Origin of the sequence: Pusillimonas sp. SM2304, assembly GCF_031628915.1 — a bacterium.
Classification (GTDB): Bacteria; Pseudomonadota; Gammaproteobacteria; order Burkholderiales; family Burkholderiaceae_B; genus Pusillimonas_C.
This window is the reverse complement of sequence record NZ_JAVLUJ010000003.1, coordinates 511,246-568,211: the sequence shown is the minus strand read 5'-3', so window position 1 is coordinate 568,211 and position 56,966 is coordinate 511,246. Positions and strand designations below refer to the sequence as shown.

51 protein-coding genes and 1 tRNA gene (2 of these 52 only partly in view) are annotated in these 56,966 nt (G+C 62.9%); 32 read left to right on the top strand and 20 right to left on the bottom strand.

The window, feature by feature from the left end; genetic code table 11:
• From RE432_RS17480 to RE432_RS17450, 7 genes are all read left to right on the top strand, one after another.
• Positions 1-618, top strand: the 3' portion of a protein-coding gene (locus RE432_RS17480; RefSeq protein ID WP_310934830.1) for an alpha-L-glutamate ligase. It extends 363 nt beyond the left edge of the window; the window shows 618 of its 981 coding nt (coding positions 364-981); the start codon falls outside the window, past its left edge; its stop codon occupies positions 616-618.
• Positions 619-768: 150 nt separating this feature from the next.
• Complete coding sequence (locus RE432_RS17475; RefSeq protein WP_310934829.1) at positions 769-1,278, top strand: sigma-70 family RNA polymerase sigma factor; 510 nt, start codon at positions 769-771, stop codon at positions 1,276-1,278.
• A complete protein-coding gene (locus tag RE432_RS17470) occupies positions 1,265-2,263 on the top strand; it encodes a FecR domain-containing protein (protein ID WP_310934827.1) in 999 nt (332 codons plus the stop codon). The genes RE432_RS17475 and RE432_RS17470 overlap by 14 nt, the downstream gene beginning before the upstream one ends.
• A gap of 236 nt (positions 2,264-2,499) precedes the next feature.
• Positions 2,500-4,947 (top strand): TonB-dependent siderophore receptor, encoded by a 2,448-nt coding sequence (locus tag RE432_RS17465; RefSeq protein WP_310934826.1) that lies wholly within the window; start codon positions 2,500-2,502, stop codon positions 4,945-4,947.
• 76 nt (positions 4,948-5,023) lie between these two features.
• The gene (locus tag RE432_RS17460) at positions 5,024-6,220 is read left to right on the top strand and encodes an efflux RND transporter periplasmic adaptor subunit (protein ID WP_310934825.1); all 1,197 of its coding nucleotides are present in this window, start codon (positions 5,024-5,026) and stop codon (positions 6,218-6,220) included.
• On the top strand, positions 6,214-8,205 hold the full coding sequence (locus RE432_RS17455) for an ABC transporter permease (RefSeq protein ID WP_310935213.1): 1,992 nt from the start codon (positions 6,214-6,216) through the stop codon (positions 8,203-8,205). Before RE432_RS17460 ends, RE432_RS17455 begins: the two co-directional genes overlap by 7 nt.
• A gap of 2 nt (positions 8,206-8,207) precedes the next feature.
• Positions 8,208-9,584, top strand: a complete 1,377-nt coding sequence (locus RE432_RS17450; RefSeq protein WP_310934824.1) for an efflux transporter outer membrane subunit — start codon at positions 8,208-8,210, stop codon at positions 9,582-9,584.
• Between the two features lie 18 nt (positions 9,585-9,602).
• Here the strand turns inward: RE432_RS17450 and RE432_RS17445 are convergent, their stop codons facing one another.
• The gene (locus RE432_RS17445) at positions 9,603-11,060 is read right to left on the bottom strand and encodes a PLP-dependent aminotransferase family protein (RefSeq protein WP_310934822.1); all 1,458 of its coding nucleotides are present in this window, start codon (positions 11,058-11,060) and stop codon (positions 9,603-9,605) included.
• 112 nt (positions 11,061-11,172) lie between these two features.
• Here RE432_RS17445 and RE432_RS17440 point away from each other — a divergent pair, with 112 nt between their 5' ends.
• The gene (locus tag RE432_RS17440; RefSeq protein WP_310934821.1) at positions 11,173-11,766 is read left to right on the top strand and encodes a LysE family translocator; all 594 of its coding nucleotides are present in this window, start codon (positions 11,173-11,175) and stop codon (positions 11,764-11,766) included.
• Here the strand turns inward: RE432_RS17440 and RE432_RS17435 are convergent.
• Positions 11,748-12,359 carry a ProQ/FINO family protein gene (locus tag RE432_RS17435; protein WP_310934820.1) on the bottom strand — a complete coding sequence of 204 codons (612 nt, stop codon included), beginning with the start codon at positions 12,357-12,359 and terminating at the stop codon, positions 11,748-11,750. The genes RE432_RS17440 and RE432_RS17435 overlap by 19 nt on opposite strands.
• Positions 12,360-12,460: 101 nt before the next feature.
• On the opposite strand from RE432_RS17435, the gene RE432_RS17430 reads away from it, so the two are divergent.
• Positions 12,461-13,051 carry a phenylacetic acid degradation protein PaaY gene (locus tag RE432_RS17430; RefSeq protein ID WP_310934819.1) on the top strand — a complete coding sequence of 197 codons (591 nt, stop codon included), beginning with the start codon at positions 12,461-12,463 and terminating at the stop codon, positions 13,049-13,051.
• Positions 13,052-13,085: 34 nt separating this feature from the next.
• Here the strand turns inward: RE432_RS17430 and RE432_RS17425 are convergent, their stop codons facing one another.
• The 8 genes from RE432_RS17425 to RE432_RS17390 all read right to left on the bottom strand — a co-directional run bounded on the left by RE432_RS17425 (position 13,086) and on the right by RE432_RS17390 (position 24,747).
• Positions 13,086-14,228: an L-lactate dehydrogenase gene (locus tag RE432_RS17425; RefSeq protein ID WP_409079890.1), complete on the bottom strand. Its 1,143-nt coding sequence runs from the start codon at positions 14,226-14,228 to the stop codon at positions 13,086-13,088.
• A 152-nt stretch (positions 14,229-14,380) separates the two neighbouring features.
• Complete coding sequence (locus tag RE432_RS17420) at positions 14,381-15,310, bottom strand: phosphoribosyltransferase family protein (RefSeq protein WP_310934816.1); 930 nt, start codon at positions 15,308-15,310, stop codon at positions 14,381-14,383.
• Positions 15,311-15,330: 20 nt separating this feature from the next.
• Positions 15,331-16,488, bottom strand: a complete 1,158-nt coding sequence (locus RE432_RS17415) for a cytochrome P450 (RefSeq protein ID WP_310934813.1) — start codon at positions 16,486-16,488, stop codon at positions 15,331-15,333.
• Between the two features lie 106 nt (positions 16,489-16,594).
• Positions 16,595-17,137, bottom strand: a complete 543-nt coding sequence (locus RE432_RS17410) for a helix-turn-helix transcriptional regulator (protein ID WP_310934811.1) — start codon at positions 17,135-17,137, stop codon at positions 16,595-16,597.
• Between the two features lie 224 nt (positions 17,138-17,361).
• Complete coding sequence (locus RE432_RS17405; protein WP_310934809.1) at positions 17,362-18,012, bottom strand: response regulator; 651 nt, start codon at positions 18,010-18,012, stop codon at positions 17,362-17,364.
• A 44-nt stretch (positions 18,013-18,056) separates the two neighbouring features.
• The gene (locus tag RE432_RS17400) at positions 18,057-21,305 is read right to left on the bottom strand and encodes an ATP-binding protein (RefSeq protein WP_310934808.1); all 3,249 of its coding nucleotides are present in this window, start codon (positions 21,303-21,305) and stop codon (positions 18,057-18,059) included.
• A gap of 133 nt (positions 21,306-21,438) precedes the next feature.
• Positions 21,439-24,267, bottom strand: coding sequence for an ATP-binding protein (locus RE432_RS17395; protein WP_310934807.1), 2,829 nt, complete (start codon positions 24,265-24,267; stop codon positions 21,439-21,441).
• Positions 24,268-24,408: 141 nt separating this feature from the next.
• Entirely contained in the window at positions 24,409-24,747 is a 339-nt protein-coding gene (locus tag RE432_RS17390) for a winged helix-turn-helix transcriptional regulator (protein ID WP_310934805.1), read from the bottom strand.
• A gap of 47 nt (positions 24,748-24,794) precedes the next feature.
• Between RE432_RS17390 and RE432_RS17385 the strand changes: the two genes are divergently transcribed.
• Positions 24,795-25,166 carry a nuclear transport factor 2 family protein gene (locus RE432_RS17385; protein WP_310934803.1) on the top strand — a complete coding sequence of 124 codons (372 nt, stop codon included), beginning with the start codon at positions 24,795-24,797 and terminating at the stop codon, positions 25,164-25,166.
• 249 nt (positions 25,167-25,415) lie between these two features.
• On the opposite strand, the gene RE432_RS17380 is transcribed toward RE432_RS17385, so the two are convergent.
• Positions 25,416-25,492, bottom strand: a tRNA-Arg gene (locus RE432_RS17380).
• Between the two features lie 62 nt (positions 25,493-25,554).
• Positions 25,555-26,106 carry a DNA-3-methyladenine glycosylase gene (locus RE432_RS17375; protein ID WP_310934801.1) on the bottom strand — a complete coding sequence of 184 codons (552 nt, stop codon included), beginning with the start codon at positions 26,104-26,106 and terminating at the stop codon, positions 25,555-25,557.
• Between the two features lie 251 nt (positions 26,107-26,357).
• On the opposite strand from RE432_RS17375, the gene RE432_RS17370 reads away from it, so the two are divergent.
• Complete coding sequence (locus RE432_RS17370) at positions 26,358-26,567, top strand: cold-shock protein (RefSeq protein WP_128354895.1); 210 nt, start codon at positions 26,358-26,360, stop codon at positions 26,565-26,567.
• Between the two features lie 464 nt (positions 26,568-27,031).
• On the opposite strand, the gene RE432_RS17365 is transcribed toward RE432_RS17370, so the two are convergent.
• The gene (locus RE432_RS17365) at positions 27,032-28,081 is read right to left on the bottom strand and encodes an adenosine deaminase (protein WP_310934799.1); all 1,050 of its coding nucleotides are present in this window, start codon (positions 28,079-28,081) and stop codon (positions 27,032-27,034) included.
• Positions 28,082-28,093: 12 nt separating this feature from the next.
• Positions 28,094-28,720 (bottom strand): GntR family transcriptional regulator, encoded by a 627-nt coding sequence (locus RE432_RS17360; RefSeq protein WP_310934798.1) that lies wholly within the window; start codon positions 28,718-28,720, stop codon positions 28,094-28,096.
• 156 nt (positions 28,721-28,876) lie between these two features.
• Between RE432_RS17360 and RE432_RS17355 the strand changes: the two genes are divergently transcribed.
• Genes RE432_RS17355 through RE432_RS17325 form a run of 7 tightly spaced genes read left to right on the top strand, consistent with a single transcriptional unit; the run spans position 28,877 to position 37,081 of the window.
• On the top strand, positions 28,877-30,133 hold the full coding sequence (locus RE432_RS17355; RefSeq protein WP_310934797.1) for an ABC transporter substrate-binding protein: 1,257 nt from the start codon (positions 28,877-28,879) through the stop codon (positions 30,131-30,133).
• A gap of 60 nt (positions 30,134-30,193) precedes the next feature.
• Positions 30,194-31,075: a branched-chain amino acid ABC transporter permease gene (locus tag RE432_RS17350; RefSeq protein ID WP_310934796.1), complete on the top strand. Its 882-nt coding sequence runs from the start codon at positions 30,194-30,196 to the stop codon at positions 31,073-31,075.
• A gap of 4 nt (positions 31,076-31,079) precedes the next feature.
• Complete coding sequence (locus RE432_RS17345; RefSeq protein ID WP_310934795.1) at positions 31,080-33,596, top strand: branched-chain amino acid ABC transporter ATP-binding protein/permease; 2,517 nt, start codon at positions 31,080-31,082, stop codon at positions 33,594-33,596.
• 12 nt (positions 33,597-33,608) lie between these two features.
• Positions 33,609-34,391 carry an SDR family oxidoreductase gene (locus RE432_RS17340; protein WP_310934794.1) on the top strand — a complete coding sequence of 261 codons (783 nt, stop codon included), beginning with the start codon at positions 33,609-33,611 and terminating at the stop codon, positions 34,389-34,391.
• Positions 34,392-34,409: 18 nt separating this feature from the next.
• Positions 34,410-35,348 (top strand): 3-hydroxyacyl-CoA dehydrogenase, encoded by a 939-nt coding sequence (locus RE432_RS17335; RefSeq protein WP_310934793.1) that lies wholly within the window; start codon positions 34,410-34,412, stop codon positions 35,346-35,348.
• A gap of 23 nt (positions 35,349-35,371) precedes the next feature.
• Positions 35,372-36,304, top strand: a complete 933-nt coding sequence (locus RE432_RS17330; protein WP_310934792.1) for a 3-keto-5-aminohexanoate cleavage protein — start codon at positions 35,372-35,374, stop codon at positions 36,302-36,304.
• Positions 36,305-36,307: 3 nt separating this feature from the next.
• Positions 36,308-37,081, top strand: a complete 774-nt coding sequence (locus tag RE432_RS17325) for an SDR family oxidoreductase (RefSeq protein ID WP_310934791.1) — start codon at positions 36,308-36,310, stop codon at positions 37,079-37,081.
• 29 nt (positions 37,082-37,110) lie between these two features.
• Here RE432_RS17325 and hexR read toward each other — a convergent pair whose 3' ends face one another.
• From hexR to zwf, 4 genes are read right to left on the bottom strand one after another with little or no spacing between them, the layout of a single operon-like run.
• Complete coding sequence (hexR, locus tag RE432_RS17320) at positions 37,111-37,956, bottom strand: transcriptional regulator HexR (RefSeq protein WP_310934790.1); 846 nt, start codon at positions 37,954-37,956, stop codon at positions 37,111-37,113.
• Positions 37,949-38,929, bottom strand: coding sequence for a glucokinase (locus RE432_RS17315; protein ID WP_310934789.1), 981 nt, complete (start codon positions 38,927-38,929; stop codon positions 37,949-37,951). Before RE432_RS17315 ends, hexR begins: the two co-directional genes overlap by 8 nt.
• Positions 38,910-39,599 carry a 6-phosphogluconolactonase gene (pgl, locus tag RE432_RS17310; RefSeq protein WP_310934788.1) on the bottom strand — a complete coding sequence of 230 codons (690 nt, stop codon included), beginning with the start codon at positions 39,597-39,599 and terminating at the stop codon, positions 38,910-38,912. Before pgl ends, RE432_RS17315 begins: the two co-directional genes overlap by 20 nt.
• Positions 39,586-41,046 (bottom strand): glucose-6-phosphate dehydrogenase, encoded by a 1,461-nt coding sequence (zwf, locus tag RE432_RS17305; RefSeq protein ID WP_310934787.1) that lies wholly within the window; start codon positions 41,044-41,046, stop codon positions 39,586-39,588. Before zwf ends, pgl begins: the two co-directional genes overlap by 14 nt.
• 192 nt (positions 41,047-41,238) lie before the next feature.
• Here zwf and RE432_RS17300 point away from each other — a divergent pair, with 192 nt between their 5' ends.
• The 14 genes from RE432_RS17300 to RE432_RS17235 all read left to right on the top strand — a co-directional run bounded on the left by RE432_RS17300 (position 41,239) and on the right by RE432_RS17235 (position 55,034).
• A complete protein-coding gene (locus RE432_RS17300; RefSeq protein ID WP_310934786.1) occupies positions 41,239-42,270 on the top strand; it encodes a LacI family DNA-binding transcriptional regulator in 1,032 nt (343 codons plus the stop codon).
• Positions 42,270-43,766 (top strand): sugar ABC transporter ATP-binding protein, encoded by a 1,497-nt coding sequence (locus RE432_RS17295; protein WP_310934785.1) that lies wholly within the window; start codon positions 42,270-42,272, stop codon positions 43,764-43,766. The genes RE432_RS17300 and RE432_RS17295 overlap by 1 nt, the downstream gene beginning before the upstream one ends.
• The gene (locus RE432_RS17290) at positions 43,738-44,772 is read left to right on the top strand and encodes an ABC transporter permease (RefSeq protein WP_310934784.1); all 1,035 of its coding nucleotides are present in this window, start codon (positions 43,738-43,740) and stop codon (positions 44,770-44,772) included. Before RE432_RS17295 ends, RE432_RS17290 begins: the two co-directional genes overlap by 29 nt.
• Positions 44,773-44,826: 54 nt before the next feature.
• Positions 44,827-45,792 (top strand): substrate-binding domain-containing protein, encoded by a 966-nt coding sequence (locus RE432_RS17285; RefSeq protein WP_310934783.1) that lies wholly within the window; start codon positions 44,827-44,829, stop codon positions 45,790-45,792.
• 12 nt (positions 45,793-45,804) lie between these two features.
• Positions 45,805-46,860, top strand: coding sequence for a sugar phosphate isomerase/epimerase (locus tag RE432_RS17280; RefSeq protein WP_310934782.1), 1,056 nt, complete (start codon positions 45,805-45,807; stop codon positions 46,858-46,860).
• A 14-nt stretch (positions 46,861-46,874) separates the two neighbouring features.
• Positions 46,875-48,023, top strand: a complete 1,149-nt coding sequence (locus RE432_RS17275) for a Gfo/Idh/MocA family oxidoreductase (protein WP_310934780.1) — start codon at positions 46,875-46,877, stop codon at positions 48,021-48,023.
• Complete coding sequence (locus RE432_RS17270) at positions 48,020-49,087, top strand: LacI family DNA-binding transcriptional regulator (protein ID WP_310934778.1); 1,068 nt, start codon at positions 48,020-48,022, stop codon at positions 49,085-49,087. The genes RE432_RS17275 and RE432_RS17270 overlap by 4 nt, the downstream gene beginning before the upstream one ends.
• A gap of 260 nt (positions 49,088-49,347) precedes the next feature.
• Positions 49,348-50,019, top strand: a complete 672-nt coding sequence (locus RE432_RS17265) for an amino acid ABC transporter permease (RefSeq protein ID WP_310934776.1) — start codon at positions 49,348-49,350, stop codon at positions 50,017-50,019.
• Complete coding sequence (locus tag RE432_RS17260; RefSeq protein ID WP_310934774.1) at positions 50,019-50,672, top strand: amino acid ABC transporter permease; 654 nt, start codon at positions 50,019-50,021, stop codon at positions 50,670-50,672. Before RE432_RS17265 ends, RE432_RS17260 begins: the two co-directional genes overlap by 1 nt.
• 65 nt (positions 50,673-50,737) lie before the next feature.
• Positions 50,738-51,544 (top strand): transporter substrate-binding domain-containing protein, encoded by an 807-nt coding sequence (locus tag RE432_RS17255; RefSeq protein WP_310934772.1) that lies wholly within the window; start codon positions 50,738-50,740, stop codon positions 51,542-51,544.
• A 17-nt stretch (positions 51,545-51,561) separates the two neighbouring features.
• Positions 51,562-52,356, top strand: coding sequence for an amino acid ABC transporter ATP-binding protein (locus RE432_RS17250; protein WP_310934771.1), 795 nt, complete (start codon positions 51,562-51,564; stop codon positions 52,354-52,356).
• A gap of 1 nt (position 52,357) precedes the next feature.
• Entirely contained in the window at positions 52,358-53,131 is a 774-nt protein-coding gene (locus tag RE432_RS17245) for a TIM barrel protein (RefSeq protein WP_310934770.1), read from the top strand.
• The gene (locus tag RE432_RS17240; RefSeq protein WP_310934769.1) at positions 53,128-54,072 is read left to right on the top strand and encodes a sugar kinase; all 945 of its coding nucleotides are present in this window, start codon (positions 53,128-53,130) and stop codon (positions 54,070-54,072) included. The genes RE432_RS17245 and RE432_RS17240 overlap by 4 nt, the downstream gene beginning before the upstream one ends.
• On the top strand, positions 54,069-55,034 hold the full coding sequence (locus RE432_RS17235; RefSeq protein WP_310934768.1) for a D-glycerate dehydrogenase: 966 nt from the start codon (positions 54,069-54,071) through the stop codon (positions 55,032-55,034). Before RE432_RS17240 ends, RE432_RS17235 begins: the two co-directional genes overlap by 4 nt.
• A gap of 53 nt (positions 55,035-55,087) precedes the next feature.
• Here the strand turns inward: RE432_RS17235 and eda are convergent, their stop codons facing one another.
• Positions 55,088-55,708 (bottom strand): bifunctional 4-hydroxy-2-oxoglutarate aldolase/2-dehydro-3-deoxy-phosphogluconate aldolase, encoded by a 621-nt coding sequence (gene eda, locus RE432_RS17230; protein WP_310934767.1) that lies wholly within the window; start codon positions 55,706-55,708, stop codon positions 55,088-55,090.
• A 10-nt stretch (positions 55,709-55,718) separates the two neighbouring features.
• Positions 55,719-56,966, bottom strand: partial view of a phosphogluconate dehydratase gene (gene edd / locus RE432_RS17225; RefSeq protein ID WP_310934766.1) — the 3' portion only. It continues 603 nt past the right edge of the window; 1,248 of the gene's 1,851 nt are visible here — the last part of the coding sequence; its start codon lies beyond the right edge, outside the window; the stop codon is at positions 55,719-55,721.

Genomic DNA, 56,966 nt, shown 5'->3' with positions numbered 1-56,966 from the left:
ATTATCCAGGCGGCCCGCCAGATGACGGGCTCGTTCATTACCAAGCATAATCGCGCGGGCAAGGGCCTGGGCGTGCAACTGTTCCACAGCGTGGATGCGCTGGAGGACTACGTCAACGGCGATACGTTCGAGCCGTCGATCGACGGCATCACCCTGATCCAGCAGTACATCCGCGCGCCGCAGCCCTACATCACGCGCGTCGAGTTCGTGGGCGGGCGCTTCCTGTATGCGGTGCGCGTCGATACCTCGCTGGGCTTCGAGCTATGCCCCGCCGACGTCTGCCAGATTGGCGATGCCTTCTGCCCGGTGGGCGAGTCCGAGCCCGCCACGCCGGCGCCGCGCTTCCAGATCATCGACGGCTTCGACAACCCCATCATCCAGCGCTACCAGCAGTTCATCGCCGAAAACGGCATAGGCATTGCGGGCATCGAGTTCATTGTCGATGAAACGGGCGAAATCTATACCTACGATGTCAACACCAATACCAACTACAACAGCGATGCGGAAGCGGCGGCCGGCCTGTACGGCATGCGCGCCATTGCCCAATACCTGGGCCAGCAACTGCGCAGCGTGAACGATGCGCTGCGCGGCGCGCAGCCTGTGTCCTCGGTCGCCTGATCACCCGGGGCATCGCCATGCCGCGATACAGCCAGGAAAGACCCGTCAGCCGTGTCGTCGGGGCGGGGCAAGGCGTAGCGCGCCATTTGGTAGAATGAGAATTGTTTGCAATAATAGCAAGTTGTCCATTTCCCGGTTCGACTACGCAACATGTCTCGCGGCCTTTTCTATCACAAAGGATGGCTTGCCTACTACGGCGAGCTGATCGGCGTGTGGGCCGGCCGCAGCGGGCAGATCCAGAACGCGGAAGATGCAGCGCAGGATGCGGCCTTGGCCATGCTCGAAAGCGATCCGGCTGCGATCTCGGACCCCCGCGCCTATTTGCGGCGCAGCGCTCATAACGGGCTGATCGACATCCATCGGCGGCGGCAGGCCCGCCAGGCGACGCCTTTGCATGAGCTTGCCGAGACCGACATGCCCGCCGACGCCAGGGACCCCGAGTCGGCCTTGCGCGCAAACCGCCTGGCCGATGCGCTCATGGACGCCTTGAGCGAGCTGCCCGCCAAATGCCAGCAGGTCTATGTGCATCACCGGCTTGAAGGCTGGACGCATGCGGAAATCGCCCGGAACATGGGCATGTCGCGCAGCATGGTCGAAAAACACATGGCGCGGGCCTTGCTGCACATCAACGAACGATTGCACGCCTATGCCCCGCATTGATCCCCAGGCCTGTAAGCCGCCCGCGTCCGCCGGTGCGAAGGAACAGGCCGCGTGGTGGTTTGCGCGGCTGCATTCCGGCCATGCAAGCGATGCGGAGCGGCGGGCGTTCGAGGTATGGCGCGACGCGGACCCCGAGCATGACCGGCAATACCGCAATACGGCCTATTTCTGGGATGCCGCGCTGGACGTGCCGCGCGAGCGTTTGCAGGCCGTGGTGGATGCCCGCGGGGCGCTGCGGCGCGCCCGGCGCCGTTATCTGGCCTGGGCAACCGGAGCGGTCTGTGCCGCGGCCCTGCTTGCGGCTGTCCTGGGGCCGCAGTGGCGCGCCTCTGAACCGGGGTATGTGACGACGTTGGCGACCCGGCCGGGAGAACTGCGTGAACTCATGCTGCCGGACGGCTCTGTGCTGAACCTGAATACCGCGACGGACGCCACGGTGCGTTTGTACGAGGACCGCAGGGAAGTGGCCCTGTTGGGCGGTGAAATCACCTTTTCCGTCCGGCACAGCGCCGCGCTCCCGTTTGTGATCGATGCGGGGGCCAGCCGTATCACGGTGACGGGCACCCGCTTCAACGTGCGCCGGGATCCCGGACAGCTTGATGTGGCGGTCGAGCACGGATCGGTCCAGATCGATACCGGGCCGTGGTGGAAGCGCAAAAGCAGAAGACTGGGCGCGGGTGAAAATGTACGCATCGACGAGGATGGCGGCATGGCCTCTTTGCCGCCCGCACAGGTCAAGGCGCTGACGGCATGGCGGCGCGGCAAGATTGTTTTCGATAATGCGCCGATGAAACAGCTGGTTGCCGAAATGGCGCGTTATCTGGATTATCCGCTGATACTGGGCGACCGCCGTCTGGATAACTTGAACATCAACGCCGTCTTCAGCATTGACGACCTGGATGCCATGCTGCTTGCCTTGCCGGCCATCGCCCCGGTGAAAATCATCAAGCGCGACGATGGCGCCATGGTCATCGTTTCACGCTGACCGATTCCTGCTTCGGCCTTGCCGGCCTGTATCGCCCGCCGGGCTGATCCGCGATCCAGCCAATGATTTCACTCAAGTTACAAAATAGTTCTCATTCTTGTTGAGGTGTTTGCCGTGCCCGAACGTCTTAGCTAAGAGAGGGGCTTCCTGAAGCAAAGGAAGACCATGCCATTCAAGGCCCAAGAAAAAGTCGGCGATCCCTTCGCCGGAAAACGTGATCAGGGAAGCACAGGTTTATGGACACCATCGATATGACGCGCCGGCAAGCGCGGTCGCCCCGGCTTGGTCTAAGCGCAGGGGCTTTGGCAGTTTCAGTCGCGCTGGCATGCGCCGCCGCGCCGCCATGGGCGCAGGCGCAGGATGCCGCTGTGCAACTGAGCATTCCGGCCCAGTCATTGGGCAGCGCCCTGCTGCAGTTGGGCCAGCAGACCTCTTTGCAGATCTTCTATGCGCAAAGCAGCGTCGAGGGATACATGGCGCCTCCGATCGTGGGGCATCTTGCGCCGGAAGAGGCATTGCGCCGCTTATTGCGCGGAACCGGCCTGGACTACACCCGGCAGGGCAACAACATTACCTTGTCGCGCAGTTCTTCGTTGACCGAGCTGGCGCCGGTGACGGTGTCGGGGTCGGGGCTGCGCGATGGCACGACCGAAGGCACGGGGTCTTATACCAGTGGCTCGGCCAGCACCGCGACCAAGCTGAACCTCTCGCTGCGCGAGACACCGCAATCGGTCAGCGTGATCACCCGCCAGCGCATGGATGACCAGGGGCTCACCCAATTGTCGGACGTCGTGGTCCAGACGCCGGGGCTGACGCTCGATTCCGGCGGCAACGCCGGTTCCGATTCCAGCACCATCTACTCGCGCGGATTTGAAGTCGACAATTATCAGATCGACGGCGTGGCCCAGTCCTACAGCAATTACAGCAAGATTTTCCAGACCAATGATATGGCGCTGTATGACCGGGTCGAGGTGGTGCGGGGCGCCACCGGCCTGATGAACGGCGTCGGCTCGCCGGGCGCCACCATCAATCTGGTGCGCAAGCGGCCAGGCCGGGATTTCCAGGCCTCGGTCAAGGCGGAAGCGGGCTCCTGGAACCACTACCGCGGCGAGGCGGACATCTCTACGCCGTTTACCGAGGACGGCTCCGTGCGCGGCCGCCTGGTGGCGGTCTGGCAGGATAACGATTCGTACATCGACAGGCTGGAAGAGCGCAAGAAGATTCTGTATGGCATCGTCGAGGCCGATCTGGGGCCGGATACGCTGGCGACGCTGGGCTTCACCTTTCAGGAGCACGATGCAAGCGGCCATGCCCGGTCGGGCAGGCCCGCCTACTATTCGGACGGCACACCCACGCACTGGGACCGGTCCGATTCGGCCGCGGCCGAATGGGCCTACTCGAAGCGCCGCAATCAGTCGGTGTTCGCTTCGCTTGAACATCGGTTTGAAAACGATTGGCTGGTCAAGGGCACGTATAGCCACGCCACGAACAAATATGATGAAGTCCTGGGGTATGCCGCGGGCGGCTATCCCGACCGGGTGACGGGGGCGGGCGCCAACCTCTGGGCGGGGCGCTGGGCCGGAAAACCGGTGCAGGACAGTCTCGATGTCTATGCAAGCGGTCCGTTTACGCTTTTCGGCCGCAAGCACGACCTGGTGTTCGGCGCTACGGCGACACGGACGAAGGAAGACACGCCCACCTATAACCTGTGGTGGTTTGACGACTGGAGCAGTGCGATACCCAATATATTCACCTGGGATGGCCGCTACCCCGCCGCGCCCTACAACCCGGCGAATGGACGGATGCGTATCGATGAAAAGATCACGAGCGCTTATACGACCATGCGCTTCCGCCCCACGGACGCCTTGTCGCTGATCGTGGGTGGCCGCATCACCAGCTGGACCAGCGACAAAGACACCTTGTCTTACGATACCGGCGCGACTACCGTGCTGAATCGTTCAGAGAACGACAAGATCACGCCCTATGCGGGCATTGTCTACGACTTCACCGATAATTGGTCGGGCTATGCCAGCTATACCAATATCTTCAAGCCGCAGAACAGCATGGATGTCGATGGGAACTATCTTGATCCCTTGCTGGGGAATAGCTACGAGGTGGGCGCCAAGGGCTCCTTCTTCGACGATGCCTTGAATGTATCGGCCGCGGTATACCGCGTTCAGCAAGACAATCTGGCGGTCGCCATACCGGGTGTCTTCGCCCCGGACGGGTCGGGGGCTTTCGAGGCGGTATCGGGTACACAGACGCGAGGCTTCGAGATCGAGGCATCCGGCGAGCTGGCCACCAACTGGCAGGCATCGGTCAGTTTCGGGCGCGCCATCACGCAGGACCGCAACAAGGCCACGATCAACACCTCCATTCCCCAGAACACCTTCAAGGTATTCACGACTTACCGCATGCCCAATGTGGGTCATGGCCTGACGGTGGGCGCAGGCCTGCGCTGGCAAAGCCAGATCTACAGCGATGATCAGGGGCCCGCCGGTGTGCGTTTCACACAGGATTCCTATGCGGTTGTCGACCTGATGGCCCATTACGCCATCAGCAAGCAGGTGTCGGCGTACGTCAATGTCTACAACGCGTTCGACAAGTCGTACTACGCCTCGACGGGCACGGCCTATTACGGCGCGCCGCGATCCATCAAGGCGGGGCTGGATATCCGGTTCTAGATCGTGCCCTTGCCCGCATGGGGGCGGCGGGGCCTCCAGCCGGGGAGCATCCGGGCGTTGATACAGAAGTTGAAACATGATGCAAACACGTAGGAAAAGCCGTTATCGCCGGCGCTTGCTGGCGCTGGCTTTGGCGGGCCTCGCAATAGGCTGCTTAGGGCAGCTTCGCGGCCAAGGGGCCGCCTACGAGACCAGCACGGTGCAGCGGGGCGATGTCGAAGCCCGTGTGGCGGCCATCGGCACCCTGCAGCCGCGCCGGTACGTGGACGTCGGCGCACAGGTATCGGGGCAGATCAATCGCCTGCACGTGCAGCCCGGCGCCGTTGTCGAAAAGGGGCAGTTGCTGGTGGAGATCGATCCCAGTGTCCAGCAGGCGACTGTGGATGCGGGCCGGGCCTCGCTGGCGGGATTGCGCGCCCAATTGAAGGATCAGCAGGCGCAGCACCGCCTGGCTGCGCAGCAGCATACGCGCCAGCGGCGCATGGCGCTGGACGGCGCCACGCGGCTCGAGGCGGTGCAGGAAGCCGAAGCGGCGTTGGCATCGGCCAGCGCCCGGATCGATAATCTGCGCGCGCAGATCGCCTACATGCAGGCCACGCTCAAGGCCGATGAAGTGCGGCTGGGCTATACCCGGATCTATGCGCCCATGGCCGGCACGGTGGTGTCCATCGACGCCCGTGAAGGCCAGACCTTGAACGCCACCTACCAGACCCCGAATATCCTGCGCATTGCCGATTTGTCCGGCATGACGGTCTGGACGGATGTGTCGGAAGCGGATGTCGGCCGGGTCAAGCCGGGCATGCCGGTTTATTTCACGACGCTGGGCAGCCAGGGCGCCGACGTGGCCCGGCGCTGGGAAAGCGTGGTGCGGCAGATTCTCCCAGCGCCGCCCAGGCCGGAAGGCCAGAACGGGAACGAGGGCGCCGCCAATCCGGCAACGGCCACCAAGGCGGTGGTCTATACCGTCCTGTTCGACGTGGACAATGCCGACGGCGCGCTCATGCCCCAGATGACGGCCCAGGCCTTCTTCCAGACCGATAGCGCACAGAATGTGATCGTGGCGCCGCTGTCGGCCCTTGTGCCGCTGCCCGGCGGCCAAGGCCATTATCAGGCGCGTGTGGTCGGGCGCGACGGCCAGGCCGAGATCCGCCAGGTGCGTCTGGGTGTGCGCAACAGGCATGTTGCGCAGATCAATGAAGGTTTGTCCGAAGGCGAGCAGCTGATCCTCCGCGAAACACCCGATCAGGGCGGCATGCCGTGGTTTCAATGGTAGGGCAAGGCGGCCCGGCGAACGCGCCGCTTATCCAGTTGCGCGGCATACGCAAGCACTATGGCGGCCGCGGCAGCCAGCCTGAAGTCCAAGTGCTGCATGGCATAGACCTGAGCATACGCGAGGGCGAATTCCTGGCGATCGTAGGCGCGTCCGGCTCAGGCAAGTCCACCCTGATGCATATACTCGGCTGCCTGGACCGTCCCAGCGCGGGCAGCTATTTGTTCAATGGGCAGGATGTCGCCGGCTTCAATGCCGATGAGCTGGCCTGGCTGCGCCGCCAGGCATTTGGCTTCGTCTTCCAGGGCTATCACCTGATCGCAACGGAATCGGCGCGTGAAAACGTGGAGATTCCGGCGGTGTATGCCGGCGTCCCGGAAAAAGACCGCGCCGGCAGGGCCGAGTCCCTGCTGGGCCGGCTGGGGCTGGCCGACAAGCTGCACAACCGGCCGCATCAACTGTCGGGCGGGCAGCAGCAGCGCGTATCGATTGCCCGCGCGTTGATGAACGGCGGGCGCATCATTCTGGCCGATGAGCCGACCGGCGCGCTGGACTCGCGCAGCGGCGCGGAAGTCATGGCGCTGTTGCGGGAATTGGCCGCGGCGGGGCATACCGTCATCCTGATCACGCATGACCGCGAGGTGGCGGCGCAGGCCTGGCGCGTCATTGAAATCAGCGACGGACGCATCGTGGGCGACAGTAGCCGGCTTGCGGACAATGCGAATCAGGCTCCGCGCGGAGCGGGATCCCAGGCCGTGGATGTCGCGCTGGCGGCGCGCGATGCCTCGGCATCGCTTTGGCAAGATCTGCGCGAGGCCGCCCGCACCGCCTGGCGCGGCATGTGCATCAATCGCGGGCGGACGGCATTGACCCTGCTGGGCATCATCATTGGCGTGGCGTCGGTGATCGTGATGATGGGGGTGGGCGAGGGCGCGCGCCAGCGCGTCATGACGCAGATGGGCTCGCTGGGCACCAACATCATGTACATGGGCAGCCGCAGTCCTCCCAGCGGTGGCCCGGCCGGCACGCTGACCGCCGAAGACCTGGATGCGGTCGCGGAGCTGGCGGAAATCCGCACGGTCATGCCCGTCATCGGCGACCCTATTACCGTCCGCTACGGCAATGCCGACCGGCAGATCTATGTCTTCGCCAGCAGCGCAGACATGCCCAGAGTGCATAGATGGGGGCTGGCGCAGGGCCGTTACTACAGCGATATCGAAGATAGCCGCCTTGAGGCGGTGGCCGTCATCGGCAGCAAGGTGCGCGCGGAATTCTTTCCCGACGGCGGCGATCCCATCGGCCGCCAACTGCTGATCGGCAACTCCTCGTTCGAGATCATAGGGGTGATGGCCGAGCGCGGCGCGGACTCCGGCACCCAGAGCTATGACGAAATGGTATTCATCCCCTATCAATCGGGGCGGGCGCGTGTCTATCAGGCGCAGACTCAGCCGGATTACGTGGTCGTCGAGGCGGCGTCGTCCGGCGCGGTGCTCCAGGCCGAAGCGGCCATGACCGCGCGCCTATTGGAACGGCATGGCGGGCGGGAGGACTTTTCCATATCGAATGCGGCGGCAAGGCTGCAGGCCGAGGCCGCCGCGCGCAATGCCATGACCATGATGCTGGGCCTGATTGCCGCCGTGTCGCTGGTGGTGGGGGGAATTGGCGTCATGAATGTGATGTTGATGACGGTGCGCGAACGCACCCGGGAGATCGGCATCAGGGTGGCGACCGGCGCGCGGCAGCGCGATATCCTGCACCAGTTCCTGACCGAGGCGGTGCTGCTGACCGTGCTGGGCGGCCTGGCGGGCATTGCGCTGGGTTTGCTGATCGGCACGGTGTTGATCGTGGCGGGCGTGCCCCTGGTTTTCTCGGTGCTGGCCATGCTGGGCGCGTTTGGCTGCGCGGTCATGACCGGCCTGCTGTTCGGCTATATGCCGGCGCGCACGGCGGCTCGGCTGGAGCCGGTCGTGGCATTGGCGGGAGAATGACGATGCGCCGATGGCTTGCTGGATGCCTGATGCCGCTGGCGGCGGGGTGCGCCGTGCCGCTGGAAACCGCCGGCCCCGTCATGGACTTGCCGGCAGCGTGGAGCCTGTCTGCGCAAGCCGAATCGGCGCATGCGCCGCAGGCCGATTGGTGGCCGGCCTTCGGCAGCCCCGAACTAGCGAGCTTTGTGGTGCAGGCGCAAGCGGATAGTTTCGACTTGGCGGGGGCGGCGGCCCGGGTTCGCCAGGCGCAGGCGCTGGCCCGGATCGCGGGGGCCGATCTGTTGCCCGCGCTCGATGCGGCGATGTCGGTGGGCCGGCAGAAGCGCGAAGGCGAGCAATCCGGCCGCGCCTATCTTGCAGGCCTTTCAGCATCGTACGAGGTCGATCTGTGGGGCGGCAACGCCGCTGGGCGCGATGCGGCCCTGGCAACGCTGAGCGCCACACAGTATGCCAAAGAAGGGTTGGCGCTGACGCTGGCGGCCGAAGTGGCCTCATCGTATTTCCAGACCGCGGCGCTGCGCGCGCGCACCGCTATCGCGCAATTGAACCTGGCCAGCGCCGAACGTATTCTGGACCTGGTCGAATCGCGTGCGCGGGCGGGCGCCGCAACGCCGCTGGAGCTGGCGCAGCAGCGCGCGCTGACGGCCCGGCAGCGCCAGGACCTGGCCTTAAGGCGGCAGCAGGCCGAAGACAGCCTGGCGGCATTGGCGGTGTTGCTGGGGCGGGCGCCGCAAGACATGGTGATGGCGCAACAAAGCCTGGCCGGGATCTCGGCGCCGCCTATCACGGCCGGGCTGCCTTCGGAACTCATTACGCGCCGGCCCGATCTGGCCCGGGCAGAGCGCCTGCTGGCCGCCGCGGATGCCGACGTCGCCGCCGCGCGCGCGGCCATGCTGCCCAGGCTGACGCTGGCCGCTAGCGCAACCGTCAGTTCCGGCCAGTGGCGCCGCCTGTTCGACACGCCCTTGTACAGCCTTGCCGCCGGGCTGGCCGCGCCGATTTTCAATGCGGGACGGCTCAGCGCGGGGCGCGACCTGGCGCTTGCGCGCCGCGAAGAGTTGCTTGCCGGTTATCGCTTTGCGATTATCAGCGCCTTGAGCGATGTCGAGAAAGCGCTGAATGCCATCCAAGGCCTGGGCCGGCAACGCCAGGCGCAGGCCGACGTGCTGGCCAATGCCCGCCAGGCGGTGGACCTGGCCACATCGCGTTACCGATGGGGGGCCGAACCGCTCTTGACCGTCCTGGATGCCCAGCGCACTTTGTATGCCGCCCAGGACGAAGCGATCCAGCTCGACATGGAACAGCTGCAGGCCAGCGTGGGCTTGTTCAAGGCACTGGGCGGAGGCTGGCGCAAGCCTGAGCAGGGCGACGCATACTAAGCGCGGCGCTGCGTCCGCCTATGCATGGCGTGTGCCATGCCGTGCCTGCGCCAGCAATGTTGCGAGCGCCTGCCATCCCTGCGGATCGTCGATCATGGAAACGGCCAGCCTGAACCGGGAAGAAGGCGCCTGGGCGGGGGAAAACAAGACGCCCGGCGCAAACAGCAGGCCCATGGCCGCGGCCTTGCGTGCCAGCGCTTCGGTGTCCATGCCGCAGTCCGCCCAGACGAACATGCCCGCATGCGGTTCCTGCGGTATGGAGCAGCCCGCCTGCTGCAGCATCTTGATGCACTGGTCGCGTGCGCCGTCCACGCGGGCACGCAATCGCTCCACGTGGCGGCGGTATTGTCCTTCGGCGAGTATGCGGTGCAGCACCTGCTCACCCAGCTCCGGCGTGGTCAGAGCGCCCAGCAGCTTGGCGTCGACCAGCTTGTCGATCAGCGCGGGCGCAGCGGCCACATAGCCCACCCGCAGGCTGGCCGCCAGTGTCTTGGAATACCCCCCCACGAGCAAGACCCGGTTAAGCCGGTCCAGCGCGGCCAGGCGGACCGGCGAGCTGGGATGGAAATCGGCGTAGGTGTCATCCTCGGCCAGCAGAAAATCGAAGCGCTCGGCGATGCGCAGTATCTCGTACGCAACGCCCGCCGATAACGTATGGCCGCTGGGATTATGGACGGCGGTATTCGTAATGAACAGCTTGGGGCGATGCGCTTCGGCCAGTTGCGCCAGGGCTTCGGTGTCGGGCCCGTCGGCCAGGCGAGGCACGCCGATCACTTTCGCGCCCAGTGCCGTCAGGCGGCCGAATATCAGGAACCACCCCGGGTCCTCTACCAGCACCGTATCGCCGGGCCGGATGAACGTGCGTGAAATCAGGTCCAGCCCGTGCGTGACGCCGGCAACCGTCATCAGGTGATGATCGGGATGGGCGGGCACATCCTGCGCCTGCAGGGCCGAGGCGATTTGCTGGCGCAGCGCTTTCAGCCCTTTGGGCACGCCGTAGCTCACCAGGCTGCGCCCCATGCTGCGTCCCACGGTCCGTACGGCGGCCGACACCATCTCGTGGTCCAGCCACGAAGGCGGCAGCAGCCCGGCGCTGCCCGGCATGTCGGACCGGGCCTCTTCGCGGAACATGCTGCGCAGCAGAAATGCCGTGTCGAAGGCGGCGTCAGGCGCCAGTTGCGTGGCCGGCACGGGCGGCGGCGGGGCAAGCGCTGCGGGCGGGGAGACATAAAAACCGGCGCCGCGCCGGGATTGGATGATGCCCTGCGCCACCAGGCGGTCATAGGCCTGCACGACGGTAAAGCGGCTCAGGCCGGTTTCGGCCGCCATTGTCCTGACCGACGGCAGGCGCATGCCCACGCGCAGTCCATGATTGCGGATGCGGCTGCCCAGATGGTCGGCCAGTTGATCGACCAGCGAGGTGCCGGAGCCTCGCAGGGGCTTCCACTGGGTAGAGAATGCGAGCGAATGTGTCATGGTGAAAGGACCAGGCCAGTTGTCATAGTGAACTGTAATATTGTATAGGTACTGTACTGGTTTGGCGCGTTAGCATGACGCATCCGGCTTTATTTCTACAACAGGATGGATCATGACCCCGAATGTGCTGCTTTCCCTGGCCTTGTTTGCCTTTGTCAGTTCGATTACGCCCGGCCCCAACAACGTCATGCTGACGGCATCCGGCTCCACGTTCGGCTATCGCCGTTCGCTGCCGCACATGCTGGGCGTCACGATCGGGGCGGCCATCATGCTGTTGCTGGTCGGGGCGGGCCTGGGGACGGTGTTTGAAGCCATGCCGGTGCTGTACACCGTGCTGAAATATGCCGGCGCAGCTTACTTGCTCTATCTGGCGTGGCGGATTGCGCGGGCCGGCTCGATCGACAGCGGCGAAGCGCGCGGCAAGCCGTTCACCTTTCTCGAGGCGGCAGCCTTTCAATGGGTCAATCCCAAAGCCTGGATCATGGCGGTCGGTATTGTGGCGGCCTACATGCCCCAAGAGAATTTCTTCTGGAACCTGATACTGGCCGCCCTGGTGCTGTCGGCGGTCAACTTTCCCAGCATCAGCGTCTGGACGCTGTTCGGCAGCGCCGTGCGCCGCCTGCTGCACCGGCCCGAGTCGGTGCAGCGCTTCAATATCGCCATGGCGATATTGCTGGTGGCCTCGCTTTACGGCGTGGTCGTTTGACCGGGGGGGGTGTTGGGCGTATCGCTTGCAGGCGTAGCGGCCGCCGGGCTGTCAGGCAGGGCGGTGTCCGGGGCGGGGGCGTCAGGGGCGGGCGATGATGCCGGCGCCCCTTCCTGCTTGGCTTTGGCCTGCTGGGCTTTGTCGGCCCGGCGCGACCGGCCGGCGTTGGCGCGCCGGCGCTCGGCCAACTGTTTGGCATACAGGGCTTCGGCAGCGGTGACCTCGCCGGCGGGCGCGCCGGCCAGGTCCAGGCGCGGCGCGCCTTCTGTGACGCAGGCCCAGTAGCGGCTGCCCTGGCACCACGTCTTGACCGCTTCCTTGATTTCAGCGTTCGTGAGCTTCAAGGCTTCGGCTTGCGCGTACAGGTCTTTGTGTATGCCCAGCTTCAGGGGGAGCTTGGGGGCCGGCTTCTTGGGAAACGCAAGCGGAAACTGCTTTTGAAGACGGGAAATGGTAATGACCACGGGATCGACAGGCTCCTGGCGTGCCGGTTTCCGGGCGGCTGCGGGCGCCTTGCGTGCCTTCTGTTTTTTTTCCTGCTCGGCTTGCGCGACCAGCTCGCGCTTGAGCGCGGCAAGTTGTTCGAATCCCATAAGGCAATCAATCCATGAAGTATGAGCGGCGAATTGTAGCAAGCCTGGTGGTGTAAAGTCTTATGCTATCGCAAAGAACACACACTACGGAGACCCGCCCCATGTTCAAAGTCTATGCCATCGACGGCGTGACGCCTGTTGTGGACCCCAGCGCTTATGTGCATCCCACTGCCGTGCTGATCGGCGATGTGATCGTCGGGCCGGGCGTCTATGTGGGGCCGCTGGCCAGCCTGCGCGGCGATTTCGGCCGCATCATCCTGAGCGAAGGTTCCAATGTGCAGGATACCTGTGTCATTCATGGCGTGGCCGAAAACGACACGCTGGTCGACGTCGATGGGCATATCGGGCATGGCGCGGTACTGCATGGCTGCACCATAGGGCGCAATGCCATGGTGGGCATGAATGCCGTCGTCATGGACCAGGCCGTCATCGGCGAATCCAGCATTGTGGCGGCCATGGCTTTTGTGAAAGTGGGGCTCAGCATTCCGCCGCGCAGCCTGGTGGTGGGCGCGCCGGCCCGGGTCCTGCGTGAACTGAGCGATGCCGATATCGCCCGCAAGTCTTTCGGCACGCGGCAATATCAGCGCCTGACCGAGCGTTGCCTGCAGACCATGCGGGCGGTCGACCCGTTGACGCGGGTGGAAGATGACCGCGCGCGCATCGCGCCCGAGCAGGCAAACCCGCCCGAATAAGCCCGGTCTTGTCCGGGCGGACGGCGTGCCGCGTTCAGTCGAAAATGCCGGGGTTCAGCAAAATAGAGCGGTCGATATCGTGGATATCCGTACGTCCGCAAAACCCCATGGTCACGCTCATTTCGTTGGCAAGCATCTGCAGGCAGCGCAATACGCCCGCTTCGCCCATGGCGCCCAGGGAATACAGGAAGGCGCGTCCGACCATGGTGCCTTTGGCGCCCAGCGCGACCGCCCTGAGCACATCCTGCCCCGAGCGGATCCCGCCGTCCATCCATACTTCAATGTCCTTGCCCACCGCGTGGGCGACGCCCGGCAGGGCCGAAATAGAGGACGGCGCCCCGTCAAGCTGCCGGCCGCCGTGATTGGATACGATCAGGGCATCGGCGCCCGATTCGACCGCAAACCGGGCATCTTGCGCGTCCATGATGCCTTTGAGCACCAGCTTGCCGCCCCAGCGCTTCTTGATCCATTCAATGTCGCTCCAGCACAGCGCCGGGTCGAACTGCTCGGCCGTCCATGACGACAGCGAGGACAGGTCGCTGACCCCCTTGGCATGCCCCACGATGTTGCCGAAGCTGCGCCGCTTGGTGCCCAGCATGTTCATGCACCAGCGCGGCTTGGTGGCCAGGTTGACCAGATTGGCCAGGGTGGGCTTGGGCGGCGTCGACAGGCCGTTCTTGATGTCCTTGTGGCGTTGGCCCAGCACTTGCAGGTCCAGCGTCAGCACCAGCGCGGAACAATTGGCCGCCTTGGCGCGGTCGATCAGGCGTTCCATGAAGTCGCGGTCGCGCATCACGTAGAGCTGAAACCAGAATGGGCGCTGCGTGTGCGCGGCGATGTCCTCGATCGAGCAGATGCTCATGGTGGACAAGGTAAAAGGAATGCCGAACTGTTCGGCGGCCTTGGCGCCCAGGATTTCGCCGTCGGCATGCTGCATGCCGGTCAGGCCCGTGGGCGCAATGGCCACCGGCATGGCAACATCGATGCCCACCATCGACGTACGCAGGTTGCGCGCCGCAATGTCCACCGCGACGCGCTGACGGAACTTGAGCTTGCGGAAATCGGCCTCGTTGTCGCGATAGGTGGTTTCCGTCCACGAACCCGAGTCGGCGTAGTCGTAAAACATTCTGGGTACGCGCCGTTCAGCCAACTGGCGGAAGTCTTCAACGCAGGTCATTTTTGATGGGGTGGACAAGAAAAGTCTCCTGATGTCGGTCGTGGTCGTAGCCGTTTTGGGTAGGGCGCGTCAGGGCGACTGTTGCCAAGCGTGCCTGATTCGTACGAAATAATGCATCGTAATTAAAAATACTACAAGTCGGCGGGCGCGCCTCAAGCCAAAGGCAGGTGTTCGATTTCGTTGGCGTAGACAGCCAGGGCTTGCCGGCCGTTCCACCAGACCACGCGCGCCACCTTGGCCTGGCGGGCAATATCGAGCGCCTGGGCGGCATCGCTTTCAATGAAATGGGTATGGCAGCGGGCCAGTATGGCTTGCGCTTTGTGCGTGGCGGTTTGCGCCGCGGTATGCCGGTTTTCGTCCCGCATGATCAGCGGGCCGTGAAAGCCGTGCCGGGTCAGCCATGCCTGGGTGCGGTCGCGGTCCTGCTCCGGACGCCCGGTGATGATGGTGATCCGGGTCAGGTCCAGGCCGGGCAGCACCTTGTTTGGCAGCAGAAGGTCGCGCTGGGCCAGGGTTTCGTGCAAGGCCTGTGCGTACAGATGCTCCGGCAGGTCCATCAGCAGGACGCCATCCAGGTCGATGGCCCACGAGGCGTATTCGTATTCCGGCCTGTCCGGCTGGTTGCGGATGGCATCGAAGGCGGGCGTGATGGATGTGTGTTCCCACGGGAACCAGGCACGAAAGCCCGCCGGGATCTGTATGCCGTAATCGGGTTGAATCCGGGAGTCGGCGTCGTACGCCAGGGTGAATACCTTTACCTTGTGCCCGAGCGTGCGCAGGAAATCCAGGCTGTCGGCCAGGGTCGTGCCGCGTCCCGCCACGTCTTCGACCAATAATAGGCTCGAGGGGGCGGAGGGCGTTTGAGCGGTAAACCAGGATACGCGCCGGTCTGCGCGCGAGTATGACAGGGCATACAGGGGCAGGGACAGCGCGGTGGAGGCCATCAGGGCGGGGGCGAGTCCGCCGCGCGCGATGGCCACCACGGCATCGAAGCGCAGATGCCGCCACTGCGGAATGTATTCCGCCATTACGGCTTCCACGCGCGAATAATCGTAGGGATAAGCGCTGAGAACGGGGTTCATGGGCTCGATCGCCCTGGTCGTTACGAGACCTGAAGTATAAGCGAGGTGAACCCGCTGCCCGGGTAAACGGCCTTGACGGGCGGCTTGCCGGCCGCCAGGCTCAGTTGGCGGGTACAGGACAGCAGCGCTTCCATGGCCAGCCGCAGCTCCATCCGTGCCAGCGGCGCGCCGGGGCAGACATGGATACCCGCGCCGTACAGCAGGTTCAGCGACGGATCGCGGTCCAGCCGGAACAGATCGGGGTCGCCGAATACCGCTTCGTCGCGGTTGGCCGAGGCCCACAGCACGGATAAGCGCTCGCCCTTGGCCAGTTGCCGGCCGCCCAGTTCGACCTCGCGGGTGGCGATGCGGCGGTTGGCGATCAGCGGTGCGTGGATGCGCAGGATTTCATCGATGGCGGCAGGCAGCAATGCGGTTTGCCGCCGCAGCTGCGTCTGAAGCGCAGGATGGCTGGCAAGATAATGGGCAACGATGCCGATCGCCGCGGCAATGGTGCCCAGTTCACCCACTGTCCAGTTCCGCAAAATGCTGACCAGCGCTGCGTCGCTCAGCAAGCGGCCGTCAATCCGCTCGCGCGCCAGCCGGCTCGTCACATCGTCCGGCGCGGCGGCCCCCGCCAGGCGGCGCTCGTTGATGAGGGCGAGCATGTAGCCATCGAACTCCCTGGCCACCGCGTCGATGGCCGTGCGATCCCCTGACAAGGTTGCCGCGTGGTTCTTGCGCATCCAGTTCTGCAAAGGCTGGTGCAGCGAGGCGGGCCAGCCCATGAACGCGCACTGGATCTGCAGTGCAAAGGGCTGCGCCAGTTGGGCCATCAGGTCGGACTCGCCCCTGGGCAGCCCTTGCGCCAGCGCTTGCGCAAGCTGCCGGCATGCGGGCTCGAAGGCGGCCATGGCGGCCGGGCTGAAATAGGGTTCGATAAGGTGCCGGAAGAGGGTGTGCTCGGGCGGGTCCATGCCGTTGGGGACCGACACGTGTCCGGAAACCCGGCTGCTGAACGTTTCGTGGTCGTTCAGTACGCGCACCGCCTCGGCATGGCCGAAGACCGACCAGTGCAGGTATTCGCTATGGGCTACGGGGCATTTTCGGCGCATGGCGTCATAGGCCGCGATCTGGTCGTGCAGGGTCTGTTCGTCGCGCGGGTCCCAGTCGTAGGTGTGGGGGCAGGCTTTGCTCATTGTGTTTCCGGTTTTATCGCTTGGATAATCGGAAATTATGGCGTCTTTACAACAGCTGCGCTTTGATCTGCGGCAGAAGTTCGGTGATTAATGACCCGCCTTGCCCCTATGCCGGGGTCCAGAATGCCGGGTGGTAAAGGTAGTCGGTCTTGCAGCGGCTGGCGGATTCGTCATCGGGCCAGGGGGCTGCCTGATCGTCGGCGCCTGGGTCTTGAGCGCCGCCCCCAAGTTCGAGATATTCGCGGCGAGTGCCGAATGCTGTGGCGATCGCCTGCAGGGTTTGCGGCGGCAGTTTTTCGCCCAGCCGTTCCATATGCCTGTAAGAGGCTTCGGATACGCCCAGACGGGTTGCGGCCTCGGTCAGGGTAAAGCCCAGGTGCTCGCGCCAGGCGCGTACGGACGACCAGTTGTGCTTGAGCATGCAGGACAGCAGTTGGGGCGGATAGCCTTCAGCATCAGGGGTTTTAGGCTGGCTTATTTTTTCGATCAGGCTTAGAAGTTTGCTTTCCTGCAGGGCGGACGGGGTCAGCAGGTCGGCGAAAGGCGCTGGTTCCGGCTGCGCTGCATGCCCTGCGGGGCTTTTGTCGATGTTATCCGGCGCAGCAGAGGCCATGCCGGTCAGCCTGCGGTAGTCGTCAACGGAAACCATAACAAATGAAGGCTCATTATCCATGGCAATGTTCAATTAGGGGCAACGTGAGTAACCCAGCGCGGCAGCTTCGGGGCGGTTTGCTTATCAGTTTTTTTTATATATTTATCATCACGGATAAGCCAGCCATTGTATTTAGGAAAATTCTTAAATAGATCAATGTGCTGTTCAAACAGGCCGCTATGCGGTCCGATGCATTCTGTTTTCTTTCAGCCGAACAGCTTTCAGTCGAACAGATTGCTTTCAAGACAGTAAGCAATCAGATCCTGATCGGTCTCTATGCCCAGTTTCCGCATCGCTGTCTTTTTCTGGGTGCTGACCGTTTTCACGCTGCGTTTCAGTCTTTCCGCGATTTCCATCACGCTCTCCCCGCGCACGAAATGCCTGAGGACTTCAAACTCGCGGGGTGAAAGGCTTTGTATGCGGGCATCCAGCGGTCTGGCCCGTTGCGGGCCGTTTTCATTGGCGCGATAGCCGGGGGGATAATAACAGCGCTGCTGCCTGAGATGATTCAGCGCCTTGACGATTTCAGACAAACTGTCTTGCTTGAGCACGACGGCCGAAACGCCGGTCGTGTACAGGGCCGAGAGAATCATGGGGTTGGACACCATGGTCAGGACCACGATGCGCACGGCGGGAAACGTGCGCCGCAGATATTCAATGAGCCGCAGGCCATCGCCGTATCGCTCATCCCCCGGCATGGAATAGTCGGTAATCACGACATCGGGCGCGTCCTGGACGATATGTTGAATCAGGGCCGAAGACGACGTCACCGATGCCACCAGCTCGTAATCGAATGATTCCTGGAAGAGGTCGCTGACGCCCGCCAGCACGACGGGATGGTCATCAGCAAGGATTAGTCGTAGCTTCTGCATAAAAGTACCCAGGGTTGGCCTAATGGAATCATATCGCCATCTTCTTATGCCTCATCGTTTATTTGCTCCAGCAGGCGGCTGAAGGCCTGCGCGAAATCAGCGGCTTTGCCAGAGGATGCGTGATCCAGGCCATCGCGCCTGAGTGCGGCTTCAAGTTTTCTTGCCATGTCCGTCAACCCGCCTTGCTTGATGACGGCCAGCGCGCCCCGGATGCGATGCGTCAGGGCAATCAGCTTGTCTGGCTGCTCGTCGCGCAGCGCCTGCTCGAACTGTTCAAGGTCGCGGCGGCCGGTTTCCAGGAACAGCGCTTTATGCCTGGCCGGAAAGTCCGCAAGATCGAACGTCATCGCGTCGCCCGGGCCGCGGGCGCCGGGGGCGGGCGACGCGCCCGCAGCGGCAAACTTTGCCAGCAGGGAACGAAGGGTATCCAGCTCGATGGGCTTGACCAGCCAATGTGTCATGCCTGAATGCATGCAGCGCGTGCCTTCGTCACGCATGCCGTTGGCTGTGACGCCGATGATGGGGACGTTGACGCCCTGGCTGCGCAAGGCCACCGTCAGTTCGTAACCGTTCAGCCTGGGCATATTGACATCGGTCAGCAACAGGTCATAGGCGCCGATAGACCAGGCGGCCAGCGCCTCGGCGCCATCTTGCGCCAGGGTGACGGAGCACCCTAGCTGTTCAAGCTGGTCCCGCAGCGTGACTTGATTGATCGGGTTGTCTTCCGCGACCAGGACACGAAGCGCGATGCCGGCGGGTTCAGGGTGTGCCGTCGATGCGCGCGCGGGCGCCGCATCTTGTTTGCGCGCCAGGCGCTCGATGGCGAAGCCGATGTCATCCACCGAATATCGGCTGACGTGGACAAGCCCGTCTTGCGGACTGCCGTCCGCGTCGTCCGCAACGATATGAAGGGGCGCAGTGCCGGGCGGATAGGCATCGCCCAGCACGACATCGAGCAAGACGTCCTGCTGGCCCAGGGGCGGTTGCGATTCGTGTGCGGGGCGAGCGTTGGCGCCCCAATGATTCAGCCAGGCGCAGAGGTTGTCGCGCAAGTCCTTGCGCGGGCAGCGGACGTAGACGGGCGTGTTCCCCAGGCTGGGGCGCTGCGCATGGTCTGGCGGCGCCTGTCGCAGCGGCAGGGACAGCAAGAAGCTGCTTCCCAGCCCTTTTTCGCTGGAAACCTCGATCTTGCCGCCCATCAGTTGGGCCAGGTTGGCGCAGATCGATAAACCCAGGCCTGTTCCGGGGGTTTCATGCCGGGCGTCCCGGACCTGATAGAACTGGTCGAACAGCCGGGATTGGTGTTCCGCTTCGATGCCGATGCCGCTGTCGGTCACCTGAATCATCAACGTCACCTGATCGCCCTCGGTGTCTTCGGTGCTGACGCGCACGATGACGTGGCCGGAGTCCGTGAACTTGACGGCATTGCCAATCAGGTTGGACAAGATCTGCATGAGCCGGGTTTCGTCGCCTTCGACACGCTCTGGAATGGTGGTGTCTATGCAGCTGTACAGCACAAGCGCCTTTTTCCTGGCCAGCGCCGAGTAAGCGCCGACGCAGCGCTGGATGAGTTGGCGCGGATTGAAGAAAGTGGATGCCAGTTCCAGCTGCCCGGCTTCGATTTTGCTGATGTCTAGAATGTCGCTGATCAGTTTCTGCAGAATGACCGAGGAATCCTGGATCCGCTCGACATGTGTGCGTTGCGCGCTGTCGAGCTTTGTCATGCCCAATACGTCCAGCGTTCCCAGCACGCCATACAAGGGTGTGCGGATCTCGTGGCTCATGGTGGCCAGAAAGTGGGACTTGGCTTCGTTGGCGCGGTCCGCCTGCTGTCGCGCCTGGCTTAAGGCCTCTTCCATGGCGATGCGATTGCTGATGTCGGCGAATGCGCAAAGTATGGCTTCCTGCTTATGGTAGCGCGTAGGCGTGAACGCCATGAACAGATACCGCCCGTCGGCCGTCTTGAACGCCTCGATGGTGTCGGGGCCGGTTGCGCCCAGTAGCCGCTGGCGCAATGCCGTGGACTGCAGGGCGGCGGGCCAGGGCTGGCCGGCGGCCAGGCCCAGCCACCGCGAGCAAAGGCCGTTGCCGAACATCACCTCGCCATCCTCTTGCCGCAGCGCGCATAGCGCAACCGGCGCGGTGTCGAGCACGCTGCGGTTGAACGCTTCGCTTTCTATGATCTCTTGCTGGGCGGCCTGGGCGGGCAAGATGACGCGCCGCTTGTACCAGCGGGCATACAGCCATGCGCCGCTGGTGCTCAACAGAAGAATGATCAGCACGCTGGCAAGAAGCCAGAAATTGCCGCGAAAGTAGGTCGCATAATCAATTTGATAATGGCCCGCCCATTGCCCGCTCTGGTCTTCAAGCTTTACGACGATGCCGTGCCGGGTATAGTGCAGCCCGGCCTTGGACACGGCCGGCGGCTCGGCTTCCCCGATCAGCAACTGGCCGTTGCGCGACAGCCAGAACCGATCGTAGGGTTGGGTATCGAGCACCCTCTGGGAGATGCTGATGCGGTCGCGGTCAAACAGCGTCGCCGCGTAGACAGGTATGGATGCTTGCGGCCCGCCCTGGCCAGGCAGGGACGTCAGCACGGCGGCGATCATGTAGCGGCTGGCTTGCGCGTACCGTAGCCATGTGACCGGGGGCGGTGTGTCTTTCAAGGGGTCAAGGGGCAGGCGGCCGGCTGAAGGCGTCAAGCGCCTTTGCCCGCGCACGGTGTCGGTGACGTTAAGAAATATCGCCTGGGTCAGCGGCTGATAGCCTGATTCGGCGTTCACGGCGGGAACGCTAAGGCTGATGTCGTCGGCCGGATCGATCAGGAATGCGGCGGCGGCCGGGAAAAAAGAAGCCGCCCAGTATTTCGAGTAGAAATCCGACAGGTAGCCGCCAATACCCACGATCTCTTTGCCCTGGATGGGGCAGCGGGCTTGCTGCCCGCACATCAGGCTGAAGGGCATGGCCGCCAAGGCGTGCTGGCCCTCGTAGAACATTGCGTTGGGCCGCTCGGCGGGCGCCGGTGTGTGTTGACCGGTCAGCGGGACGATATCGAGCGGCTTCAGGAGCCGGTTCTGCCGGTCCAGCGTCGCAAGGAATTTTTCATGCTGCGCTACGTAGCGCGTGACGATCTTGAAGTCCATCTGCAGCTTTTGCTGTTCTTGTCCCGAAATACGCTGCACGCCCCAGATCAGAAGACTGACGAGCACCAGCGCAAGGGGCAGGATGCCGAATAGCGCAAGATTCGACCGTTGCGAGGTGCGGGTGACTTTAGTAAGGGCGGAATTAGGCATGAGGGGGCTCTGGACGATCTAGGTCAGGCAATTCAGCCCCCCATGCTTTGGCTGTCATCGATGAAAAACCCGATAACCCATCGCTTGGCGGTTCTGGCCGGCAGGACGACTATATAACAGTTTGGCGGGCGCATTAAGCATTCCGCTCGATGGCGGCCGACGCAATATCGTGGAGCGTTTGCTCCAGCAAGGAAAAAGGAAGCGGCTTGGTCAGGACCCGGGTCAGCCTCGCCGCCGCGAGCGGCTCGGCCGCGTCGTAGTAGACGTCCGCCGTGACGCCGATAATGGGCCCTTTATAGCCGCGGCTGCGCAGCAGCTTCGCAAGCTGGTCGCCATTGATCGAGGGCATGTGCAGATCGGTGAAGACGGCGTCGAAGGCGTGGATATCGTCGCGGTCCAGCGCATGGTGGCCATTTTGCGCGACCGTGACGATGCAGCCCAGGTATTCCATTTGTTCGCGCAGGATGGCTTGGTTGATCTGGTTGTCTTCCACCACCAGAATCTTCAGGCGCAAGGGCTTCTTTTGGGCTGGGGTTTCTGCATGGCCGGCATCGCTGCTTTCCCGCAGGATGGCTTTTACGCTGCGGATGATGTTGAATGGATTGGGAGAGGTAGACACCGGCGCATCGCTGGGTTCGGAGGACGGCAGCCTGACCGCTATTGTGGGGCCTGTCCATTCAATCGGCGGCAAGGCCTGCGGCCAGGCTTCGATCAGGACAGGGGCTTTGCCCTTGCCCAGCATGTGCGAATGCCAGGGCCTGGCGGCAGCGCCGGAACGCGTAAGCCAGGCGCAAAGGTTGTGGACCACTTCGGGCACTGCGCCCCGCACAAGCACCTGCTGGTGTGCGAGCTCTGTGGTGCAATCCGCGGCTGCGGAGGCAAGGGACAGCGTTACGCGAACCCGGAAACTGGTGCCCAGGCCGGGCTGGCTGGTAAATGAAAGATGGCCGCCCATCAGTTCGACAAGTTGATGGCATATGGCCAGGCCCAGGCCGGTTCCGGGCACGATGGAGTGCGCCCTTGTGTCTATGCTGTAGTAGGGCTTGAATAAATGCGGGTGATGCGGGGCGGCGATGCCGGGCCCCGTATCGGATACCTGGAACGCCACCTCTATTGCCTGCCTGGATAGCCGTTTGGCGCTTGCCCTGACGATGATCTGCCCCACCTGCGTAAACTTGACGGCATTGCTGACCAGGTTGTTAAGGATCTGCTGCAAGCGGGCGCCATCGCCCACCAGATGTTCGGGCATCGCAGGGTCGATGACTGAATAAAGGCGTATGCCTTTGTCCTGCGCCCGGGCAGCGAAGTTCCCGATCACCTGGTCTATCAGTTCGGGCGGCGAGAACTCTTCGACAGTCAACTGAGTGTGTCCGGCTTCGATGCGGGACAGGTCCAGCGTTTCGTTGATGGTGCGGATCAGGGACGATGAGGACGCCTGTATGGTGGCCAGGTGCTGGGCCTGGCCGCTTTGCAGCTTGGATTTTGCCAGCAGGTCGAGCGTGCCGAGTATGCCGTAGAGCGGTGTCCTGATTTCATGGCTGACGTTGGCCAGGAAAATCGTTTTTGCGGCATTGGCGGCTTCTGCCGCGCGCTTGGCATGCACCAGCGACTGCTCGATTTCCTTCAGCTTGGAGACGTCGCTGATGCTGCATAGAATGCTGTCTTTGCCTTCGTAGAGGCAGGCGGAAAAGGTCAGGAAGGCACTGCGTCCATCCCGGTGGGTAAACTCGCGGCCAGCGTGCGTATCCGGGTCCTCGTGCCGGAGGATGGCTTCGCGCAATAAGCCATCGTCCTTGAGCCAGCTTTGCGCCCTGCCGTTGGAAAGCAGGATGACGCCATCGTCCCGGCGCAGCAGGCATATGCCCACCGGGGCGACATCGATGATCATCTTGTTCAGGGCCAGGCTGTCCGCCAGCGCCCTGAACTTATCAAGGGCGGGCTTGATCAGCGTGCGTTTTATATGCCTGACGCCGAAGACGACAGACGCACACAGCAGCACGGCGACAAGGCTTGCCATCTGCAGCGGCGTAGCCGCTTCTTTCAACAGCCTGGAGAGCTGCGCATAGTAAGCCAGCCGCCATCCCGCCTGTCCTACCGATTTGCTCAGGACCAGCGATTTGGTCGACCAGCTATCGCCTTGCAGGCTGAATGAGTCTTGGGTGATCCCGCCCAGCAAACGCTGGCAGGTCAGTGGCATGGCAGGGTAGAGCAAAGCAGCCTGGTTGCCTGGGCCGTAGAGTACGCGGCCCGTGCCCTCGGACCATTGCGCCGGATCATCCTGGAAGTCGCTGCTGATGGCCAGGCCAAACCAGGCGCTGCGCTCATGCAGAATATCCAGGGGGGTGTACAGGAAAAGCCTTTTTTGCTCGTCCGTGGGCGGCCGGAGCCAGACAATGGGCGCTTGGCCGCCGGGTGCCGTCAGCAGGCCGAACGTTTGCAGGGCGCCCGCAATCCATTCTTCTGTCGCGGGCGAGATGGGCGGGTCTTTGTCCACGCCGGGAATGTCCGACTGTATTGGGCGGGTCGTGCCGGCCTGGATGGACGAGAATACGGGCAGGGCGCCGACGCGCCGCAGCTCTGCATGGTTGCGCGAGGTCAGCACCAGGCCCCAGTCATAGTCCAGTTCTTTGCCCAGGGGGACGATGCTGAGTTGGTCCAGCCAGCTATTGGGGATGGAGGGTATGGGGGCAGAGGCTTCTTTATGGTCGTGTACCACAGAAGCGGCGAGCGAACGCAGCAAACCTTCGCGCTGGTCGAAATAAAGCTGTGCTTCGTAGGCGGCCGCATTCATTTGCCGCCGATGCGACGACACGACACCGCTGAACACCCATTGCAGATAAAGAAACGTGATCGCCAGAATGCAGATGATCAGCGTGCCCGCCAGCAGGTGCAGCAATACCAGGGGACTTTTGGGCGCACGCTGGACAGTGTCGGCGGCATGGTGTGTTTCATCTCCTAGCATCAGAGCATGTTATGGAGATCTGCATCTGGCTGGAATAAGAATAATCTGAAAGTAGATCAGGCCATGTTGCTGATCTACAGCAGGCCTTGGGGCTTGAACAAAATCGGGCAATCGGGACAGCGGCAGCATCGACCGCATGCGCTAAGCGGCTGGCAAGACCTTGCGTTGTTCTCCCCATGTCAGCATCGCGTCCAAAGCGGGGCACAAAGCTTGGCCCCACTCTGTGAGCCGGTATTCGACCTTGGGCGGTACTTGGGGATACAGCTTTCTTGAAACGATGCCATCGGCCTCAAGTTGCCGCAGCTGCTGAGCCAGCATCTTCTGGGAAATGCCTGGAATCAACTTTTCAAGGTCCGAATAGCGCTGCACTTTTCCATCAAAAAGGTGGAAAAGAATGATGAGTTTCCATCGGCCTTCAAGGAGCCGGAAAACGTCCTCTACGCCAACTGCAGCGCTTGCCGGGGTGTATAGCTTCCTCATGGCTCAGTCACTTACTTTTTCGTGCGTTCTTGATGAAAGGATAGTCTATGGCGAAAATGCCTTGTACGGTAAAACATAGCGAGAACGCAATCATGCCCCTTTCACTACCCACCCCGGTCTCCACCTATTTCGAGATCAGCAATGGCTTGGACATTGCTCAGGTCTTCAATTGTTTCACACAGGATGCCGTCGTCGCTGACGAAGGCCAGACGTACCAGGGCCACGCTGCCATTCAGACCTGGCAGCGTGAGGCACAGAAAAAATTTGAGTACACCGTCGAGCCTGTCAGCATGACCCAAGAGGGCGGCCGCGTGTCGGTCACGGCACATGTGGCTGGCAACTTTCCCGGTAGTCCGGTACAACTTGGCCATGTTTTTGAGCTGGCGGAAGACAAGATCAAGTCGCTGAAGATCGGTTGATGCCCAGGGGGAGCAATCCGCGACGCATCCAAGCGCCATGGGCCGATGGGCCTATCGGCTATGCGGCCGGCCGCAACCCTTGAAATTGTCAGGGTGACTGTCTATCCCCTCGAAAATGGGGAAGCGCCGAATGATGTAATTAAACCCGGTTTGATGAATGCCCTGATCCCCCGATTATGGGGAAGAACCCGGCAATTTCGCTGCAAACACACAAACAGGAAGGGGCTTCCTTTCGGAAGCCCCTAAATCTGGCGCGGCTGGCAGGATTCGAACCCACGACCCCTTGGTTCGTAGCCAAGTACTCTATCCAACTGAGCTACAGCCGCTGCAAAAGAGGCGTAACTATAACATGGTTTTTAAACCTTGTCTTGTCTGGGAGCGGTACGATTCACTTTCTTGAAATATACGGGTTGCCGGCGATATAGAAGCGCAGGGGCTTGGCGGCCCATTCACCCGCGTAGTCGACCCCGATGCGGGGGCTGTCGGCGATAACGATGTCTTCAGCAGCCGGGTTTGCCGCAATAAACAGATCGGGGCTGCACAGATCGTGCCCATAGTGGCTCTTGTTCAGGCCCATGGCCTTGCACAGGCGGCCGGGCCCGCGGGTATTCTCGGACAGGTTGGCCACAGGCTCCAGGGCCCGCAATAGCACCGCGGCACCGGTTCCGTCCGCCTCGGTCACCACATTCATGCAATGGTGCATGCCGTAGATCAGGTAGATATAGGCATGGCCCGGCGGCCCGAACATCACACGTGTACGGGGCGTGAGGCCTTTGGACGTATGCGCCGCCAAGTCGTGCGGGCCGAGGTAGGCTTCGACTTCGACGATTTTACCGATACGCTCGATACCGTCGGCGCGGTGGACCAGAAGTTTGCCCAATAGGTCGCGGGCCACCTGGATGGTGTCCCGATCATAAAAATCGCGGGAAAATGCTTGCATGGCGTTGGAAAAGCAACCTTGTTATCGTTTGATACCAAATAGCCCGGAAAACAGCCAAATAAATTCAATTATTTGCGTTGATTTAAGTTGACTGGGCCTTTTCTTCTCTATACTATACAAGCCTAGATTTTCAAGTTCGTTGAAGTTAGTACAATCCAGTACCAGTTAACACAGTACTTTTTTGCTCAAATCTCTACACCTTGACAGTCTTCTATAGGGCATGTCGCTCATTATTTTTAGGGATTGCAAAAATGCAAACAGAAACTGGTATTGTTAAGTGGTTCAACAACGAAAAAGGCTTCGGCTTCATCAAGCCTGAATCGGGTGGCAAAGACTTGTTCGCGCACCACACCGACATCATCGGCACCGGCTTCAAATCGCTCGAAGAAAACCAGCGCGTTTCCTTCGTAGCCGCTGAAGGCCAAAAGGGCCCACAAGCCAAATCGATCCAGGTTATCTAATAACCGGCCAGATTTAAGAAAAGCCCACCGCATTGCGGTGGGCTTTTTGCTTTCCAGGGCTCATCGACGCCAGCGCGGCCCACTCTCCATCTTTAAAGACGCTCTCACGCCATCCACCCGACTGCCGGGCGGCCTTCTTCACGCCTGATTATGATGCTATGGCGTCGCTTCATACTCGAGAAAGGCGGCTGCGGCGGGGGCTGTGCAGGCGCCTCGCGCACGCCGTTTCATGCCGTTCCATCGGGGATGCAAGGATGCGGCTTGTTCGAGACCGACGGGTGTCGGGCCACTGGCCCGACCGGTCGAGTTCCGCATCCGCCCCGATGGGGCGGCATGGAACGGGCAGCCCTGGCGCAGCCAGGGCCGTAGCGCGCGAAGCCGGAACAGCCCCCGCCGCAGCCGCCTTTCCGCAGCAAAGAAACCCCAATCGACCCACCCACCCGCCTACAAGCAAACCGATACCCTCAGCCCCCCGCCACCACATCCGCAATCCGCTTCAAATACCCATTCTTCTCATGCTCCGGCAGGAATGACGCAGTAATGCTGTTGCAGGCCAGCGCAGCCAGTTCCTTATCGCTCAGCCCCAGGCTCTGGGCGCAAGCCGCGTAATTGTCGGCGATATAGCCGCCAAAGTAAGCCGGGTCATCGGAATTGACCGTTACCATAACGCCTTGCCGGAGCATGCGGGCCAGGTTGTGCTGCGACAGATCATCCACCACGCGCAGCTTCAGGTTGGACAGCGGACAGACTGTCAGCGGTATTTTTTCGGCGATCAGGCGCTGCATCAAGGCCGGGTCGTCCTCGCTGCGCACGCCGTGGTCTATGCGTTCCACCTGCAGTACATCCAGCGCGGTGCGTACATAGGCCGCCGGACCTTCTTCGCCCGCATGGGCCACCAGGCGAAAACCCAGGGCCTTGCAGCGCGCAAAGACATCGGCGAATTTTTCGGGCGGATTGCCCTGCTCGGCGGAGTCCAGCCCGATGGCCGTCCATAGGTCCGCATACTGTTCCCGCAAAGGCAGCGCTGACTCCAGCGTTGCGTGTGCGTCTGCTTCCGGCAGGTGCCGCAGAAAGCTCAGGATCAGGCGGCTACTCATGCCGGTCGAGGCCCGACTCTCACGCAGCGCCCGGGCGATGCCGGCGAAAACGGTTTCAATCGCGATGCCGCGCCGGGTGTGCGTTTGCGGATCGAACATGATCTCGGCATGCACGACGCCGTCTTCCTGCGCGCGGCGCAGGTAGGCCATGGTCATGTCGTAGAAGTCGTCTTCGGTGATCAGCACGCCTGCGCCGGCGTAATACAGGTCCAGGAACGATTGCAGGTTTTCGAACTGGTAGGCGGCGCGCAGGGCGTCGATCGACGCATAAGGCAGGGTGATGCCATTGCGCTGCGCCAGCGCGAACAGCAGCTCGGGTTCCAGCGTCCCCTCTATGTGCAGATGCAATTCCGCCTTGGGCAGGCGTCGGATGAAATCGCGCAGCGCGGGCTGCGTCGGCGGAGCGGATACGGGCATGCCGGTCTTTTCTCAGGAGAACTGTTTGGACAATATATGCTTGAACGCGCTTTCTATGTCGGCGTGCAGCGCCTTCTTGGCACGCTGTCCATTGCGCTGTTCCAACGAGGCTATCATTTTTTCGTGATGTCCGACCGCAATCTTGTTCTTGGTGCGCTCCGACCCGGCACGCAAATCATAGTTCAGGACCGGACCTATTCTGAGCCACAGGCTTTCAATGATCTTGACCAGCAGCGGCATCCGGGCCGCCTCGTACACTGAAAAATGCAATTCCTTGTTGATCAGGACGACGGCGGACTTGTCCGATCCGGGCGCATCCATTTCCCGTGCCAGTTGTGCGTTCAGGCTGCTGAGCGTGTCGATCAGCGCCGGCGTGGCGTGTTGCGCGGCCTGCTCGACGGCATAACCTTCTATCTGCAGGCGGATGTCGGTGATCTCCTTGAGCTGCGCCGCAGTCATCAGGGGAACCCTGACAGAGCGGTTGGGGGCCACTTCCAGCGCCTGGTCGGCCACGAGCTGGTAAACCGCCTCGCGCACCGGCATCATGCTGACGCCCAGCGCCTCGGCGGTCGAGCGCAGCGACAGCTGTTCGCCCGGCATCAGTTGCCCGGTCAGCAAAAGCTCCTTTATTTGAAACAAAACATTTGCGCCCAAGGTCTCTCGTCTGGGGGCGGGGTTTAACAGTGCAGACATGTTTCCTTCATCTAGGGGTAATTGCTAGCTGTGATCTGTGATCACAGTTGTCTAGTATAACGACAATATAAAGCGGCAAGTGTAAAACCACAGGAGACAAGCATGACAGAAAAGAAAACCGCAGCGGCGCAGCCCGGGCGCCGGCTCTTGCTTCAAGGTTCCGCAGCCATGGCGGCCGGCCTGGCGATGCCGGCATGGGTGCGGGCTCAAAATACCGGCCCCATCCGTATCGGCCATTTGACCCCCCGGACGGGATTTCTGGGCCCCATGGGCGAATATGCGGTGCTGGGCGCCACGTTGGCGGTGGAAGAGGTCAATGCCGCAGGCGGCGTGCTGGGCCGCAAGTTCGAGCTGTTGACAGAAGACAGCGTCAACCCGCAGACGGCATCCACCAAGGCCCAGCGCATGGTCGAGCGCGACAAGGTCGATGCGCTGGTGGGGGAAATCAGTTCGGCTTCGGGGCTGGCGATTGCACAGGTGGCTACGCGCGCCAAAACCCTGTTTCTTCAAACCGGATGCAATTCCGACGAGCTGCGCGGCGCCAACTGCAGCCGCTATATGTTCCATCTTGAAGCCTGCAACACCATGTATGTGCGCACGATAGGTCAGGCGCTGCTGCGCGACGGCATGGTCAAGGGCAAGCGCTGGATGGCGTTCACGGCCGACTATGCTTTTGGCCATGACCTGTTCAAGCAGACCAAGAAGTTCATGGACGAAAATGGCGCGGTATTCGTGTCCAACGACATGCTGCCCACCGACGCCACCGAGTTCAGCGCGTCCTTGCTCAAGATCAGGCAGCAGAAGCCCGACCTGGTCATGAGCAATCTGGCCGGCAACCAGACCACCAATTTCGCCAAGCAATACGACGAGTTCAATATCGATATTCCCTTTGCGGGCGCCGATATGAACATGACCAGTATCTGGGGGGCGGGGAAATCGGCGTTCAGGGGAACCTGGCCCATTATCTGGACGCATCAGGTCCAGGCAGAGTCAGCCAAGGCCTTCGTCCAGACATTCCAGAAGCGCTGGAACAAAATCCCTGAAAACCAGGCGGTGAACGACTACCTGGCCATCAAGATATTGGCCGAGGCCATGAACAAGACCCAGTCCGACCAAGCGGACAAGGTCATTGCCTACCTGGAAGGCGACAACAAGTTCGACGTATTGCGCGATCGCCCCGGCTACTTCCGTCCTTGGGATCACCAGATGATCTACGAGATGTACACCGTGCAGCCCAGCGGCGACAAAGACGCCGGGAAAGACGATTTCATGACGACCAGTGCGCCGGTTCCGGGCGCATCGGAGGATCTGGAAGCGCTGGCGCCGACGCAGCAAGAGAACATGTGCAAGTTTGCCTGAGGCATCCATGATTAATGCGCTGAAGCGATTCAGCGCTTTTTTCCGCCGGGAGGCCAGGTTTTGGCGACGGAACTGATATTCATTTTCCAGCAAGTGGCCAACGGCTTGCTGCTGGGTTTCTATTATTTGCTGATTGCGCTGGGCCTGTCGATTATCTTCAGCCTGGGCGGGATCGTGAACCTGGCCCATGGGGCGTTCTACGCGATTGGCGCCTACCTGATGGTGTCCCTGAGCGAACAGTTCGGCTATGGCGTGGCGTTCGTGATGTCGCCGGTGCTGGTCGCGGTGCTGGGCATGATCGTCGAACGCCTGTTTTTCAAGCGCTTCTATCAGGCCGATCCCACGCTGAGCCTGCTGTTCACCTTTGCGCTGTCCATGGTGATAGAGCAATCGCTTCGGATGATATTCGGCGCGTCGCCCCTGTCGTTTTCGGTTCCGGACTTCGCGCGCGGGCAATTGATCGTGGGGGACTTCTTCTATCCCGTCTACCGGATAGGCATGCTGTTGGTGGCCCTGGGCGCCGTGGCGGGGACCTGGCTGCTGCTGAACAAGACCGCCTTCGGAAAAATCGTCAAGGCGGGCATCAACGATCCCGACATGGTCCGGGCCATGGGCATTTCCCTGAAGCCGGTCATGACCGCGGTATGCGGCCTGGGCATCGGCCTGGCCGGGCTGTCGGGGGTCTTGCTGGCGCCCATCACCGGCGTGCAGCCCGCGATGGGCCAGGAAATACTCACGGCGGCTTTTGTGGTCGTGGTCATTGGCGGCCTGGGCAGTTTCTGGGGGGTGGTGCTGGCGGCCATGCTGGTGGGTGTGATCCGGGGCCTGACCTCGTACTTCTATCCCCCCGCATCCGAGGCCTCGCTCTATCTGCTGATGCTGCTGATCCTGATCATGCGCCCACGCGGTCTGCTGGGTGAAAAATTCGAACGCTTGGAGTAGGGCCATGTCGAGTTCCGAACTGAAAAAAATGGCCCTGATCGCGCTGGGCCTGGTCATCTTGCCCATGGTGCTGGATGCGGGCGGCCTGACCTACAGCACGGCCGTCGATTGCCTGGTGCTGGCGCTGGCGGGACTGGCCCTGAATATTCTGTTGGGCTACACCGGCCTGGTGTCGTTTGGCCATGGCGCGTGGTTTGGCATCGGCGCTTATGCGATGGGCATTTTCCAGTTGCGCTTTTTTCCGCAGTCCACTCTGGTTCCGCTGGTGGCGGCTGTTGCGCTGGTCGCCGTGGTGGCCTTGCTGGTGGGGCTGTTGATATTGCGGCGCCGCGGCGTGTACTTTTCTTTACTGACCCTGGCGTTCGGCGCCTTGTGCTTTGCGGTGGCTTATCGCTGGACGGCGCTGACGGGCGGTGAAAACGGCCTGGGCGGCATAGAGCGCCGCGCCGTGTTCGGCATCGATCTGGATGCTTCCGTCAACTTCTATATCTTTGTCGCGCTCATTGCTTTCGTGGTGATCGGTTTCTTGTTGCGCCTGACCCAATCGCCCTTCGGCCATGTCCTGACCGCCATACGGGAAAACGAAGTGCGCACGCGATTCGTGGGCTTTGACGTCGATTCGTACAAGCTGCTGGCCTTCGTCCTGTCGGCCGCCATCACCGGCCTGGCGGGCGGGCTGTCGGTATTGGGCCACCGGATTGCCTCGGCGGAAACCATGTCGCTGGCGTTTTCGGGCGAGCTGCTGGCGATTGTCCTGATCGGCGGCATGCGCAGTTTTACCGGCCCCATATTCGGTGCGCTGTTCTATATCCTGTTCCGCGAATACCTGTCCATGTATACCGCGAACTGGCTGCTTTATTTCGGCCTGGTCTTCATCTTCTTCATTCTTGTCACGCCATCGGGGCTGACCGGCGTGTGGCAGCGACTGGTCCGGCTGGTCATCCCCGAAAAGACGACGGGGGCGGCCATGGGCCAGCGGGTGATGCCGGCCGATCCGGACTTCTTCCCCTCTTTCCTGACGGGCCGCGATGCGGCGGCGCTGGCCTGCGTTGGCATCAGCAAGCATTTTGGCGGCATCAAGGCGGTCGATGACGTCAATCTGAATGTAGCGGGCAAGGGCGTGCACGCGCTGATCGGCCCGAACGGGGCCGGCAAGACCTCGCTGTTCAACCTGATCTCGGGCATGTTCCCGGCCGATCAGGGCTCGCTGGCGCTGGACTCGGCCAGCCTGAACGGCCTGGGGCCTGACCGGATTTGCGCCAGCGGCCTGGCCCGCTCCTTTCAGATCACCAATCTGTTCAAGGGCTTGACCGTGCGCGAGAATCTTTGCCTGTCGGTACTCAGCCGCGACCCCCATCGTTTTTCCATCTGGCGGCGGCTCGACGCTTTGCCCGACACCCAGTCCCAAACAGAGGAACTGGTCAGGTATCTGGGCGTCCAGGGCATGGAAGGCGCGCGGGCCGAGGACTTGTCGTATGGCGGCCAGCGCGTGGTCGACATGGGGTTGGCGCTGGGGGCCGCGCCGCGCATCCTGCTGCTCGATGAGCCGCTGGCCGGCCTGGCCGCCGCCGAGCGCGACCGCATCGGCAGGCTGATACGCAAGCTGGGCGACCGCATCGGCATCTTGCTGGTCGAACACGACGTCGATCGCGTGTTTGCCATGGCCGATACCATTACCGTGATGAATCAAGGCAGCGTGCTGGTCGAAGGGGATGCGCAGAGGGTGCGCAGCGATCCCCAAGTGCGGGAAATCTACATCGGATCGGGCAGCGAGGCGCTGGCAGCCAAAGTGCAGCCGGCGGCCCTGCAGGACGACGTCGCTTTGCGCGTACGCAATCTGGATGCCTATTATGGCAAGAGCCACATTCTTTCCGATATTTCCTTCGAGGCGCGCAAGGGCGAAGTGATCGCCGTGCTGGGGCGCAATGGCGCCGGCAAGTCGACCCTGCTCAAGACCCTGCTGGGCCTGGCCCGGATGGGGGCGGGTTCCATCGACATCGCGGGAAAAAGCATGGCGTCGCCCATCCCCGAAGCCATGGCGCGCCTGGGCATTGCCTTCGTTCCCCAGGGGCGCCGGCTGTTTTCGGGGCTGACCGTCAAGGACAACCTGATGCTGGGCCGCTTGAAGCGTTCTGAAAAAGGGTCTAACGGCTGGCCCGATGAAGAAATCTTCAAGATATTCCCGCGCCTTAAAGAACGCTACAACGTCGACGCCACCCTGTTGTCCGGCGGCGAGCAGCAAATGGTGGCGATTGCGCGGGCCCTGGTCGGCCATGTCGAGGTCCTGCTGCTGGACGAACCCTTTGAAGGCTTGTCGCCGGCCATGATCGAAGAGGTGTTCAACGCAATCCTGGCCTTGAAGGCGCGCATGACCATCCTGATCGTCGACCATAATCTGGATCTGGCGCTGGCCTTGTCCGATACGGTTCTGGTGCTGGACCGGGGGAAAGTGGCCCATCAGGGCGAGGCGCGCGAATTATTGGTCAATCTGGAGTTCCGCCAGGAAAAATTGTGGGTCTGACACGAGGTGAGTATGTTTGAAGATGTGAGCATGAAAGACAAGAAGGTGTTGATCACGGCCGGGGCCAGCGGCCTGGGGCTGGAAATGGCCCGGGTATTCGTGGCGGCGGGATCGGATGTGTTCATTTGCGATGTCAGCGAAGATGCGCTGCTGGCGGCGCGCAAAGAGCTGCCGCAGATTCATGTGGCCGTGGCCGACGTGTCGGACGAGGCGGGCGTGAAAGCGCTGTTCCAGCAGGTGCAGGAGGCTTTCGGGGGCCTGGACGTGCTGATCAACAATGCCGGCATTGCGGGGCCTACGGGTTATGTCGAGACATTGAGCCGGGCCGATTGGGACCGGACCCTGGCGGTCAACATCACGGGTCAGTTCCTGTGCGCGCAGCAGGCCATCCCTATGCTGAAGTCGTCCAAAGCAGGCGTGATGATCAATATGTCGTCCGCGGCGGGGCATCTGGGCTTTGCCGGCCGGTCGGCCTATTCGGCGTCGAAATGGGCGGTGGTGGGTTTTACCAAGACGCTGGCCATCGAGCTGGGCCGCTACGGCGTGCGTGTCAATGCCATCTTGCCGGGCGCGGTTGAAGGGCCGCGCATTCGCGCCGTCATTGCCGCCAAAGCGCAGGCCATGGACAAGCCCGCCGAAGCGCTTGCGTTATCCTATGAGCAGCAGGCATCGCTGGGCCGCATGGTGTCGGCGCGCGACATCGCCAACATGGCCTTGTTCACCGCCAGCGATGCGGCAGGCAGCGTGCATGGCCAGGCGCTGGTGGTCGATGGCCATACGCAGGCTTTGGTTTAACTGAACGTCGAGGTAAAAATGAATGTTGCAGTCATTGGCGCCGGGCTGATTGGCCAGGCTTGGGCGATTGTATTTGCGCGAGGCGGCTGCCAAGTGCGTTTGTGGGATGGCGATCAGGCTGCGCTGGCACGCGCGCTGGCGCTGATCGAGCAGCAAGTGCTCGAGCTTGAAAAGAAACAGCTGCTGACCGATGCGCCCGGCGTGGTCCAGCGCATACAGGCGGCTGAAAGCCTTGAGCTGGCGCTGGAAACCGCCGTGTACGTGCAGGAAAACCTGCCTGAAAAGCTGGCGCTGAAAAAGGACATTTTCAGCAGGATGGACAGCCTGAGCCGTCCCGACACCGTGTTGGCAAGCTCCACGTCCAGTATTCCGGCCTCGGCCTTTACACAGGATCTGCCGGGACGCCACCGCTGTCTGGTGGCGCACCCGGTCAACCCGCCTTACCTGATTCCCGTGGTGGAACTGTGCGGCGCGCCCTGGACGGACCCGGCCACGCTTGAGCGGGCCCGGTCCCTGATGCAAAGCGTCGGGCAAAAGCCGGTCACCCTGCACAAGGAACTGGAAGGTTTCGTGCTCAATCGCCTGCAGGGGGCATTGCTGCGCGAAGCCTTCCGGCTGGTGCAAAGCGGCTGCGTCAGTGTCGAAGACCTGGATGTCACCGTCAAAGACGGCCTGGGATTGCGCTGGTCTTTCATGGGGCCGTTCGAAACCATAGACCTGAACGCGCCCGACGGCCTGCAGGATTATTGCCAGCGCTACGGCGGCATGTATGAATCCATCTCGAAGGAGCAGACCGATACGCAGGCCTGGCAGCCCGAGCTGGTCGCCGCCGTCGAGCAAGCGCGGCGCGCGCTGCTTTCCAAGGATCAGTTGCTGGACCGGCGCATATGGCGCGACGAACGCTTGATGGCCTTGCTGCTGCACAAGCAGCAGTCGGACTCCAATGAATCAAAGTAAACCGGCATCAGAAAGGAAACCTCATGGCCAGTAAAAAGAAAGTAGTGATTACCTGCGCGGTAACGGGGGCGATCCATACGCCCAGCATGTCCGAGCACCTGCCCGTCACGGCCGACGAAATCGCCGACGCCGCCATTGCCGCCGCCCAGGCGGGCGCGGCGGTGCTGCACCTGCACGCGCGCGATCCCAAGGATGGCCGTCCCACCCAGGACCCCGAGTTCTTCAGGCCGTTCCTGGCCCGGATCAAGGCCGGCACCGACGCCGTGGTCAACATCACCACCGGCGGCAGCCCGCACATGACCGTAGAAGAACGCATGCGTCCGGCCATGACGTTCAAGCCCGAGCTGGCTTCCCTGAATATGGGTTCCATGAACTTCGGCCTGTTCCCCATGCTCGACCGCTTCAAGCACTTCGAGCACGAGTGGGAACGGCAGCATCTGGAAAACAGCCGCGACCTGATCTTCAAGAATACGTATAAGGATATCGAGGCCATACTGCGCCAGGGCAGCGAAAACGGCACCCGCTTCGAGTTCGAGTGCTATGACATCAGCCATCTCTACAATCTGGCGCACTTCATGGATCGCGGGCTGGTGCAAAGCCCGCCATTCATCCAGTCCGTGTTCGGCATCCTGGGGGGCATCGGCCCCAACCCCGAAGACTTGATGCATATGCGCCGTACGGCCGACCGCCTGTTCGGCGATAACTATCAATGGTCGATTCTGGGCGCCGGGCGCAACCAGATACCGCTGGCCACGATGGGCGCGGCCATGGGCTCCAATGTACGGGTCGGCCTTGAAGACTCGCTGTGGATAGGGCCGGGCCAGCTTGCCTCGTCCAACGCCGAGCAGGTCAGCCGCATTCGCGTCATCCTGGAGGCGCTCAATCTGGACGTCGCCACGCCGGACGAGGCGCGCGCCATCCTGCATCTGAAAGGCGCCGACAAGGTGGCGTTCTAATCCATGCCAAAGAGGCCGATGTTCGATTTGTCGGGGCAGCTTGCGCTGGTGACCGGATCGTCCCGGGGCATTGGCTATGCGGCGGCGCGGGCGCTCGGCCTGCAGGGCGCCACGGTGGTGCTGAACGGGCGCCAGGCCGATACGCTGGAAGCGGCCGCGCAAACGCTGCGTGATCAAGGCATCCGCGCGCAAATCCTGCCTTTCGATATCTTCGATGTCGATCAGGCGGTTGCGGCAGTCGATACGCTGCGGGAGGATGCGGGGAAGATCGATATTTTCTTTTCCAATGCCGGCATTCAGCATCGCGCGCCGCTGCTGTCGTTTCCGCATCAGGAATTCGAGCGCATCGTGTCGGGCAACCTGACGTCGCAATGGGCGCTGGGCCGGCATATCGCGGCGGGCATGGCAGAGCGCGGCTATGGCCGGATCATCTTCACGGGCTCCGTCACGGCATTGCTGGGCCGGCCCGAAGTCACGGCCTACACGGCGGCCAAGGCGGCGCTGCACGGCCTGGTCCGGCAATGGTCGGCCGAGCTGTCCGGCTCGGGGATCACGGTCAATGCGATTGCGCCCGGCTATGTCAAAACCGAGCTGACCCGCAATCTGTGGGGGGACACGGCGTTCAATGCCTGGCTGGAAGAGCGGGTCCCGCAAAAGAAATGGGGCGACCCGGACGACATCGCATCCGCTGTCGTGTTCATGGCCGCGCGCGAATCGCGTTTCGTGACCGGCCAGGTACTGGCGGTGGACGGCGGCCTGTCTTCCTGCATGATGTAGGCGCGGCCGGGCCGGGAGGCCGGCGGGCCTCAGGCTTCGCGCCGGCCAGCCAGGCTGCGCTTGGTCTTTTCCAGCGCGCGGCTGGCCTGCTTGCCGCGTCTCAAGGCCACACCCAGCGCCAGTACATCGATCAATGCCAAGTGCGCCAGGCGTGAAATCATGGGGCTGTAGATTTCGGTGTCTTCCTGCGTGTCGGCGCGCAGCATGACGGTGGCCAGGTCGGCCAGCGGCGTGTTGGACGCGCTGATCGCGATGACGGGGCAAGCGTTCTTGCGGGCGAGCTTGACGGCATCCAGCAATTCCCGCGAGCGTCCCGAATGCGAAATGGCGACCAGCACGTCTTTGGGGCCCAGCATGGATGCGGCCATCAGTTGCACATGACTGTCGGAATAGGCGACCGTGGCCAAATCGAATCTGAAGAACTTGTGCTGGGCGTCGGCGGCGACGATGCCCGAGTTGCCGACCCCGTAGAACTCGATGCGGCGGGCGTTGGACAGCAGCCCGATGGCGGCGTCGATCTGGTCAGGGTTGATGTCGTTGCGCACGCGCAGCAGGGCCGATACGGCATTGTCCAGGACTTTGGCGGCCAGCATGGCCGCGCCGTCATCCGCATGCAGGGAGGAATGGACATAGGGCACGCCCGCCATCAGGCTGGCGGCCAGCTTGATCTTGAAGTCCGGCCAGCCCCGGTAGCCCATGCTGCGGCAAAAGCGGATGACGGTGGGTTCGCTGACCTGGGCCAGCTGCGCCACATCGCCCAGGGCCGACTTGGCCACATCGTGGGTCTGGTCAAGCAAGAGCTGAGCCACTTTGCGCTCGGCCGTGCTCAGGCTTGGAAGCTGCTGTTTGATATGTTCCAGCACAGATTTATTCATGATGGCAGTTATCCAGGTAGGCGGCCGCGCCCAGCAGCGCCGGATTGGCGCTGTCGATGACGAACACCGGTATGGCGGCCAGATAGGCGGCGAATCGTCCTTTGTCGTCGAAGCGTTGCCGGAAAGGCGAGCGGGGGAAGTAGTCCCCCAGCTTGGGAATGATGCCGCCGCCTATGTAAATGCCGCCGCGCGCGCCCAGCGTCACTGCCAGGTCGCTGGCCGCCGTCCCCAGCATGGCGCAGAATGCGTCCAGGGCCTCCAGACATATTGGGTCTTGGCCGGCGATGGCCAGGCGGCTGATGTCGGCCGGCGTATGGTCTTGCGGCTTCATGCCCCTGTCCAGGCACAGGCTGCGGTAGATGAAAGCCAGGCCCGAGCCGGAGACCAGGCGTTCCATCGAGACGTGTCCGAACGCGCTTGCGGCCGCACGCCACAGCATCTGCTCGCAGTCGTTGCGGGGGGCGAAGCTGACGTGGCCGCCTTCGGCGGCCAGGGGGATCCAGCCTCCCGCCGGATTCGGAATCAGGGCGGACACGCCCAGGCCGGTGCCGGGGCCGAGCAGGCCCAGCGGCGTGCCCGCCACGGGCTCGCCGCCGCCGACCCGGCGCAGCTCGGCGGGCGTCAGCCGGGGCAGCGCCAGCGCCAGCGCGGTGAAGTCGTTGATCACATGCAGCGATTCCAGGCCCAGGCGCCGGCGCAGGTCTTCGATAGAGAACGACCACGAGTAGTTGGTCATGGCGATGTGGTCGCCCAGCACGGGATTGGCCATGCCGAAGACGGCATGCCGGACCGGCGGATTGCCGTGGCGATGCAAGTAATGGCGCACGGCCGCTTCCAGGGTGGGGAAGGCGGCGCTATCCAGCACGTCGATCTTTTCGATGTCGCAGGCCGGGGAGCACAGGGCAAAGCGGGCGTGGGTGCCCCCGATGTCGGCAATCAGCCGGCGCTGCGTGTCAGTCGTGCCAGTAGACATCGGTGGGAACCTCGGTTTGGGTGATGACGTAGCTGATGGGCAGTGCCGGATCGGGCCGCTTTGCGGCTTGCGCCAGCACCTGGCGCTTGGCTTGCCCCGCGATGGCGATCATGATGCGTCCGGCGCCGAGCAGGGCGGCCAGCGTCATGCTGATCCGCTCATGAGGCGCCCCGACGGGGCTCAGGTGCATATAGCGTTGCATCTGCTGCCGGTCCAGGGCCTGGGCAAGTTGCGGCGCGCCGGGAAACAGCGAAGCCGTATGGCCGTCATCGCCCATGCCCAGCAGCACGAGCGACAAGGCGGCCCGCTGGCCGTTGGCGTGCGCAAGGCTGCTTTGCAGATCGCCGGGGTGGCTGACCAGGCCGGTGAACCTTGCCGCGCTTGCCTGATGCTGCAACAGGTTTTCGCGCACCAGCCGTTCATTGCTGTCGGCGTGTCCGGGGGCCACGAAACGCTCGTCGACCAGCACGATGTCGATCGCAGGCCAGGGCAGGTCGCTGCGGCTCAGGGCCTTGAACAGCGCAATGGGCGAGCGCCCGCCCGAGACGGCCAGACCCGCGCGCCCGCTGTCGGCAACGGCCTGTTTCAAGGTGGCGGATATATCGCGCACCAGTGCGTCGACATAGTGTTCGCGGGAAGTGAATTCATGCCACATATCAGGTCTCTTCATGCCAGACGACACCTGCGCGGGACAGCAGGCCGCTGGAGGCGGCCGGCCCCCAACTGCCTGCGGTGTACAGCTTGGGCGCGATGGCGTGCCGGTTCCAGCAGTCGATAATCGGTTCGACCCAGCTCCAGGCCTGCGCCTGTTCGTCGCAACGCATGAACAGCGCCAGGCGGCCGCGTATCACATCCAGCAGCAAGCGCTCGTAGGCATCGGCCCAGCGCGCCTTGAACATCGTGTGGAAGTCCAGGTTCAGGTAGGTGGACTGCAGGCTCATGGCATCGCCCGGCTCTTTGGCCAGAAAGTACAGGCGCACGCTTTCTTTGGGCTGCAGCCGTATGACCAGGCGATTGGCCGAGTGCAGGCCGATGGGCATGGGAAAGACGGAATGGGGCACTTTGCGGAAATTGATGACGATCTCGGCGACCCGTTCCTGCATGCGCTTGCCGGTGCGCAGGAAGAAGGGCACGCCGGCCCAGCGCCAATTGCCGACTTCGGCCTGCAGGGCCACAAAGGTTTCGGTGTTGCTGTCCGGCGCCACCTTGTGTTCATCGCGGTAAGCGGCAACCGGCATGCCGTTGATGGCGCCGCTGCGGTACTGGCCGCGCACGGTCTTGGCCAGCACGTCTTCAGGGGTGAAGGGCTTGAGCGATTTGAGCACTTTCAGCTTTTCGTCGCGCACGACGTCTTCCGACAGGCTGGGGGGCGGCTCCATGGCGACCATGCACAGCAACTGGAGCAGATGGCTTTGCAGCATGTCGCGCAGCGCGCCGGTGCGGTCGTAGAACTCCCCCCGTTCTTCCACGCCCAGCTCTTCGGCGATGGTGATCTGTACATTGTCTATCCACTCGCGGCGCCACAAGGGTTCGAACAGGGTGTTGCCGAAGCGGATGGCCATCAGGTTCTGTACGGATTCCTTGCCCAGATAATGGTCGATGCGGTAGATCTGGTTCTCGGCAAAGCATTTCCCCACGGCGGCGTTGATGGCATTGGAGGACTCCAGGTCGTGGCCCAGGGGTTTTTCGAGCACGACCCTGACGTTGGGGTGGTTGATGCCCACGACCGCCAGTTGCTGGCAGATCGTGGTGAACAGGTGGGGGGCTGTAGCCAAATAACAAACGGTGACCCGCTCGGGCGAGACCCCCAGCGCCTGTGCCAGCGCGGCGTAGTCGTCGGCCCGGCCCGCATCCAGCGTCTGGAAATGCAGGCGGCTTGCGAAGCCGGCCCACACGTCCTCGTCAAAATCCACGCCCAGCCGGGGCTTGACCCGTTCCGACAGCAGGGCCAGGTAGCCGTCGCGGCCGATATCCTTGCGTCCCAAGGCGAAAATCCGCCCGTCCTGATGCAGCGCGCCCGCTTTGTGCGCATGGTAAAGCGAAGGGATGAGCTTGCGCAGAGCCAGGTCGCCAGTGCCTCCAAAAAATACGATGTCAAAGGCGGGGGTCGTGGACATTGGGCTCTTCCTTATGAGTGAGTGCGTCTTTGATGCCATGCCGCGTGTATCGTTGCGTGCCGGAATGAAGTAATTTAGCTACAGGTCGGGCGGCTTGTAAAGCCAGACGGTTTAAGGGTAAGCCCCCAATTGAAGTGGTGCCAAGCCGCTGTAATAATGTAATCGATTACATTATGGAGAGCCGATATCGCTATGGCAAGACCGTATGCCGAACCCGGGACGGGTGCGATGCGCAGTGTGTCCATCGCGCAGGTGGCCGAGCATGCCGGGGTGTCGGTGGCGACGGTGTCACGCGTGCTCAATGGCAAGCAGGCCGTTAAAGAGCAGACGCGCTTGCGGGTGGCGGAATCGGTCCAGGCCATGGGCTACCGGGTCAATCAGCTTGCGCGCAGCCTGCGCACCGACGAAAGCCGCTTGCTCTTGATCATGGTGCCCGATATCGGCAATCCGTTCTATGCGCAGATCGTGCAGGGCATCAACGGGGTGGTGCAAGACAAGGGCTATTCGGTGCTGCTGTGCGAAACCGGCGGCGATGCCAACCGCGAACGCCGCTATTTCGACCTGCTGTCCTCGCGCCGCGCCGATGGCGCGATTTGCCTGGACCCCTATACCGTGCAGCAGGCGCTGCATGGCGAGGCCTTGCATTTCCCCTGGGTGGCCTGCTGCGAATTCGACCGCCGGGCCGACGTCCCCTATGTGGGTATCGATAACCGGGCCGCCGCCCGGGACGCTGTTTCCTATCTGATCGGCAAGGGCCACACGCGCATCGCTTTCGTCAATTCGGATATCCGGTTCATGTACGCGCGCGAACGCCTTCAGGGCTATGCCGATGCGCTGGCGCAGGCCGGCATCGCGCTCAACGCCGACTATTGCCTGTGCGCCGACAGCCTGGATTTTGCGGCCGGGAAAGCCGCGGCCGGTACCCTGGCCGCGCTGGACCAGCGGCCCACGGCGGTGTTTGCCGTCTCCGATACCTTGGCCATCGGCATGCTGCGGGGACTGCGCGAAGCGGGGCTGCATGTGCCCGGCGACATGGCGGTCATGGGCTTCGACGATATCGCGCTGGCGCAACAGACGTATCCCGCCTTGAGCACGGTCGCCCAGCCCATGCGCACTTTGGGGGAGCAGGCGGCCTATGCCTTGCTGAAGCAGCTGGACGACCCGCGCACGCGGGCCGCCGGCGTGCTGCTGCCGCACAAGCTGGTGCTGCGGGAGAGCGCCTGATGAGCTTATCCATCGCGTTCCGGTCGGTCAGCAAGGATTTCGGGTCCGTGCGGGTCTTGAATGACGTCAGCTTCAGCCTGGAACGAGGCAAGGTGTATGGCCTGCTCGGCGAAAACGGCGCGGGCAAATCAACCCTCATGAAAATTCTGTGCGGCTATGAAAAGCCCTCGGAAGGGGACATTCTGGTCGATGGCCAGCCCTGCGTGTTCGACTCATCGCGGGCCGCCGAAAGCCTGGGCATTGTGCTGATCCACCAGGAAATCAACCTGGCCGACGAACTGACCATTGCCCAGAATATTTTCCTGGGCCATGAAAAGAAACGCGGCATTTTCCTGGACAATAAATCCATGCATGGCGCCGCGGCGCAGGTCTTGGCCCAGGTCGGCCTGCAGGCCGACCCCGACACGCGGGTGGGCCGCCTGATCGTGGCCGAAAAGCAATTGGTGGAGGTTGCCAAGGCACTGGCCAAGCAGGCCCGCTTGCTTGTCATGGACGAACCCACGGCAACCCTTACGCCCGGCGAAACCGAACGCCTGTTTGCGCTGATCGGGCAGTTTCGCCAACAGGGCGTCACCATCGTCTACATTTCGCACAAGCTCGATGAGATCGAGCGCGTGACCGACCAGATCATCGTGATGCGCGATGGCCGCTATGTCACGAGCGCGCCCACGGCCAGCGTCTCAAGGCGGCAAATGGCCAATCTGATGGTCGGCCGCGAGCTGGCCGATCTGTTTCCGCGCAAATCGCCGGTCGATGCGGCTTGCGCGCCGGTGCTGGAAGTGCGGGATCTGTCGGTGCCCGGATGGGCCGACGGCATCGGCTTCGATGTACGCCCGGGCGAGATCCTGGGGTTTGCCGGCCTGGTCGGCGCCGGGCGCACCGAGTTGTTCGAAGGGCTGCTGGGCCTGCGCGAGCGCAGCGGCGGACGGATATTCCTGCAAGGGCAAGAGCGGAACATACGCAATCCTCGCCAGGCCGCGCGCCATGGCCTGACCTATTTAAGCGAAGACCGCAAGGGCAAGGGTATTTTGCTGGCCTTCGGCATGCGCCAGAATGTCACCCTGATGGCACTGCAGCGTTATGCGCGTCCGCTGCTCGATGCCGGGCTGGAGCGCGCGGCGCTGGACAAGGCCATGCGAAAGTTCGGCATACGCACGGGCAATCCCGGCAATCCCGCTTCGGCCCTGTCGGGCGGCAACCAACAGAAGCTGGCGCTGGCCAAGGTGCTTCACCCGGATCCCGCCGTGGTCATTCTTGACGAACCCACGCGAGGCGTCGATATCGGCGCGAAGCGCGACATCTATTTTCTGATTCACGAGCTGGCCAGCCAGGGCCTGGCTGTCGTGGTGATTTCGTCCGAGCTCATGGAACTCATCGGCCTGTGCCACCGCGTGGCGGTCATGCGCGCGGGGCGGCTGCAGGCCATGCTGGACGCTGGCCAGTTAAACGAAAAGGAGCTGATTGCGCATGCAACCGGAACACACCAAGGCGCCTGAAACCGGCCCATCGCCATCCGGCGCGGGGGCGGCGCGGCATGGCGCGCCTTCATGGACGGGACATCTGCACGGGCTGGGCCCCATCGCGGGACTGGTGCTTTTGTGCATTGCCGGCACGCTGCTCAACAGCAGCTTTGCCGATATCGACAACATCATGAATGTGCTGACGCGCACCGCCTTTATCGGCATCATCGCGGTGGGAATGTGCTTCGTCATTATCTCGGGCGGCATCGATTTGTCGGTCGGCTCGATGGCCGCGCTCATTGCCGGCAGCATGATTCTGGTGATGAACGCGCTGGCTGCGGTCGTGGCATCGCAGGTGGCCGTCATTATGCTGGGCATGGCGTTCGCGCTGGCGCTGGGCGGCTTGCTTGGCCTGGCGCACGGGCTGTTGATCACGCGCGGGCGCATCGAGCCCTTTATCGTCACGCTGGGAACGCTGGGGATCTTCCGGGCCTATCTGACCTATCTCTCGGATGGCGGCGCCATCACCCTGGACATGAATGTGTCCGACGCCTACAGCCCGGTCTACTACGGCAGCTTGCTGGGCATACCGATTCCGGTGTGGGTCTTCGTCGCCATTGCCTTGTTGGGCGGGCTGTTGCTGAATCGCACCGCCTTCGGCCGCTATGTGCAAGCCATCGGCTCCAACGAGCAGGTGGCGCGTTATGCGGCGGTCAACGTCGACAGGACCAAAACGCTGACTTATGTGCTGCTTGGCATGTGCGTGGGCATCGCCACGGTGCTGTATGTGCCGCGGCTGGGCTCGGCCAGCCCGACGACCGGCCTGTTGTGGGAGCTTGAAGCCATTGCCGCCGTGATCGTGGGCGGTACGGCGCTGAAAGGGGGCGCGGGCACCATGACGGGCACGGTGGTCGGCGCGATCCTGCTGTCGGTCATCGGCAATATCCTCAACTTGACCAGCATCATCAGCGTGTACTTGAACGCGGCGGTGCAGGGCTTCGTGATCATCATCGTCGCCTTCCTGCAGCGGCGCCGTTCCTGACATGTATCGCAAAGTGCTTGCGATTTTCCAATGCATCAAACCCGGAGACAAGAAATGAAATCATCGCTACGCAAACTGGCCATAGGCCTGTCCGCCCTGGCCGCCATGGGGCTCTCTTCTGCCGCCCTGGCGCAACAGAAGGTGACCCTGGGCGTGTCCATTCCGGCCGCCACGCACAGCTTCACCGCCGGTGTGGTGTGGTGGTCCAACCAGGCCAAGGCCGAGCTGGAAAAAGCGCATCCCGGCCTGCAGGTCATCGTCAAGACCTCCAGCGGCGCGCCCGAGCAGGCCAATCAGCTGCAAGATCTGCTGACCGTCAACAAGATCAACGCGCTGGTCATCATGCCGTTCGAGTCCGCCTCGCTGACGCAGCCGGTGGCCCAAGTCAAGAAGAAGGGCGTATACGTCACAGTGGTGGATCGCGGCCTGACGGATACCAGCGCGCAAGACGCTTATGTATCGGGCGACAACACCGCCTTCGGCCGGCTGCCCGCCGAATACCTGGTGAAGAAGCTGGACGGCAAGGGCAATATCGTGGCCTTGCGCGGCCTTGCCACCACGCTGGACAACGAACGCATGGACGCCTTCAAGGCGGTCATCGACCAGCACCCCGGCATCAAGCTGCTGGATGCCCGCTACGGCAACTGGAATCGCGATGACGCGTTCAAGGTCATGCAGGATTATCTGACGCGCTTCAAGCATATCGACGCCGTCTGGGCTGCCGATGACGATATGGCCTTTGGCGTGCTCAGGGCCATCGAGCAGGCCAAGCGCAGCGACATCAAGGAAGTCTTCGGCGGCGCGGGGGCCAAAGGCATGGTCAAGACGATTATCGACGGCAGCAACCCGCTTATACAGGCCGATGTATCGTACTCGCCCAAGTTCATTTACGACGCCATCAAGCTGACCGCCGAGGCGCGGCTGAAGGGCGAGGCCTTGCCCGAAACCACCATCATTCCTTCGGTTCTGATCACCAAGGAAAATGCCCAGGACTTCTACTTTCCCGACTCGCCTTTCTAAGCGGGCATCAGCATGAAGACGATCAAAGGGCCCGGAATTTTCCTGGCGCAATTCGCCGGCGACGCGCCGCCGTTCAATAGCCTGGAAGGCCTGGCCCGCTGGGCGGCCGGCCTGGGCTACCAAGGCGTGCAGATACCCACCAACGATCCGGGGCTGTTCGATGTGCGCAAGGCCGCCGAAAGCCAGGTGTACTGCGACGAGGTCAGCGGCATGCTGGCTGGCCACGGCCTGGCCGTCACCGAGCTGTCCACCCATTTGCAGGGCCAACTGCTGGCGGTGCATCCCGCCTACGACGCTTTGTTCGATGGGTTTGCGGCAGCGGCGGTCCGGGGCAATCCGGCGGCCCGGCGGCAATGGGCGCACGAGCAGCTGTTGTGCGCGGCCCGGGCGTCGCAGCGGCTTGGCCTGACGGCGCATGCGACCTTTTCCGGCGCGCTGGCCTGGCCCTATCTGTATCCCTGGCCCCAGCGCCCGGCGGGCCTGGTCGACGAGGCATTTGCCGAGCTTGCCCGCCGCTGGTCGCCGATACTCAACGCCTTCGATGAGGCCGGCGTCGACGTCAGTTACGAGCTGCATCCCGGCGAAGACTTGCACGATGGCCTGACGTTCGAGCGTTTCCTGGAAGCCGTGGGCGGCCACCCGCGGGCCAATATCCTGTACGATCCCAGTCACTTCGTCCTGCAGCAGCTCGATTATCTGGCTTTCATCGACCTCTATCACGAGCGCATCAGATCGTTTCACGTCAAAGATGCCGAATTCCGGCCCAGCGGCAGGCAGGGCGTGTACGGCGGTTTTGCCAACTGGATTGACCGCGCGGGCCGTTTTCGTTCTCTTGGAGACGGCCAGGTGGATTTCGGTTCTATCTTTTCAAAGATGGCGCAGTACGATTACGGCGGGTGGGCGGTGCTTGAATGGGAGTGCTGCCTGAAGCACCCGGAGCAGGGCGCGGCGGAAGGCGCGCCCTTCATTGCGAAGCATATTATTCGCGTGGCCGACCGCGCTTTCGACGATTTCGCCAAAAGCGCGGCGTCCGAAGCGCAGCATAAAGGGCTGCTGGGTATCGATTGAACGGGTTGACAGGCATGCGCAAGCGACTGAGATGGGGTATGGTGGGCGGCGGACACGGCGCTTTCATTGGCGCGGTTCATCGGATGGCGGCGCGCCTGGATGACCGTTACGAGCTGCTTGCCGGCGCCTTGTCCGGCAACGCGGAACGGGCGGCCGCCAGCGCCGCCGATGCCGGTATCGCCCCCGAGCGCAGCTACGCCGACTGGCGCGAGATGGCACAGCGCGAGGGCGCGTTGCGGCGCGCCGGGCGCGGCGGCATCGATGCCGTGTCCATCGTCACGCCCAACCATCTGCACGCCCCGGTGGCCCGGGCCTTTCTGGCCGAGGGCATACACATTATTTGCGACAAGCCGCTTACGGTATCGCTGGCCGAGGCGCTTGAATTGCAGGCGCTGGCACGCCGCAGTTCGGCCTTGTTCGTGCTGACCCATACTTATACCGGCTACCCCATGGTGCGCCATGCCCGGTCGCTGGTCGCCCAGGGCGCCATTGGCGAGCTGCGCCTGTTGCAGGTGGAATATTCGCAGGACTGGTGGGCCGATGCCGCGGCCCTGACCGGCGAAGGCGGCTGGCGGGAGGACCCCGCCATCGCGGGTCCGGCGGGAACCCTGGGCGATGTCGGCATCCATGCCTATCAACTGGCGAACTATGTCAGCGGGGCCGAGCCCGCCGGCATCGCCGCGGAACTGCATACCTTCATGCCGGGCCGGCGCCTGGACGACCACGTGCAGGTCATGCTGCGCTACGCGAATGGCGCACGCGGCACCTTGTGGGCCAGCCAGGTCGCCACCGGATGCGAGAACGCCTTGAGCCTGCGGCTCTATGGCAGCCGCGCTCAATTGCGCTTCGATCAGGAAGAGCCCAATGTGCTCTGGCTGACACCGCAAGGGGGCGTTGCGCAGCGCATCACGCGCGGCCGGGCCGACAGCGAGGCGGCTGCGCATGCCACGCGTATCCCTGCGGGGCATCCGGAAGGCTATATCGAGGCGTTTGCGCAGCTATACCGCGATGCGGCCGATCTGATCGCGGCGCACGAGGCGGGCGTCGCAGCGCCGCCCGGCGCGGCCTACTTGCCCGGCCTGGAAGATGGCGTGTCGGGCCACCGGTTTATCGATGCCGTCCTGCGGAGCCATCGCGCCAATAGCGCCTGGGTCGCGGTATGAGCAAGCATAGCCCGCGCAGCACGATTGCCGACGTGGCGCGCTATGCCGGCGTATCCAAGGCGACCGTCTCGCGCTTCCTGAATCATCGCGAGACCTTGCTGTCGCCCGAGATTGCGCGCCGGGTCGAAGCGGCCGTCGCCGAACTCAAATACATACCCAGCCCCATGGCGCAGGCCCTGAAGCGCGGGCGTTCGCGCCTGATCGGGCTGGTGGTGGCCGATATCACCAACCCTTATTCGGTGGCCGTGTTGCGCGGGGCCGAGCAAGCCTGCCGCGAGGCGGGCTATCTGGTGATGCTGTTCAACCTGGGCAACGAGAGCGAGCGCGAAAGCGCCGGCTTGCGCGCGCTGTCCTCGTACAAGGTCGAAGGCTTCATCCTGAACACCATGGGCCACGATGCGGGGGCGGTGATGGAGACGGCCAGGCAAGGCAAACCCATCGTACTGGTGGACCGCCAGCACGACGGGCTGGACGTGGATCTGGTGTCGCTGGACAACCAGCACGCCATGACGGTCAGCGCCGGGCACCTGCTGGAAGCAGGCTACCGGGAATTGATGCTGGTCACCGAGCCTATGGGCAAGGTCAGTTCGCGTATCGAGCGCGTGCAGGCCTTCAATGATTTTGTCCGGTCCCATGCCGGCGAGGCATCCGGCTCCTGCCTTGAAACACTGGCGGAAGACCAGGCCGGGCTGATCGCCGCCTTGCGGGCATTGCGCGCACGCGCGGCGGCCCGCTCGCCTTCCGGCGGCGCCGCCGGGGTACCGGCCGTCATCGCCGGCAATGCCGTGGTCACGCTGCGCGTGGTGGAAGCCATCGCGCAACTGGGCTGGCGCCTGGGGCAGGATATCGGCCTGCTGGGCATCGACGATACGCCCTGGATACCTTATATCGGGCCAGGCATCAGCGCGGTGTCCCAGCCCACGGGCGACCTGGGCCGGCTTGCCGCGCGCTGCCTGATGCAGCGCCTGCAAGGCATGAACGGGCCTGCCCGCAAGATGCGTTTGCCCGGTACGCTGATCGTTCGCGGCTCCACGCAGTTCGGGCATATGGCGCGCACGCTTTGATGCGTGTGTCTGCATGCCTGTGCCGGCTCAACCGGCACAGGCATGCCGGGTTGGCGCGCCTTGCCAAAAACGGGCTTGAAATGGGGTGGCCGGAACAGCTGATATAATTTCCCGCTTCTTCGGCTCTATTATGAAACCGGTTTCATAAGCGCGGCCCTTGCCACCCGTTTTCGGTAAGGCTTTGCTTTTGTTTTCAAGTAGGTATTTTTTTAATCGCGCGGTATGCTTTGATCGCCGGCAATACCTAAGGTTCAGATAACGTGAATTACACCTTTCAATTTGGTCCGGTCTTTGACGCCTGGCCTTTGCTGCTTCACGGCACCTGGATGACCGTCCAGCTGTCCTTCATGGCGATGCTGCTGGGCCTGTTGGTGGCTATTGTGTGCGCGTGGGGCAAGACGGCGGGGCCCGCGCCCTTGCGCTGGCTGATCAATGTCTACATTGAAATCATCCGGAACACGCCGTTTCTGGTGCAACTGTTTTTCTTCTTCTTCGCCCTGCCCGCGGTAGGGGTGCGGTGGTCGCCCTATACGGCGGCGCTGGTTGCCATGGTCTTCAACCTGGGCGCCTATGCCACGGAAATCGTGCGCGCGGGGATAGAGTCCATACCCAAGGGGCAGATCGAGGCGGGCCTGGCGCTGAATCTGTCGCGGTTGGAAATTTTCCGCTTCGTGGTGCTCAAGCCCGCCCTGAAAGCCATTTATCCGGCGCTGACCAGCCAATTCATTTTGCTGATGCTGGCATCCAGCGTGGTGTCGGTGATCTCCGCCGATGACCTGACCTCGGTGGCCGCCAATCTGCAGTCCGAGACGTTCCGCAGTTTTGAAATCTACATTGTCATTACCGGTATCTATCTGTTGCTGACGCTGATTTTTTCCTATCTGTTCCGCCTGGTTTTCCAGTGGGGCCTTAACTATCCGGATCGTCGATAATGCGTACCTTTGGCTATTCCGATTTCTGGTTCATTCTTGAAGCCGCCCAGTGGACGGTTGCGCTGTCGCTTATCGCTTTCGCGGGCGGCGGCGTCGTGGGGCTGATCATCGCCCTGTCGCGCACCAGCGAGAACGGCGCGGCACGCGCCTTGTCCATGGGGTTCATTCAGCTGTTTCGCGGCACACCGCTGCTGCTGCAACTGTTCCTGGTGTTTTTCGGCGCGCCGGTCCTGGGGCTGGATATCAATCCGTGGATTGCCGCCGCCGTGGCCCTTACGCTGAACAGCGGCGCCTTCCTGGGCGAAATCTGGCGCGGCTGCATCGAGGCCATACCGCGTGGCCAATGGGAAGCCGCCGAAGCGCTGGGCCTGTCGTATCGCCACAAGATGCGCGATGTGGTGTTGCCGCAAGCGCTGAAGATCGCCGTCCCGCCTACGGTGGGCTATCTGGTGCAAATCGTCAAGGGCACCTCGCTGGCCGCGATCATCGGGTTCACCGAGCTGACCCGTGCCGGGCAGATCATCAATAACGCCACCTTCCAGCCCATGGTGGTGTTTACGGTGGTCGCCATTATTTATTTTGTGTTGTGCTGGCCGCTGTCCTTGCTGGCATCGTATATGGAAAGGCGCCTGGCCTTGTCGCTGACGCGATAGGGCGGGCCAGTCAATTTGGCTTTCCTTGTTTTATCAATGTTTTAGTCCAACTTTGGAGACATGGTATGTTCGGAATCAAGAAAATACGTGGTTTTGCAGGCGCCGCTTTGGTGGCAGGCTGCGCGGCGCTTGCCCTGGGCGCCAGCGCGGCGGGGGCGGAAACCATCGACCAGGTGAAAGAAAAGGGCGAGCTCACGATCGGCATGCTGGTTGATTTTCCGCCCTATGGCATTATGAACACCGAGAACAAGCCCGACGGCTATGATGCCGATGTGGCGCGCGTGCTGGCCAAGGATCTTGGCGTCAAGATCAACATCGTGCCGGTGACCGGGCCGAACCGCATCCCCTTCCTGCTGACCAACAAGGTGGACATGCTGGTGGCCTCGCTGGCCATCACGCCCGAGCGCGCCAAGCAGGTTCAGTTCTCGCATCCCTACTCGGCAGCGCAGATTGTCGTGTTCGGCGGCAAAGACACCAAGATCGCCCAGGCCGAAGATCTGTCCGGCCTGCGCATCGGCGTGGCCCGCGCCAGCACCCAGGATATCGCCGTGACCAAGGTTGCGCCCAAGGATGCCAACATCCGCCGTTTCGATGATGACGCTTCGGCCATGCAGGCCCTGCTGTCGGGGCAGGTAGACGCCATTGGCTGCTCGACCACCGTGGCGGGCCAGATCGCCCAGCGCGCGCCCGACCGTTTTGAAAACAAGTTTGTGCTCTTGCAGCAGGAAATGGCGGTAGCCATGCGTCCGGGCGAAGCCGAAACCCTGAAGACCGTCAACGAACTGGTCGACAAGAACATCCAGAACGGCGAGTTCAGCAAGCTGTTCGAAAAATGGTTGGGCAGCCCGCTGCCCGAGTTGAACAAATCCTGATTGGGTAGTGATTGAACATGACTGACACGCAGCCCACGCCTGCGGTCGATCAAACGGGTCGTCCCGCCGCGCTTGGCGGGACGATTATCGAGATCGAAGCGCTTAACAAGTGGTACGACAAGTTCCACGTCCTGACCGATATCGACCTGACCGTTGCCGCCGGCGAGCGCATCGTGGTCTGCGGCCCTTCGGGCTCGGGAAAATCCACCCTGATCCGCTGCATCAACGGATTGGAAAGAATCCAGCAGGGGCGCATTGTCGTCGATGGCATCGACCTGACGGCCAAGGCCGGCAACATCGACGCCGTGCGCCAGGAAGTCGGCATGGTTTTCCAGCAGTTCAATCTGTTTCCGCACATGACGGTACTGCAGAACTGCATGCTGGCGCCCATGCGTTCGCGCGGCGCCAGCAAGGCCGAGGCGGAAGCCCTGGCCATGAAATACCTGACCCGCGTGCGTATCGGCGACCAGGCCAAGAAGTATCCCAGCCAGTTGTCGGGCGGCCAGCAGCAGCGGGTGGCCATTGCGCGTGCGCTGTGCATGACGCCGAAAGTCATGCTGTTCGACGAGCCCACCTCGGCGCTGGACCCCGAGATGGTCAAAGAGGTGCTCGACACCATGATAGGCCTGGCCGAAGACGGCATGACCATGTTGTGCGTGACGCACGAAATGGGCTTTGCCCGCAGCGTGGCCGATCGCGTGATCTTCATGGCCGATGGCGCCATTGTCGAGCAGGCTTCGCCCGAGCAATTCTTCGGCAATCCCACGCACGAAAAAACCCGTGCCTTCCTGGGCCAGATTCTGAATCACTGACATGACATCGGCGCAGCAGGTTTTCGTTTCCCTGGGCTCTTTCGGCGCCTCCGAAGTCAGCCGCCACGGGCAAAATTGGTTTGTACGGCTATGCCATGCCGCAGGCGCTGACGGCGTCGAGATACGCGGCGAACTGCTTGCCGGCCACGATGGCGAACTGGCGGCGCTCGCGTCCACGGTGCGCGGCACCGGAATGGCCTGTGTGTATTCAAGTCCCGACATGCTCTGGAACGCCGGGGGCGATCTTGCCCTGGATGCGCTGGACAAAGGCCTGGACAGTGCGCTTACCCTGGGTGCGGGCGTGCTGAAAATGTCGATAGGCGGTTTCAGGCCTGGCGCCGAAGGCGCTTTGCGCCCACTGGCCGAACGCCTGGCGCGGCAAGATATTGTCCTGCTGATTGAAAACGACCAAACGGAAAGCGCGGGTTCCTTGCCTGCGCTGGAACGGTTTTTTCAGTCCGCCGACCAGGCGGGCCTGGCGCTGGGCATGACCTTCGACATGGGCAACTGGCACTGGAATGGCGAATGTCCGCTGCAGGCGGCCGACGTCTTTTCCGCGCGCGTGCGCTACGTGCATTGCAAAGGCGTGCAGCGCCAGCCCGCCCGCTGGGTTGCCGTTCCCTTGAGCGATTCGGCCGCGGCGTGGCGCGCAGTGCTGCGGGCCATGCCGCGCGGTGTGCCGCGCGCCATCGAGTTTCCCCTGGTGGGCGAAGACTTGTTGTCTGTCACGCGCAACGCCATCGGGCAGTTGCGCAGTCTGGAGAATGAACAGTGACCCGAGCATTGGATGTCGTGACGTTCGGCGAGGCCATGGTCCTGCTGGTGGCCGACCAGCCCGGGCCGCTGGAACAGGTTCAGGGGTTTCACAAGCGCACGGCGGGCGCCGAAACGAATGTGGCGATCGGCCTGTCGCGCCTGGGGCTGCGGGTGGGCTGGGCCAGCCGCCTGGGTTCCGATTCCATGGGCCGGTATCTGCTGGCTGAAATGGAGCGCGAGGGCATCGATTGCTCTCATGTGGCCTGCGATGCGCAACAGCGTACGGGGTTCCAGTTCAAGGGCCGGGTCACCGACGGCAGCGATCCGCCGGTTGAATATCACCGCAAGGGTTCCGCTGCCAGCCAGATGCAGCTGGCCGATATCGACGAAGCCTGGCTATGCGGCGCGCGGCATTTGCACAGCACCGGTGTTTTTGCGGCGATCTCCGATAACTGCTATCAGATCGCAGGCAGGACCATGGCCTTGATGCGCGCAGCCGGCAAAACGGTGTCCTTCGACCCTAATCTGCGTCCCACCTTGTGGGGCTCCACAGAAAAAATGCGTGCCGGCATCAATGCGCTGGCATGCGCCGCCCACTGGGTGTTTCCGGGCCTTGAAGAGGGGCGCTTGCTGACCGGGCTGGACACGCCCGAGGCGATCGCGCAGTTTTATCGCGAGCATGGCGCACAGCTGGTCGTGATCAAGCTGGGGGCCGACGGCGCCTATTTCGATTCAGATGCCGGGCGGGGGTACGTGCCAGGCGTTCCGGTCAAGACGGTGGTCGATACCGTAGGCGCCGGCGACGGCTTTGCCGTCGGCGTGGTCAGCGCCATGCTGGAAGGCGCCAGCCTGGATGCCGCCGTGGCGCGCGGCGCCTGGATAGGCGCGCGCGCGGTCCAGGTGCTGGGCGATACCGAAGGCCTGCCCACGCGCAAAGAACTCGAGCAGGCCGGCTTATGAGCCGCAAACAGGTCCTGGTCTATCGTGAATTGCCCGCCGATCAATTGGCGCGCTTGCGGCTGGAACACGATGTCGTGGTGGCGAACCCGCGGGTCGCGAGCCAGCAGCAGGCTTTTTTCGAGGCGCTGCCCGTGGTGCAGGGCATGATCGGGTCCAGCTACCCGATCGACCATGCCGTGCTGGCACAGGCCCCTCGGCTGGAAGTCATATCCAGCATTTCGGTGGGGGTCGACAAGTTCGAGCTCGACGCCTTGCGGCAGCGCGGCATTACCTTGTGCCATACGCCGGGGGTCTTGACCGAAACCGTCGCCGATCTGATCTTCGCCATGGTGCTGGCCACCAGCCGCCGCATCCTTGAACTGGGCCGCTATGTGCAGCAGGGGCGCTGGAAGCGCAGCATCGGCGACGACCAGTTCGGCTGGGACGTCCATGGCAAGACGCTGGGCATACTCGGCTATGGCCGGATCGGCCGCGCCCTGGCCCAGCGGGCGGCGCTGGGTTTCAATATGCCGGTGCTCTATCACACGCGTACGCCGACACCCAGCGGATTGCCCGAGGGGCGGGCGCGGGCGGCAAGCATGCGCGAGGTCCTGGAGCAGTCGGATTTCCTGGTCCTGGTGCTGCCCCTGACCGAGCAGACCGAAGGCTTGATCGGGCCCGAGGAGTTCGCCCTGATGAAGCCGGGCGCGATTTTCATCAATGGGGGGCGCGGGCCGGTCGTTCAGGAAGAGGCTTTGCTCGACGCCCTGGACCGGGGGCATTTGCGGGCGGCGGGGCTGGATGTGTTCACGGTCGAACCGCTGCCCGGCGACTCGCCGCTGATCGATCACCCCAAGGTGCTGGCGCTGCCGCATGTCGGCTCGGCCACCCACGAAACCCGTGAAGCCATGTCGCGCATGGCGACCAGCAATCTATTGCTGGCCCTGCAGGGCCAGGCGCCGCTGGCGGTTTATCCGCTGTAGGCGCGGGCAGCGGACATACAAAAGAAAAGCCGGAGCAATCCGGCTTTTCTTGTTCAGGCGATCTGGCTGGCCTGTTTCGCCAGCGTGGTAATGACATCCCATTGCCGGCCGCTGACGGCGGCCTCGGGCGTCAGCCATGATCCGCCCACGCATTTTACATTGGCCAGCGCCATGTATTGCGCGGCATTGCCGGCGTTGATGCCCCCGGTGGGGCAAAACATGATGTCGGGCAGGGGGCCCTGCAGCGCCTTGAGCAACGCGACGCCGCCCACGGCCTCGGCGGGGAAGAGTTTTTGCACGGTAAACCCCTGGTCGGCGGCGTACATGGACTCGGACGCTGTGGCAACGCCGGGCAAGAAGGGCAGGCCCGATGCCTTGGCGGCCGCCGCGATGTCGGCCGTCAGGCCGGGGCTGACGCCGAAGCGGGCGCCCGCTTCGACGGCGGCGTCCCACTGCCTGGCGTTGCGCACCGTGCCGACGCCCACGATGGCCTCGGGGACCGCCTGGCTGATCAGTGCGATGGCTTGCAGCGCAGCGTCCGAGCGCAGGGTGATTTCCAGGCTGCGTATGCCGCCCGCCACCAGCGCCTGCGCCAGGTCGACCGCTGTGTCGATATCCTTGATGACCATCACCGGCATGACCGGGCTTTGTTCCAGCAACTCAAGAGCATTCATGTGTTTCTCGCTATAGGACGATCGGTTCGCGCGGCGCGGACCAATCGGGGTGTTCAAAGGTCGTGGCCCCCGATTCGGCCATGCCGGCATGCAGGCGGAAGGAGGCGAATAGTTCGCGCCCGAACCCAGTCTGATGCGCCTGGATGTCGGCCGGCGCCGGCCGGCGCTGCTGCCAGCCGTCGGCAGCCAGCACGGCAAGCTCGCCGGTATGGGCATCCAGCCGCAGCAGATCGCCATCTTGCAGGTAGGCCAGGGGGCCGCCCGCCAAGGCTTCGGGGCTGGCGTGAATGGCCGCAGGCACCTTGCCCGATGCGCCCGACATGCGGCCATCGGTCAGCAATGCCACCTTGAAACCCTGGTCCTGCAATACAGAGAGCGCCGGCGTGAGCTTGTGCAATTCGGGCATGCCATTGGCCTGCGGTCCCTGGTAGCGCACGACGGCGATAAAGTCGCGGGCCAGTTCCCCTCTATTGTATGCCGCCAGCAGGTCTTCCTGGCTGTTGAACACCAGGGCGGGTGCCTCGATGCTGCGGTGCTCGGCCTTGACCGCCGACACCTTGATGACGGCACGGCCCAGATTGCCTTGCAGCAGTTTCAACCCGCCGTCCGGGCTGAAGGGATCGCTGGCCGGGCGTATGACTGCGGTGTCCAGCGACACCGGCCCCGCGGGCCGCCAGGCCAGCTTGCCGCCATCCAGGAAAGGTTCTTGCGTATAGTGCGCCAGCCCGTCTCCCGCGATGGTCTTGACGTCGGGATGCAGCAGGCCGGCCTGCAGCAGTTCGGCGATGACCAGCCCGATGCCGCCGGCGGCATGGAAGTGATTCACATCGGCTCCGCCGTTCGGGTAGACGCGCGCCAGCAAAGGCACGACGGCGGACAGATCGGAAAAATCGTCCCAGTCGATACAGATGCCGGCGGCGCGGGCAATGGCGACCAGGTGCAGGGTATGGTTGGTGGAGCCCCCCGTGGCCAGCAGGCCTGCGATGCCATTGACAATGGCCTGCTCGGTGATCACTTCAGCCACCGGCGTGAACTCGCCGCCCTGGGCGCCGATGGCGACGGCGCGCTGGGCGGCGGCGCGGGTCAGCGCTTCGCGCAAGGGCGTATTGGGCGGGACGAAGGCACTGCCGGGCAGATGCAGGCCCATGATCTCCATCAGCATCTGGTTGGAATTGGCCGTGCCGTAGAAGGTGCAGGTGCCGGGGCCATGATAAGACTGCGATTCGGATTCCAGCAGCTCGGCGCGGCCGACTTTGCC

Bases quoted from the DNA above. Each gene is read 5' to 3' on its own strand.
- RE432_RS17475 (WP_310934829.1), top strand. From the start codon at position 769: ATGTCTCGCGGCCTTTTCTATCACAAAGGATGGCTTGCCTACTACGGC.
- RE432_RS17470 (WP_310934827.1), top strand. From the start codon at position 1,265: ATGCCCCGCATTGATCCCCAGGCCTGTAAGCCGCCCGCGTCCGCCGGT.
- RE432_RS17465 (WP_310934826.1), top strand. From the start codon at position 2,500: ATGGACACCATCGATATGACGCGCCGGCAAGCGCGGTCGCCCCGGCTT.
- RE432_RS17460 (WP_310934825.1), top strand. From the start codon at position 5,024: ATGATGCAAACACGTAGGAAAAGCCGTTATCGCCGGCGCTTGCTGGCG.
- RE432_RS17455 (WP_310935213.1), top strand. From the start codon at position 6,214: ATGGTAGGGCAAGGCGGCCCGGCGAACGCGCCGCTTATCCAGTTGCGC.
- RE432_RS17450 (WP_310934824.1), top strand. From the start codon at position 8,208: ATGCGCCGATGGCTTGCTGGATGCCTGATGCCGCTGGCGGCGGGGTGC.
- RE432_RS17445 (WP_310934822.1), bottom strand. From the start codon at position 11,060: ATGACACATTCGCTCGCATTCTCTACCCAGTGGAAGCCCCTGCGAGGC.
- RE432_RS17440 (WP_310934821.1), top strand. From the start codon at position 11,173: ATGACCCCGAATGTGCTGCTTTCCCTGGCCTTGTTTGCCTTTGTCAGT.
- RE432_RS17435 (WP_310934820.1), bottom strand. From the start codon at position 12,359: ATGGGATTCGAACAACTTGCCGCGCTCAAGCGCGAGCTGGTCGCGCAA.
- RE432_RS17430 (WP_310934819.1), top strand. From the start codon at position 12,461: ATGTTCAAAGTCTATGCCATCGACGGCGTGACGCCTGTTGTGGACCCC.
- RE432_RS17425 (WP_409079890.1), bottom strand. From the start codon at position 14,228: ATGACCTGCGTTGAAGACTTCCGCCAGTTGGCTGAACGGCGCGTACCC.
- RE432_RS17420 (WP_310934816.1), bottom strand. From the start codon at position 15,310: ATGAACCCCGTTCTCAGCGCTTATCCCTACGATTATTCGCGCGTGGAA.
- RE432_RS17415 (WP_310934813.1), bottom strand. From the start codon at position 16,488: ATGAGCAAAGCCTGCCCCCACACCTACGACTGGGACCCGCGCGACGAA.
- RE432_RS17410 (WP_310934811.1), bottom strand. From the start codon at position 17,137: ATGGTTTCCGTTGACGACTACCGCAGGCTGACCGGCATGGCCTCTGCT.
- RE432_RS17405 (WP_310934809.1), bottom strand. From the start codon at position 18,012: ATGCAGAAGCTACGACTAATCCTTGCTGATGACCATCCCGTCGTGCTG.
- RE432_RS17400 (WP_310934808.1), bottom strand. From the start codon at position 21,305: ATGCCTAATTCCGCCCTTACTAAAGTCACCCGCACCTCGCAACGGTCG.
- RE432_RS17395 (WP_310934807.1), bottom strand. From the start codon at position 24,267: ATGCTAGGAGATGAAACACACCATGCCGCCGACACTGTCCAGCGTGCG.
- RE432_RS17390 (WP_310934805.1), bottom strand. From the start codon at position 24,747: ATGAGGAAGCTATACACCCCGGCAAGCGCTGCAGTTGGCGTAGAGGAC.
- RE432_RS17385 (WP_310934803.1), top strand. From the start codon at position 24,795: ATGGCGAAAATGCCTTGTACGGTAAAACATAGCGAGAACGCAATCATG.
- RE432_RS17375 (WP_310934801.1), bottom strand. From the start codon at position 26,106: ATGCAAGCATTTTCCCGCGATTTTTATGATCGGGACACCATCCAGGTG.
- RE432_RS17370 (WP_128354895.1), top strand. From the start codon at position 26,358: ATGCAAACAGAAACTGGTATTGTTAAGTGGTTCAACAACGAAAAAGGC.
- RE432_RS17365 (WP_310934799.1), bottom strand. From the start codon at position 28,081: ATGCCCGTATCCGCTCCGCCGACGCAGCCCGCGCTGCGCGATTTCATC.
- RE432_RS17355 (WP_310934797.1), top strand. From the start codon at position 28,877: ATGACAGAAAAGAAAACCGCAGCGGCGCAGCCCGGGCGCCGGCTCTTG.
- RE432_RS17345 (WP_310934795.1), top strand. From the start codon at position 31,080: ATGTCGAGTTCCGAACTGAAAAAAATGGCCCTGATCGCGCTGGGCCTG.
- RE432_RS17340 (WP_310934794.1), top strand. From the start codon at position 33,609: ATGTTTGAAGATGTGAGCATGAAAGACAAGAAGGTGTTGATCACGGCC.
- RE432_RS17335 (WP_310934793.1), top strand. From the start codon at position 34,410: ATGAATGTTGCAGTCATTGGCGCCGGGCTGATTGGCCAGGCTTGGGCG.
- RE432_RS17330 (WP_310934792.1), top strand. From the start codon at position 35,372: ATGGCCAGTAAAAAGAAAGTAGTGATTACCTGCGCGGTAACGGGGGCG.
- RE432_RS17325 (WP_310934791.1), top strand. From the start codon at position 36,308: ATGCCAAAGAGGCCGATGTTCGATTTGTCGGGGCAGCTTGCGCTGGTG.
- hexR (WP_310934790.1), bottom strand. From the start codon at position 37,956: ATGAATAAATCTGTGCTGGAACATATCAAACAGCAGCTTCCAAGCCTG.
- RE432_RS17315 (WP_310934789.1), bottom strand. From the start codon at position 38,929: ATGTCTACTGGCACGACTGACACGCAGCGCCGGCTGATTGCCGACATC.
- pgl (WP_310934788.1), bottom strand. From the start codon at position 39,599: ATGAAGAGACCTGATATGTGGCATGAATTCACTTCCCGCGAACACTAT.
- zwf (WP_310934787.1), bottom strand. From the start codon at position 41,046: ATGTCCACGACCCCCGCCTTTGACATCGTATTTTTTGGAGGCACTGGC.
- RE432_RS17300 (WP_310934786.1), top strand. From the start codon at position 41,239: ATGGCAAGACCGTATGCCGAACCCGGGACGGGTGCGATGCGCAGTGTG.
- RE432_RS17295 (WP_310934785.1), top strand. From the start codon at position 42,270: ATGAGCTTATCCATCGCGTTCCGGTCGGTCAGCAAGGATTTCGGGTCC.
- RE432_RS17290 (WP_310934784.1), top strand. From the start codon at position 43,738: ATGCAACCGGAACACACCAAGGCGCCTGAAACCGGCCCATCGCCATCC.
- RE432_RS17285 (WP_310934783.1), top strand. From the start codon at position 44,827: ATGAAATCATCGCTACGCAAACTGGCCATAGGCCTGTCCGCCCTGGCC.
- RE432_RS17280 (WP_310934782.1), top strand. From the start codon at position 45,805: ATGAAGACGATCAAAGGGCCCGGAATTTTCCTGGCGCAATTCGCCGGC.
- RE432_RS17275 (WP_310934780.1), top strand. From the start codon at position 46,875: ATGCGCAAGCGACTGAGATGGGGTATGGTGGGCGGCGGACACGGCGCT.
- RE432_RS17270 (WP_310934778.1), top strand. From the start codon at position 48,020: ATGAGCAAGCATAGCCCGCGCAGCACGATTGCCGACGTGGCGCGCTAT.
- RE432_RS17260 (WP_310934774.1), top strand. From the start codon at position 50,019: ATGCGTACCTTTGGCTATTCCGATTTCTGGTTCATTCTTGAAGCCGCC.
- RE432_RS17255 (WP_310934772.1), top strand. From the start codon at position 50,738: ATGTTCGGAATCAAGAAAATACGTGGTTTTGCAGGCGCCGCTTTGGTG.
- RE432_RS17250 (WP_310934771.1), top strand. From the start codon at position 51,562: ATGACTGACACGCAGCCCACGCCTGCGGTCGATCAAACGGGTCGTCCC.
- RE432_RS17245 (WP_310934770.1), top strand. From the start codon at position 52,358: ATGACATCGGCGCAGCAGGTTTTCGTTTCCCTGGGCTCTTTCGGCGCC.
- RE432_RS17235 (WP_310934768.1), top strand. From the start codon at position 54,069: ATGAGCCGCAAACAGGTCCTGGTCTATCGTGAATTGCCCGCCGATCAA.
- eda (WP_310934767.1), bottom strand. From the start codon at position 55,708: ATGAATGCTCTTGAGTTGCTGGAACAAAGCCCGGTCATGCCGGTGATG.